Genomic DNA, 57671 nt, shown 5'->3' on the forward strand with positions numbered 1-57671 from the left:
GACAGTTCGGTCCCTATCTGCCATGGGCGTAGGAAAATTGAGAGGGTTTGCTTCTAGTACGAGAGGACCGAAGTGAACGCACCGCTGGTGTTCGGGTTGTGATGCCAATTGCATTGCCCGGTAGCTACGTGCGGAATAGATAAGTGCTGAAAGCATCTAAGTACGAAACTAGCCTCGAGATGAGTTTTCCCTGAAGAGATTCAGTAAGGTCCGTTTGAGACTAAGACGTAGATAGGTCAGGTGTGTAAGTGTAGTGATACATTGAGCTAACTGATACTAATGAACCGAGAGTCTTAACCTTACAACTCGGAGTTGTTTTGGGGTTACGCGAGAGTTTTTAATATTCTAGGTTGACTGAGGTTGATTAAAGAATGATAAAGCAGTTTGTTCTGGATTGAGATATTGATGGTGAAGAGGTATAATATTTTATTATAGCATCATTGATGTAGAAGAAGAGAAGACAGGATATGTCTGGCGGTAATAGCGCGGTGGTCCCACCTGACCCCATGCCGAACTCAGAAGTGAAACGCCGTAGTGCCGATGGTAGTGTGGGTATTACCCATGTGAGAGTAGGGTGCCGCCAGACTTTTAAATTTAGAGAGAGCCCAGCAGTGATGCTGGGCTTTTTTGCTTTTTATAAAAAAACATCAAATAGTATAGCAGAATTGTTTATATTAAGTAATATTACTACAATAAATTATTTAATAGTATGAAAAAATTAAATTAAATCGTATGGTTATTGTATTATTATTTTTTTATTTATTTATTGTTGTATGTATGAAACAATTTAGCTATATAAGAATTAATTTTTGAGGTAGTCAGTGATCGATAATGATGGCTACCGTCCAAATGTAGGAATAGTTATTTGTAACAGGTATGGTCAAGTGCTTTGGGCTCGCCGTTACGGGCAAAATTCTTGGCAATTTCCTCAGGGCGGAATAAAACAAAACGAAACGCCTGAACAGGCAATGTTTCGTGAATTAAACGAAGAAGTTGGTTTATTATCAAAAGATGTGAAGATTTTATCCGTTACTAATGGTTGGTTACGATATAAATTACCTAAAAGGATGATTCGTTGGGAAAATCAACCAGTTTGTATTGGACAAAAGCAAAAGTGGTTTTTATTAGAATTAATTTCAGATGCGTCGGTAATTAATCTAAATATGTCTTCAACTCCTGAATTTGATGACTGGAAATGGGTCAGTTATTGGTATCCGATTCGACAGGTCATTGCTTTTAAACGAGATGTTTATAGAAAGGCAATGAAGGAATTTTCTTTACCTGTGTTTGCTATACAGTCTGAAATAGATGCATCAACAAGTATTTCTAAGAAGAAACGATTTAATTTCTTTTCTCATAAACGAAAAAATAAAAAGCGTATAAAAAAATGAATAAATATTTACAATTTCCCAATTTCGATCCAATAGTTTTCTCTATTGGTCCTATTTCACTCCATTGGTATGGTGCTATGTATTTATTTGGTGTGCTGGGTGCGCTTTACTTAGCTAAACGTCGAGCAATTAAACCAAATAGTCAATGGACGTCACAACAGGTTGAGAATTTATTATTCTGGGGATTTTTAGGACTCTTTATTGGAGGGCGATTAGGATATGTCTTCTTCTATAATTTTGATGTTTTTATTAAAGATCCTGTGATTTTGTTTAAAGTGTGGGAAGGAGGGATGTCTTTCCATGGTGGTTTAATTGGCGCTATTTGTGTTATTGCCATTTTTGCTAAAAAGGCAAAAAAAACTTTTATGCAAGTAAGTGATTTTGTTGCTCCTCTTGTACCTATTGGTTTGATGTTTGGTCGATTTGGCAATTTTATTAATGGAGAACTTTGGGGAAGAGTAACTAATTCCTCTATTGGTATGTTATTTCCGACATCATCACATGCTGATTTTATGTTTGTTCAGTCTCACCCAGAATGGTTTTCACTTTATTCTCAATTAAAAGGTATTTTACCAAGGCATCCTTCACAGCTTTATGAAATGATGTTTGAAGGAATTGTGCTGTTTATTATTTTAAATGTTTTTATTCGAAAACCAAGACCAACTGGTGCTGTATCCGGGCTATTTTTACTTTGCTATGGTTTATTTAGATTTGTTATAGAATTTTTTAGACAACCAGACGAACAATTAGGTTTATTTTTAAATATTATCAGTATGGGGCAAATTTTATGCTTACCAATGATTATGGGAGGTATTTTTATTCTTTTATTGGCGTATAGATTTAACCAGAAGGATAAAACACGATGAAACAATATTTAGCGTTAATGCAGAAAATTTTAGAAGAAGGTACACCTAAGCCAGATCGAACTGGCACCGGTACGCTATCTATTTTTGGGCATCAAATGCGATTTCATTTGCAAGAAGGCTTTCCTCTTGTTACGACTAAAAGATGTCATTTACGTTCAATTATTCATGAGCTGCTCTGGTTTTTGAAGGGAGATACAAATGTTAAGCATCTACAAGATAATAAGGTAACTATTTGGAATGAATGGGCCGATGGAAATGGTGATTTAGGTCCCGTTTATGGTAAACAATGGCGCGCATGGGGAGCAGCTGATGGACGTCAAATAGATCAAATATCCCAATTAATTGGACAAATTAAAAATGATCCTGATTCTAGGCGTATGATTGTTTCTGCTTGGAATGTTGGAGAATTAGATCAAATGGCATTAGCTCCATGTCATGCTTTTTTCCAATTTTATGTTGCAAATGGTAAACTTTCTTGTCAACTTTATCAGCGTTCTTGTGATGTATTTTTAGGATTGCCATTTAATATCGCCAGCTATTCATTGTTAGTTCACATGATTGCACAACAATGTGAATTACAAGTAGGTGACTTCGTGTGGACTGGCGGCGACACGCATCTTTATTCTAATCATATGGAACAAGCCCATTTACAATTAAGCCGTGAGCCAAAGGCTCTGCCAAAACTAGCGATCAAACGTAAACCTCCAACAATTTTTGATTATGAGTTTGATGATTTTGAAATTGTTGGTTATGATCCACATCCTGCAATCAAAGCGCCTGTTGCTATTTAATTTTCTGTAAAAAAGTTTCAGGTAATTTTGTGTTTCAGTATAAAAGCTGCCAATTTTAAGAACTGATTATAGCTAATTTCTAATTATTAGCTATAATCTACCTTAAATATAAATTTTGTTACAAAATGATGATATAACGCCGCTAGATCTGTTTATTTTTCTGCCCCTAAAATCAATATATGGTATATAATATTCGACTTTATTATTAATAAATAACTTGATCTTAATATGAGTCAAAATCAAGAAATTCGCCCTATTTTTACTAAACGTTTACTTCTCCCTCATTATTGGTTAACGTGGTTTGGTATTGGCATTTTATATTTAATCGTATTGTTACCTTATCCAATTATTTTCCGAATAGGAAAGGGCTTAGGATTACTTTCAATGAAATTAATCGGCAAACGTAAAGAAACGGCGAGGCAAAATCTTAAACTTTGTTTTCCTGAAAAAACACAACAAGAACGTAATCAGATGTTACGTGATAATTTCATTTCGACTGGTTTGGCTATTTTTGAGACTGGCATGGCATGGTTTTGGTCAGATAAACGGCTTGCCAAGCGCATTTCTATTGTTGGCGACTTTCATATTAAAAAGGTACAACAATCGGGTCAAGGTGTTCTGCTCATAGGTATTCATTTTTTAACATTAGAATTAGGTGCACGTATTTTAGGAATGAGCCATCCAGGTGTGGGTGTTTATCGACCAAATGATAATCCTGTAATGGATTATGTTCAGCTTAAAGGGAGACTTAAGTCAAACAAATACATGCTAGACCGCCATAATACAAAGGGTATGATCCGCGCACTAAAGAATGGTGAGTTACTTTGGTACGCGCCGGATCATGATTATGGTCCTAAAAATAGCGTATTTGCACCTCTATTTTCAGTCGAAAAAGCTGCAACTACCGTTGGTACGCGCATATTAGTTAAGTTAGGAGAGCCTGCCATTATCCCTTTTACGCCTAAGCGTGAGAAAAATGGTCACTATACAGTTTATGTTAGTTCAGAGCTTGAAGGCTATCCAATAGATGATGATGTGCTTGCTGCCACTTTTATGAATAAAGTTATTGAACAAGAAATTTTAAAAGCACCTGAACAATATATGTGGTTACATCGACGATTTAAGACTCGCCCAAAAGGGGAAGCACCTTTATATACTGATAATGTTCAATCTGATTGATGTGACTGTTGCTTGTTATGGCGGTTTAATAAATTTAATATACAATTATGCAAAAACTAAATAAGATCATTTTATATTGTCGTTGTGGATTTGAAAAAGAATGCGCTGCAGAAATTACAGATAGAGCTGGACAGAAAGAAGTATATGGCTTTGCTAAAGTTAAAGAAAACAGTGGTTATGTTGTTTTTGAATGCTATCAAGATGGTGATGCACAATTGTTAATAAAAGATTTGGCTTTTCGAACATTAATTTTCGTTAGACAAATGTTTGTTTCGGGCGATTTATTAATAGATTTGCCGAATAATGATCGTATCTCTCCTATCATGGATGCATTATCTGGCCTTATAGATAATGCTGGGGATCTACGTGTAGAAGTTGCTGATACTAATGATGGCAAGGCTCTTTCCGGTTTTTGTCGTAAATTTACGGTTCCCCTTCGTCAGGCATTACGAAGTAAACGTATTTTATTAAAAGTTGAAAACCCATCAAGACCCGTTATTCACTTATTTTTTATTAATAGTAATAGTTGTTATGTTGGTTATTCACTGAGTCAAAATAATTCACCTTTTTATATGGGGATTCCGAGGCTAAAATTTCCAACCGCTGCACCAAGTCGATCTACGTTAAAATTAGAAGAAGCATTTCATATCTTTATTCCTTATGAAGAATGGGATGAACGATTAAAAGGTGGTTTGAATGCGGTTGACTTGGGGGCTTGTCCTGGAGGTTGGACTTACCAGCTAGTAAAAAGAAGCATGATGGTTTATGCCATTGATAATGGACTGATGAATGAGAAGCTGATGGAAACAGGACAAGTTAAACATTATCGTGAAGATGGCTTCAAATTTGTACCTAAAAAGCTTAATATTTACTGGTTGGTTTGTGATATGGTTGAAAAACCAGCTAAGGTCACGGAGTTAATAGCCAAATGGCTAATTAATGGTTGGTGTAGAGAGACTATTTTTAATCTTAAATTACCAATGAAAAAACGCTATGAAGAAGTAAAACAAAATTTACAATGGCTAAACGACGAATTAAATAATGAAAAAATTAATGTGCAAATTCAGGCAAAACAGCTTTATCATGATAGAGAAGAAATAACCGTTCATGTACAACGAATTTGGGGATAATAAAATTACAAGAGAATGGGTATGAATTTAAAACGCTACTTTTATGCTATGTTAATAATGCCATTATTTACATTTTTGGTAGGGTGTACTTTAGAAATGTCAAAGAAATCTCTTAACTTTGATGATACTCAAAATTCTAATTATTATTTGTCACAAGCAGATAATAGTTCTGGTTCTGTTAAAGCTAATTGGCAATTATTAGCTATTCGCGCTCTGATAAAAGAAAATAAATTTTCGCAAGCAAGTGTATTATTATCAAATTTACCTCTTAATCTTAATACTGAACAGCAAAAAGAAAAATTATTATCAGAAGGTGAAATTGCCGTAAAGAAGGGAAAGGGATTTGATATTAATCAATTTAATATAGAAAATTTGACTCCCTCACAGCTATATCGTTATTATACTATTAAATTAGGCTTGGACATGAACAGTAAAGATATTAATGCCCAAGCTCATGATTATCTTCAATTAGAAAAATATGTACTAGAGACCGAGAAAAAGCAATTATTAAATGATACATGGAATTTTTTTAGTAAGTTAACATCTAATAAAATTCGTAAAGTTTTAGTGTATGAAAATGAAATTACACTACAAGGCTGGGTTGATTTGGCTTATGCTTATCAAAATGCTAGTAAAGTAATTGCTTCGCAAGATGATGATACGCAAGAAGTAATTGAAGAAAAATCTCAAAAAAAAATACAGTTATTAAAACAAGCTGTCAACAATTGGGCTACACAATATCCAGATCACCCAGCTAAACAGATTATTTCGGTATTAACTGGTGAACAGGCACTTGTTGTTGATGCTAATGTAAAAAAAATTGCTTTATTATTGCCATTAAATGGCTCTTCACGCATATTTGGTGAAACTATTCGTCAAGGTTACATGGATGCCAATAAGTTTTTTCCACAAGAACCACAACAAAATGTGATCGTGCTCGATACAACTAGTAAACCAATAGATACCTTAATCCAGCAAGCAAGGGAACAGAATATTGAATTAATTGTAGGCCCTTTATTAAAAGAAGATGTTATTAAAATACAAGAGTTAGCACCAACTGTTCCTGTTCTAACCTTGAACAAAGTTGATAACACAACCACGACTGCTAATAAGATGTGTTACTTTGCTTTATCTCCTGACGATGAAGCAAAAGATGCTGCAGATCATCTTTATTCTCAGAATAAAATAAAACCGTTGCTATTAGTACCTAATACTAATTTAGGGCAACGTGTTGCGAAAAGTTTTGCGGCACAGTGGTCTCAACTGTCGACAAATAGTTCACAAGCTTACGTGCAATATTTTGGCAATACTAAAACATTAAGTGCCAATATGAATCGTAATTTAGGGATTATCCTTGAAGGAGATCCTATTTTAATTAATGACACACCACAATCAGGAGAGATATTATCTGCTGAATTTGATGCTATTTATGTTTATTCTTCATACGATGAATTAACGTTGATAAAACCAATGCTTGATATGGGTGCAAATAAGAATATTGGTAATTCATCATCTGTCACGCTTTATTCAAGTTCTAAAAGTCATGTAGCCAATGCTTCTGATGATTTTAATTATGATATGAATAAAACTGAATATGCAGAAATTCCTATGATTGTAAATCAAAAAGATAATATAAATATACCTAGCAACGTTCAGAAAGATTATTCATTAATGCGTCTATATGCAATGGGGATTGATGCCTGGCGACTAGCTAATCGTTTTAATCAACTCAATTCGAATCAACCGAATTTTTTAGATGGTATGACAGGTAAACTATCAACTAGTAATCAATGTGAAGTGACTCGCTCACTTTCTTGGCAGCAATATATTTATGGTGAAGCTAAACCTGATTCAAAGACCGAATAAAAAACAAATTGGCGAGCATTATGAAAATATTGCTCGCCAATATCTACTTAAGCAGGGGCTTATATTTCTTGCTCATAATATCCAATTTCGCTTCGGCGAACTCGATTTAATTATGCTGGATAATGAATGTCTTGTTTTTATTGAAGTACGTTATCGAAAAAATGCAAATTTTGGCGATGCTGAAATGACCGTGACATTAAATAAACAAAATAAAATCAAGCAGGCGGCTCAACTATGGATGATAGAGCAAAATTTAAATATTGAAGGTACAGAGTTTAGATTTGATGTTTTTGCTATTACAGGTAAAAGCCAAAAGTGGATTATTAATGCATTTTAATTTTTAGGTGAAAAAGTGTGCAAGATTTAATTAAAAATTATTTTACTGAAAGTATTCAAACTCAAATTGTGATGGCTGAATCGCTTGGTTATTCAATTGAAAAGGCTGCAAATATTATTGTTGAGAGTTTACTTAACGGCAATAAAATTATGAGCTGTGGGAATGGTTCTTCCGCTGCTAATGTACAAAGCTTTACTTCCCGTTTAATTACCAGTATTAATATCGAAAGACCAAGCATTCCAGCAATAGCTTTAGTCTCGGACAATGTTTTATTAAGTGCTATAGCTAATCATGAAGAAATTTATGCTCGCCAAATTCAAGCTTTAGGTCAACAAAGTGATGTTTTAATTGTGGCAACTAGCCAAGGGAATAGCCGAGCTATCATTCGTGCGGTTCAAGAAGCGGTAATTAAAGATATGAAAATCGTTGCATTAACCGCTTTTGATGGTGGTGAAGTTATTGGTTTACTTGGGCAAAATGATATTGAAATAAGAGTTCCATCTTATAAAAAAGTGATGGCTTACGAAATGCATGCTATGATTTTAAATTGCTTATGTCAATTAATTGAAAATACGTTATTTATTCATAACGAATAAGTTAAAATAAAAATAGTTTAGTTCTGCATTAATATTGATTTTATGGTACAATTATGAACTATTTTGATGACTTAAATTAATAAGAGAACATGGTGTTATGACCGAATTAGCCAAAGAAATAACTCCCGTTAATATTGAAGATGAATTAAAATCCTCTTATCTTGATTATGCAATGTCAGTCATTGTTGGGCGTGCTTTACCTGATGTGCGAGATGGGTTAAAACCTGTTCACAGACGTGTTTTATTTGCTATGCATGAAGCGGGATATGATTGGAACAAACCTTATCGAAAATCTGCTCGTGTTGTTGGGGATGTTATTGGTAAATACCACCCACATGGTGATTCTGCTGTTTATGACACAATTGTGCGTATGGCTCAGCCGTTTTCATTGCGTTATATGTTGGTTGATGGTCAAGGAAATTTTGGTTCTGTTGATGGCGATTCAGCTGCTGCAATGCGTTATACCGAAATTCGGATGCAGAAATTTGCAGGGGCATTATTGACTGATCTTGATAAAGAAACAGTTGATTTTTCACCAAACTATGATGGATCAGAAATGATTCCCGATGTATTACCGACTCGTATTCCAAATTTATTAATTAACGGCTCTTCAGGGATTGCAGTTGGTATGGCAACGAATATCCCACCTCATAATCTTCCTGAAGTTATTAATGGCTGTCTTGCTTTTATTGAAGATGAAAATATTTCAATTGATGGGTTAATGGAACATATCCATGGTCCAGACTTCCCGACTGCAGCTCTCATTAATGGGCGTAAAGGTATTGAAAATGCTTATCGCACTGGCCGTGGTATTATCTATATTCGTTCTAAAGCTACAATTGAAGTGGATGACCATTCTGGACGAGAAACTATTATTGTTAACGAAATTCCATATCAAGTTAATAAGAAAAAATTGATTGAGAAGATTGCAGAATTAGTCAAAGATAAGAAAGTAGAAGGGATTTCGGCATTACGCGATGAGTCAGATAAAGATGGTATGCGTATTGTGATTGAAATCAAACGAGATGCTGTGGGTGAAGTTGTATTAAATAACCTTTTCTCATTGACTCAATTACAAGTTTCCTTTGGCATCAATATGGTGGCGTTACACAAAGGCCAACCGAAACTATTAAACTTACGTGAAATGATTGAAGCCTTTGTACTTCATCGCCGTGAAGTAGTCACTCGTCGAACCATATATGAATTGCGCAAAGCACGTGAACGTGCTCATGTATTAGAAGGTTTGGCGATAGCGCTTGCTAATATCGATCCGGTTATAGAATTAATTCGTTCTGCATCAACGCCTACCGAAGCTAAAACCAAATTATTAACGCAAGCTTGGCAGCTTGGTCATGTTGCAGCTATGCTAGAAAAGGCAGGTAATGATACGGCTCGTCCTGAAGACTTAGCGCCAGAATTTGGCATTCGTGAAAGGCACTATTACTTATCTGAAGCGCAAGCTCAAGCCATTTTAGATCTTCGCTTGCATCGACTGACAGGACTTGAACACGAAAAAATTCTTGATGAATATAAAGAATTACTTGTGCAAATTGGTGAATTATTACATATCTTGGCTAGTTCAGAGAGATTAATGGAGGTAATTCGTGAAGAGCTTGAAGCTGTTCGAGATCAGTTCCAAGATGCGAGAAAAACTGAAATTACTGCAAGTAGTGCAGATATTAATATTGAAGACCTTATTGCGCAAGAAGATGTCGTTGTCACACTTTCTCATCAAGGTTATGTAAAATATCAACCGCTTTCCGATTATGAAGCTCAACGTCGTGGTGGTAAAGGTAAATCTGCAACTAAAATTAAAGAAGAAGACTTTGTCGAAAAATTATTGGTAGCAAATACCCATGATACGATTCTTTGCTTCTCAAGCCGTGGTCGTTTATATTGGATGAAAGTCTATCAGTTACCTGAAGCCAGCCGTGGATCACGTGGGCGTCCAATTATCAATTTATTACCGCTTGAGACGGGTGAGCGTATTACTGCGATCCTACCTGTGCGAGAATTTGATGACGAGCATTGCGTATTTATGGCAACAGCGCAAGGTACCGTTAAGAAAACGTCTTTAATTGAATTCAGTCGACCTCGTAGTGGCGGTATTATTGCGATTAATCTACGTGATGATGATGAATTAATCGGTGTGGATTTAACTAACAACGACCATTTAGCTGCTACTGATGATGAAGATTTGAATGATGATGCGACTATTGATGAAGGTGAAGGTGAAGATGAGGATAATGAAGTCGCCGAGAGCTCTAATACAGAGGATATTATGCTGTTTTCTGCCAATGGTAAAGTTGTTCGATTCCCAACGAATAAAGTTCGTTGTATGGGGCGAACAGCCGCAGGTGTCCGAGGTATAAAACTTGATAGTGATGATAAAGTGGTTTCATTAATTGTACCACGAGGTAATGGTGCAATTCTAACCGCAACTCAAAATGGTTATGGTAAACGTACACAACAAGAGCTATATCCGACTAAATCAAGAGCAACGAAGGGCGTTATCTCTATTAAGGTTAGTGAACGAAATGGCTCAGTTGTTGGCGCTGTACAAGTTGATGAGACCGATCAAATTATGCTAATTACGGATGCAGGTACATTAGTTCGTACTCGTGTTTCAGAAGTGAGTGTTGTTGGTCGAAATACTCAAGGTGTTATGCTTATTCGAACTGCCGAAAGCGAAAAAGTGGTGGGATTACAGCGAATCGCCGAAACAGAAGATGAAGATGGTGAATCTGAATTATCGTCACTAAGTGAAGAGCGGAGTGATTCAGAACATGAATCTGAAGAATAATTTTTAATTATTAAAAAGGATTAGTTAAATATAGCTAATCCTTTTTTATTTAGAATAATCTCGAAAAGGAACAGTATTTGATGTCATTTTCTATAAAAAAAATCTTAACAAATCTTGCATGGCAAATTTTGATAGCTTTGATCTTAGGGATAGCAGTAGGCGCTTATTTATTTGAACTTTCAGTTCCAAGCCATCCATTACATTCATATTACCAATTTTCAATAGTGAATATTTTTCAACCTGCAGGCGATATCTTTATTCGATTAATTAAAATGATTGTGCTGCCAATTATACTGAGCACATTAACGCTAGGTATTGCAGGTATTGGTGGTTCTAAACGATTAGGGACATTAGGTTTTAAAACAATTCTCTATTTTGAAATTATTACAACGATTGCTATTTTATTAGGTCTTTTTTGGGGTAATATTTTTGCACCAGGCGCAGGAATTGATTCCTCAACACTAGCAACGGTTGATATTAGTAAGTATACCCAAGCTGCTGAAGAATTAAGTGGAAAGCCTCATGGTTTAATTGTCATGATTCTTGATATGATTCCTGCCAATATCTTTAAAGCTATGACTGATGGTGCTGTTTTACCTGTCATTTTCTTCTGTGTCTTTTTTGGTTTAGGCTTAATGTCTTTGCCAGATAAACAACGCGAACCATTTGTATTCTTCTTAAAAATAGTGTCTGACACTATGTTCAAAGTCACTAATATGATCATGCGTTATGCGCCTGTGGGAGTATTTGCACTCATTACTGTAACTGTGGCGAAATATGGTTTTGAATCTTTACTTCCTCTACTTAAATTAATTTTAACTGTCTATTCGGCAATGATTATTTTTACATTAGTGGTACTGGGGCTTGTTTGTAAAATTTGCCAATTTAATATTTTTACGTTATTGAAAATATTAAAAGAAGAATTAGTTATCGCATTTTCGACCGCAAGTTCAGAGACAGCATTACCTAAAATTATTGAAAAAATGGAAGCTTATGGCGCACCTAAATCAATAACAAGTTTTGTTATTCCTACAGGTTATTCATTTAATCTCGATGGTTCAACACTTTATCAAAGTATTACGGTTATCTTTTTAGCACAGTTATTCCAGATAGATTTAACTATTTTAGATCAGATTATTATTGTCATCACCTTGATGATAGCATCAAAAGGGATTGCTGGTGTACCAGGCGCATCAATTCTTGTTTTATCTGCAACGCTTGGTAGTGTAGGTATTCCTCTTGAAGGGATTGGTTATATTATGGGGGTTGAACGTATTTTAGATATGGGCAGAACAGTCGTTAATGTGGTAGGTAATGCATTAGCAGCGATTGTTATTGCGCGTTGGGAACATGCTTTTGACGATAAAAAAGCAAGAGCTTATGAACAGCAATATTTGAAATAAAACTACTGCTGTTTTAGCAAGCTTCAGGTTAAAAACTGGAGCTTGTTTTATTTTAATGATTTTATAAATGATTGCTGAGTTAAACAGATATAAAATTATCAATAATAATTATATTTTTTTCATTAAATTGTTAGCTTTTTTATTGCTTAGTTGCTACTCACTAGAGCAATATCAATGAACAAAATATGCAGGTATGTTGTGCGCTAAAAAGGTATAAAAAAACCCAGCATAGGCTGGGTTTTTTATTAATTTGTCTAAAACTATTTAATTTTCGCTTCTTTATAAATAACATGCTGACGAACAACAGGATCGTATTTTTTGATCTCCATTTTTTCAGGCATAGTTCTTTTATTTTTGCTAGTGGTATAAAAATGACCTGTACCAGCAGAAGAAACTAATCTGATTTTTTCGCGTACACCTTTTGCCATGATATTGTTTCCTTATTAGTACTTTTCACCACGGGCACGAAGTTCAGCTAAAACCGCATCAATACCCTTTTTATCGATAATACGCATACCTTTAGCAGATACACGCAATTTTACAAAACGTTTTTCACTCTCAATCCAGAAACGGTGAGTTTGAAGATTTGGTAGAAAACGACGTTTAGTAGCATTCATCGCATGAGAACGATTATTTCCTACTAAAGGACCTTTTCCTGTTACTTGGCATACTCGTGACATGTCAATAATTCTCCGAAATTTCAATGCTTAAGCCTTGGGCGTAATATGTTAATGGAATTAACCTCGTCAGGCTTTTAGTTTGCTGCAGTTCTATCTGAGAAGCAGTCTAACCTCTCACACTACACCCATAATAATGAGGTAGCGAAGTATACGCTGTTATACGCAATTTCTCAAGCATTATCTTATTTGTACGTAAAAATAAGTGTATTACCTACATGAATATTAACCAATAGATAACCATTATTACCATAAAACTATCATTCTATAGTTAGGGTTATCTTAGTTAAATACAAAAACCGTTTAATTTTATAATAAATATGTTTTAATACTATTGCTTATAGATTTTATCTATTAGGTCTAATTTTCTAACATTCAAGGAGATTGTATGAACCCGTTCACGCCATATAGTATATACGGTATTATCGGTTATCCTTTAGGACATAGTATGAGCCCCCTTATTCATACTACATCATTTCAGGATTATGGTATTCCCTCAGTTTTAGTTCCTTTTGCTACGCCACCCGAAGATATTTCAACCTTATTCAAATCTGTAAGATTATTAAACATACGGGGATTGTGTGTCACTATTCCGCATAAGCAAACGATTATCCCCTATTTAGATAAAGTGACTGAGCATGTAAAAAAAGCAGGTGCTGCTAATTTAGTCTATTGGGAGGGTGATAAGCTTTGTGGTGAGAATACTGATATTGTTGGTTTTATGCAACCTCTTGAACAGAAGAAATTACCGGCTGAATATAAAAAAGTTTTATTACTAGGAGCTGGTGGTGCAGCACGCGCTGCGGTTGTCGGATTACAGGATCTTGGTTATACCGATATTACCGTGACTGACATAGCGAGTGACTTACCCAAAGCGTTAGCCAAAGAATTCAATCTTAAAATAGTTGCTTGGGAAGAACGCAGCCACGTTGAAGCGCAAATTATTATTAATTCTACTCCCTTGGGTATGCAAGGCAAATTTGAAGATCAGACCCCTTATGAACAAGCTTGGTTTAAAGGAAAAGGTTTAGCTTATGATATTGTTTATACACCATATAATACACGATTTAGACAAGAGGCAGAAAAAGCTGGCTGGGAATCTATTTCAGGGCGTGAAATGTTTATAGAGCAAGCAAATGCACAATTTAAAATTTGGACAGGAAAAAATCTTTCCGATAGGGCAAAACAAGCTGTAATAGATGCTTTAGCTGGAAAATAAATATTGCAAATAGAACATACATTTCATTAAAGTGAATGAGATGTATGTTAAATAAAATTAAATGTTTATTGTTTAAATTAGTTATATTATTAAAAGGAGTATTTATGACAAACCTTGAATTGCAAGCTTATCGTCGTTTTCTGATGCTAAAAGTATCAGAAGCTAGCCAATATATTGGTAAAACGGATGCTAAAACATGGTATGATTGGGAGAATGGTACTATACCCGTGCCTGAGTTTGTTGCAAACACAATGCAAGAGCTGAAAAAGCTTCGCAATGATAAAATTAATATTATTATCAATAGTATCAATGATCGTGTTGGCAGTAATATAATACGTTACTTTATGACATATGAAGAATTTAAAAAAATTAATCCTAATCTAGACGTGGTGCAATGGCGATTACATCAATCAATTGCCACAGAGCTCTATTTTCGTGGTTTAGAAAAACTATGTTAATTAGCTTTATCAAGATGACTTTTGGAGTCTAAAAGGCTTTTTTATAACTTTTTTAAATAATTATTTACAATCAATCTTATGGAAATTTAATTTAATTATCTAAAAAAATATATTGCAAAAATAAGGGCGAATCACTAGCATGGTCAATATATTCTGTAAATCTGGAAAGATAGAACCCGATATGAATAAAACAATTTTTTTAGTTGGTGCAAGAGCGGCAGGTAAAACAACAATGGGAAAGATGTTAGCAAATAAACTATCGTTTTCTTTTATTGATACCGATCGCCATTTACATGAAACTACTCAAAAAACAGTGGCTGAAATTGTTGAAAAAGAAGGTTGGGAAGGATTTAGAGCAAGGGAAAGCCAAGTGCTTGTTGATACAACTAAACCCAATAGTGTCATTGCAACTGGTGGAGGCATGGTATTAGCTGAGCATAACCGTCATTTTATGAAACAAAATGGTACAGTTATCTTTTTATCTGCGCCCGCATCAACACTAGCTGCTCGTTTAATGAAAGATCCGAATGTTGCTCAAAGACCATCGTTAACGGGCTTATCTATTGCAGATGAAATAGATAAGGTATTAGCTGAAAGACTGCCTTTATATCATGATGCTGCTCATTATGTGGTGAATGTTGATCAAGATGAAAACTTGATCTTAGCTCAAATGCTCGAAATGCTCGAAGACTGAATTTAAGTTTTTTATCAGATACCACTTAAAAAGTGGTATTTTTATTAGTAATAGACAACAATAAAATTTAATAAAAATTCTATATAATTTTAATTTTCTGTCAGATTTTTACTATTTTTTAGGAATAAAGAAGATAAAAGCCAAGTAACAAATCTAGACTTACTCTTTCCGCTTAATATTGATACATATATATTGAATAGAGCTAAAGTTTTATGTTTTACATATGGAGTATGACAAATGGAAAATCGAAAGGTCAATTCTTATGGAATTGTTGGATCTATTTATGCAAACTACATTATTCAAAGTATTGCGCTAATTGTGATTATGCAATTTTCTCAAGCGCTTTCAAAGCAACTAAATACTGATATAGTTGGGCTTGGTTATGTTGCATCAGGTATAGGAATTGGCAAAATATTTTTAATGTTCGTTGGTGGGGTGCTATCAGATAAATTTGGTAGAAAGTTATTTATTTATCTAGGTATGATCTGTTACTCTATCTTTTTTGTAGGAATGACCTTTTGTACTAATATTCACGTGGCTTTTTGTTTAGCGATTGCTGTGGGTGCTGGGAACTCTTTTTTAGATACAGGCTCAATGCCCGCATTAACTGAATGTTTTCCGCGTTCAGCGGGATCTGCTAGTGTACTTATTAAAGCATTCATTTCTATCGGAACACTCATTCTTCCATTTATTGTTACCTTCTTTGACACCAATCAAATATGGTATGGTTGGGCGTTGCTCGGATTCACCGCTTACTTAGCGATTAATAGCTTATTGCTATTAACTAAACAATTCCCCCATAAAGATACTGCAATAAAAGGATGTCGAGGGGAAGAAAATTATTTTAAAGCAAAACCTAAATTTGAAGTTGAAGGCATTTTATTGATTCTTATGGGGTTTACAACGACAGCAACATTCGTCATTATTTTGCAATGGTTACCGACTATTGCTATTAATGGTGTTAATATGAATGATCTTGATGGCAAACAACTGATTAGCTATTATAGTACTGCATCAATTATCTCTGTATTTGTTACGGCCTTTGTTGTTAAACATGTATTAAAACCTATCTTTTGTATCATTATTTTGCCTACCTTATCAGCGTTGGTACTAATCGTTTTTTATTTTAATATTTCACCTGCAATGTGTGTTATTGCTGCAATAGGAATGGGGTTTACTGCAGCAGGAGGCGTACTTCAATTAACTTTGGTTGTGATGCAACAACTGTTCCCAACACGTAAAGGGCTTGCTGTAGGTTGTATGTACACTTTTAGTGGACTATCGTTTGTTGTCATTCCGCTTATAGTGCCAAAATTAGCAATTCTCAATGTAAGTTATGCTATTTTAATAGACTTTTTTATTGCAGTCTCAAGTGTGGTATTTGGGTCAATTGTTTTTTATCGTTTTAAAAAGGTGATTGATTTAACAAAAATATAATTTTACCTATATGGTTATATTGTTGATGTTTTGATTTATTATAGGAAGTAATATTAGCTATAGGTGCATTAAAGTGCTATCAAAAATTTTAATTTATAAAAAATATAAAAAAACTTAACATTAAAATAAATTTATAAAATGATTTATTGACCAGTTATATTTACTAATATTGAGAAAACCCACATCATGAATACCATAAAAAACAGAAAAAATTTCGTTTGAAGCACGCGTTTTTCTAATTCATTGGTTTTGAATTTATTTGCAAGCAAGTGGCTCTACTTTATTGTTATAAATAATAGTCACTCAGCAGAAGAATCTTTAAGACTCTCCAAAATTATGTTGTTAGGTTATCTTTTTGGTATTTTCACTTGAATAACAACTGTTATAAAAATATTCAGGTTAATCCGGTTGAACGCTGGTTTCTTGTTATAGGATTAACAAAAAGTAATGGATGACTCCACGTTAAGTTAAAATCGCTGCCGTTAGTTTAATGACAACCAAATTTATGAACAGACTGATGTTAATATTATAGAGCAATCGATTGCCTAACAGCTGATATTGGTTGAGTACTATGTACTGACTGCATCCATTTCAAAGTAAACCCTAATAAGGGAAAAGCCTTAATGAGCAATGTATTGTTGAACCCAATCAATAGATAAAAGTCTTAAATAGAGCCATTAAGGCAAAAAACTGGACAGAAGGAAAAAGCAACATTAATACCAAGGACGGAAGTTAAAGATAAAAACATCAAAGTGAATGTAACCGGCCCAGTGGCTTTGAGGACAGCTATCGTCATATTTGGGAATGGATGATAAAGAAAAGAGCGAGGATATTTGCTGAGTAAGCATATTTGCGGTGGAGTACAGAGGTCATGCCAGAGAAAGGAAACGATAAAGTTATTTTTATTACCTTTTTAGATTATTACTTAGTTACGCTCTATGGCATCCAAATTAAAAACTTATTCTTTTGCTAAAGATAAAACTCGAATTATATCTAGTTTTGTCAATAATTTGAAGGGCCATTAATGGCCTTTCAAATTTATAACAATTACAGCATTTATTTTTTCATTTCTGCAATTTTTTTACGAATATTAGCAGCACGATCTGATGAGGAAGGATGGCTACTTAAGATTGAAGCATCACCACCACCTAATTTATCAAACGCTGAAGCAAGACCTGATGGATCGATATTTCTTTTTACTAGAAAATCAAAAGAGTAGTTATCTGCTTCTTTTTCTTGACTTTGGGAAAATTGAGCATTAATAACCGAGGTAGCTAAAGCGCCTAGTGAAGATTTAGATAATTTAGCTACAGCCGCATTACCTGATATAGCAACAGTATCATGTGCTACTTCGGTTGCATAAGCAACTTGCATAGCTTTCTTACTATGGCCTAAAGCAACGTGACCTAATTCGTGACCTAAAACACCTGCAATTTCATTGTCAGTCATCATGTCCATTAAACCACTATAAACACGAACACAACCATTAGCCATAGCCCAAGCATTAACTTCTTTTGTAATGTATACTTTATAGTTAATTGGCGTACCGTTTAAATTGTTACCAAGTGATTTAGCGACTTTATTTAATCGTTTAGTATAAGGGCTTTTTTCTGAAGCTATTTTTGATTCAGCATCCATTTCCGCACAAGCTTGTTTAGCTACTTCCTTTACATCATTATCACTGAGAGTAGCAGCTTTCAAACCTTTCATGCCAAGACTAGTTAGATCATCTACACTCAGATTTTTACAACCAACTAGTGACATTGCAGCAACTAAAGGTAGTGCAACTAACAATGTTTTTTGATGTGTTTTCATACTTTTTTCCTTATATTAACATAATTCATTTTTCTCACTTTCGTTAGTTCGAAGAATTTTAACGTAACTTTAATAATAATCAATGAATAATTACTTGATTAGGCATTATGGGGGCTTTAGACTAATGCCTCATTTTTTGAGGACCCTAATTATGCAACTATCCGATTTTGATTTTTATCTTCCAAAAGAACTGATTGCCAAACATCCTTCAAAAACCAGAAGTGAATGTCGACTTTTATCACTTGATAGTCATACAGGTAAAGTTGAAGATAATATATTTACTGATATTATCGATAAAATAAATCCGGGTGATTTACTTATTTTTAACAATACAAAGGTTATTCCTGCTCGCGTGTATGGAAAAAAAGCTTCAGGAGGAAAAATCGAAATATTAATTGAAAGGATATTAGATAGTAACCGAGCGCTTGCGCATATTAAGGCATCGAAATCACCCAAAGTAGGCGCTGAACTGATATTAGGAGAAGATGCGTCAACTCATGTTACGATGCTAGCACGCCACGATACTCTATTTGAATTGCAGTTTCCCGATGATGTACTGAGCATTTTAAATAAAATTGGCCATATTCCATTACCGCCTTATATCGATCGTCCAGATGATGAACAAGATCGTGAAGTTTATCAAACTGTCTATAGTAAAGTGCCCGGAGCAGTCGCAGCCCCCACTGCCGGTCTTCATTTCGATAAACCTTTATTAGAAAGACTAAAACAAAAAGGAGTTGAAATGGCATTTGTGACTTTACACGTTGGAGCAGGAACTTTTCAGCCAGTTAGAGTCGAAAATATCCAAGCGCATATTATGCATTCAGAATATGCAGAAGTACCTGAGTCCGTTGTGAATGCTATATTAGCATGTAAAGCAAGAAACAATAAAGTTATCGCTGTGGGGACAACATCTGTTCGTGCTTTAGAAAGCGCCGCACAAAGAACAGGTAAAATCACACCTTTTTTTGCCGATACCCAAATTTTTATTTATCCAGGCTACCAGTTTAAGGTCATCGACTCCCTCATCACCAATTTTCATCTGCCTGAATCAACGTTGATTATGCTTGTTTCTGCATTTGCTGGTTACGAAAATACCATGAATGCTTATCAACATGCAGTTAAAGAAAACTATCGATTTTTTAGTTACGGTGATGCTATGTTTATCACTGATCTGAATAATCAATCTTAATAAAATATTAAATAGATAGCCAATCTGATTTGAACTAACCTCAAATCAGATTGGCTATTTTCAATTAACTATCCAGATATTTATTTACCGTTTATCCTATTAATAATATTCGTTATGCGTTTTTTGCTTGAAGGGTGAGATGTTGGATTATTTGTTGAATGAATAGGCACTTTTACTAGCATTTCAACTAAACTCATCGGATCAATATTTTTACTCTCTAATAAATCAAATGCATAATTATCAGCTTCGATTTCATATTGTTGAGCAACTTCTTCTTTAGCAATAATAACAAGTTCTTCAATGTTATCAGTAAATTCAATATAAGGGGCTTGTAGAAATAAACTAACTGCATGTTTGAGTGCTATATGCGCCTGTTCGTGAGCAAGCACTGCTTGTAACTCATTATCATTTAACAATTTTATTAAGCCACTGTTGACACGTATGCAACCATTAGCGGTAGACCATGCATTAGGCTCGGTATTAATATAGACTTTATAATTTATCTCAATATTATTCGCTTTTGTGGGTAAGGTGTTAGCAATTTTATTTAGCCTTTGGTTTAATGCATGATCGTCAGCAGGAATCACTGCTCGCTTATCTATTTCAATGCAAGCAAGTTCACTAATGGCGAATATATCATTTTCAGATAGCGATTTAAGCCGTTCGGAGGTAATGACTTTTGGATAAGTCTTATCTTGGATCTGACAGCCAGTGATTAAAAACATCAACAAACACAACAAGAATAAAATAATACGTTTCAAACTATTCAAAGCCTCTTCAAATATTGTTTATTCCAGTCAGGCGCGATAAACTAGGCCCTGCAAATTAATGATACGGCTACGTATTATAACAATAATTCGCTCCAAACTGTTTATTTGGTCGCAAGAGGTTAATAAGAAATGAAGTTTGAATTAGATAATACCGACGGATTAGCTCGTCGAGGACGTATGAAGTTCGATCGTCGCGGGGTCGAATATACTGTTGAAACACCTGCATTTATGCCTGTCGGTACTTATGGCACTGTAAAAGGTATGACACCTGAGGAGGTTGCCGCAACCGGCGCTCAAATCTTACTTGGTAATACATTCCATTTATGGTTAAGACCAGGCCAAGAAATTATGAGGAAACATGGTGATTTACATGATTTCATGCAGTGGCATGGCCCAATTCTAACCGATTCGGGTGGGTTTCAAGTTTTCAGCCTTGGAGATATTCGTAAGATTAAAGAAGAAGGCGTCTATTTTCGTAATCCGATTAATGGCGATTCGATTTTCTTATCACCTGAAATATCAATGGAAATTCAATACGACTTAGGTTCAGATATTGTCATGATTTTTGATGAATGTGCGCCCTTTCCTGCTGAGTGGGATTATGTCAAAAAATCAATGGAGATGTCATTGCGCTGGGCAAAACGAAGTCGCCAGCGATTTGATGAATTAGGCAACAAAAATGCGCTATTTGGTATTGTGCAAGGTGGTATACATCAGGAGTTACGTGATATCTCGATTAAAGGGTTAACCGAAATTGGCTTTGATGGCTATGCTGTTGGGGGATTAGCGGTTGGCGAGCCTAAAGCAGATATGCACCGAATTTTAGAAGGTACTTGTCCACAATTACCTGCCGATAAGCCTCGTTACCTAATGGGAGTGGGTAAGCCTGAAGATTTAGTTGAAGGTGTACGCCGAGGGATTGATATGTTTGATTGTGTGATGCCGACGCGAAATGCGCGTAATGGGCACTTATTTGTCACAGAGGGGGTGATTAAAATCCGTAATGCGAAATATAAAGACGACACCACACCGCTTGATCCGCATTGTGATTGTTATACCTGTAAACATTACACAAAGTCTTATCTTCATCACTTAGATAAATGTGGGGAGATTTTAGGTGCACGTTTAAATACCATCCACAATTTACGTTATTATCAACGCTTAATGGCAGAAATTCGTGAAGCGGTTGCCAACAAACGTTACGAAGATTTTGTTGTCGAATTTTATCAACGCATTGGCAAAACGCCTGCACCTTTATCAAAATAAATACATAACAAGCATAATTTTTTGTAGTAAGTATTGACACTTTTTAGTTAGCGCAGTATTATGCGCTTCCTAACGGCGAGTAGCGCAGCTTGGTAGCGCAACTGGTTTGGGACCAGTGGGTCGGAGGTTCGAATCCTCTCTCGCCGACCAATTTCATAAAAAAGCCTACTCATTTGAGTAGGCTTTTTTATTTACCCCTGTTTTGGCTGAATTTAAATGGATGATGCTTTGTACAAAGCTAGCTAATACTGTTTTTGCAATACAATCAAAGCAGCGATACTTATCAAGTCAGCACACTTCATTTTATTATTTCAGACTAACAAAAACTATAAACTAGCTCTTGATTGAATCATTGGCACTAATACTGATAAGTCTGATTGGTAATTAGTTTCATTTCTTAACTGATTTAACAATAAATTAGCTATATATTTGCCAATTTGCTTAGACGGCTGCGCAACGGTTGTTAATGGTGGAAAACTGACTTTGCTAAACTCGCTATCGCCAAACCCACTTACCGCTAATTGATATGGAACACCAATATGCCGCCGTTGACACTCATAAAGCACACCACATGCTAATTCATCAGTCGTACAAATTAAGGCATCGATCTCAGGCCAGTTCAAAAGTACATCCGGTAGTAATTTACTTCCTGTGCTAAAATTAGCAGGCTTTGCAGCATGCATAATCCTATGCGTAGATAAATGGTGATTTAGCATTGCTTTATGCCAGCCATGTAACCGTTGTTGAAAAAGGTAGTATTGCTGGTTAGCACAAAGCAAACCAATAGATCGATAACCTTTTTTGATCACATGTTCAGTCAACATATACATTGCTAAACTATCATCCAATCCCACATTCAGATTGGTTAATTCATCATATTGCTTGCCAATACTCATAACTTGAACGGTTTTATTTCGAGCTACTTGTCGAATAAAATCATCACTTTCAACATAAAAAAGGAGTATTGCTTCAAGATTATGGCTATATAGTGTATTTAATAATTGTGATTCACATTTAAGGTAGTGGTAAGATTCAATGATTAATATGGTATATCCTTCTTGTGCCAAGCTTGCTTGTAACACATTAAGTAATATTTGAGTGGCGTGATCATAGATCTTTGTCGTTATAATTGCGATGACCTGATTAGCCGATGCGGATGCTAATAAGCTAGCTGCAACATTTGGTTTATAGCCTAACGTATCAATGGCAATTTGAATCTTTTTACGAAGTTTATCAGAGACAAGCTCTGGGCTACGCAAAGCACGAGATACCGTCATAGAGCCAACACCCGCAAATTTAGCCACATCAAATAAAGTAACCTGTCCTGTACTTCTGCGTTTTTTTATATCCTGCATCTTTCACTCCAATTGCATGTCAATGATAGCCAATTAACAGTGGATGTATCATAACCTCATAAAAGGTTATGGATCTGTCTTTTAAATCACAATCTTTTAAATCATATTATTCGGCAAAAGTAGACGTTTCTGATTAATTTATTGAAAATGATAACTACATCACATAATGGCTGAAAATTTCATCAACTTTGATAGCGCTATCACATTTCTTATTTTTTTTTATTTCTATTATTACGCGGTGTGTTAATTTCCTAATAAGCTCTCAATGAGATCAAATTTAGCGGAGGAAAAATGTTAGCAAAATGGTTAACTAGCCAAACGGTCAATATTGTTGATTCAATCGAGGATTGGCAAACAGCGATACAACTTTGTGCAAAACCGTTATTACAAAATAACGCTATTTCACCCGATTATATTCAAGCCATTTTCAAATTACATGAATCAATTGGCCCTTATTATGTCTTGGCTCCTGGCATTGCGATGCCACATGCAAGACCAGAACAGGGCGTAAACCAATTGGGTCTATCAATGCTATTGGTCAAAGACGGCGTCAAATTTAATTCAGAAGAAAATGATCCTGTTTATTTAATTACTTTATTAGCAGCAAGTGATAGTACTAGCCATATTGAAATATTAACTCAATTGGCAACACTATTTGGTACACAAAATGATATCCAGACAATTTTTAATGCGCAAACCCCTGCTCAAATATTGTCTGTTATCAACCATTATTAAATTTAATTAAACTCAATAAAAGGATAAACAAAATGAAAATTATGGCTGTTTGTGGTTCGGGTCTTGGTAGTAGCTTTATGGTTGAAATGAACATCAAAAAAGTTCTTAAAAAATTAAACATTGATGCAGAGGTCACACATGCCGATCTTGCTTCAGCAACACCAGATCAAGCTGATGTATTTGTCATGACAAAAGATTTAGCTGCCAGTTCAGGTATTCCTGACAATAAATTAGTTGTACTAAACAATATTATTGATATCAATGATTTAGAATCAAAACTTGTTGAACATTTTGCTAAGTACTAATCAACCTATGAGGTGTTGCCATGATTCAAGAAATCGTAAAATTTATTGTAGATATTTTAAAAGTACCTGCGATATTAGTCGGTTTAATTGCGTTGGTTGGACTCATTGCCCAACATAAATCATTTGCTGATACCGTAAAAGGCACAGTTAAAACAATTTTAGGTTTTTTGGTATTAAGTGGTGGTGCAAGTGTACTGATTAGTGCAATTACCCCACTCGGCATAATGTTTGAACAAGCTTTTAAATTACAAGGTATCATTCCTAATAATGAAGCCATTGTTTCTATGGCATTAAATGAATTCGGTGCAGCAACAGCATTAATTATGGCATTGGGTATGATCGCCAATATTGTGGTCGCACGGTTTACACGCTTAAAATTTATTTTTTTGACAGGGCATCATACGTTTTATATGGCTTGTATGATTAGTATTATTTTAACCGTAGCAGGTTTTCAAGGCTGGCAACTCGTGTTCACAGGTTCATTAGTTCTGGGATTAATTATGGCATTTTTCCCTGCGTTAGCACAACCACATATGCGTAAGATTACCGGTAATGATGATGTTGCATTTGGACATTTTGGTACTTTAGGTTATGTGTTAGCAGGGTGGCTTGGACAAGCTGTGGGTAAAAACTCTCGTTCAACCGAAGAGATGAATTTACCTAAAAACTTAAGCTTTTTGCGAGATAGCTCAATTTCAATCTCATTAACAATGATGATTATCTATCTCATTTTAGCAATATCTGCTGGTGCAAGCTATGTCGAAACCAATCTCAGTAAAGGTGATAATTATTTAGTTTATGCAATTATAGAAGCAATAACTTTTGCTGCTGGGGTATTTATTATTCTTCAAGGTGTACGATTAATTCTAGCTGAAATTGTACCTGCCTTTACAGGTTTTTCGGAAAAATTAGTCCCTAATGCCAAACCGGCTCTTGATTGCCCTGTAGTATTCCCATATGCACCTAATGCAGTACTCATTGGTTTTTTATTTAGCTTCCTTGGTGGTTTAGTCGGATTATTTGTTCTAGGGCAATTAGACTTAGTCCTCATATTGCCGGGTGTTGTTCCCCATTTCTTTTGTGGCGCTACTGCTGGTGTATTTGGCAATGCAACGGGAGGACGTTGTGGGGCAATGCTAGGGGCGTTTGCGAATGGTTTATTAGTCACATTTTTGCCTGTTATGCTATTACCAGTATTAGGATCACTAGGTTTTGCTAATACGACTTTCTCGGATGTCGATTTTTGTGGTATTGGAATTATTCTTGGTAATATGGCTAAATGGTTTAACAAAGATATGATAATGGGTATTTTTATGGCTATTTTTGCCATATTAGTTATTTATAATTATGTAGCTAAACCTAAAGTGGATGCAAAAAATTAAGCATACTTACTATAGCCTCTAATCATATTAGGGGCTTTATCCAAGCGATTAATATCGAAAAATTAAAAATTGTGGCAACGAAAATAACCCGATCATAAGCAAAATGCCATTCTTGTTTTATATTTACCAACAAAAATTTTACATTTACAACCACTATATCCAACCATAAGATTAAACATTTAGGCATAAAAAAGAAAGAAATAAACATGAACAATACCAAACAAGCGAGTATTTATGTTAATAAACATATTTCTCTACAACCACCAGCAAAAGAGCTCGCTGCTGAGTTGTATCGTGTTATAGATTTTAACCGAGATTATTTTAGCCAATTTATGGCATGGCCTAAGTTTGTGATTCACCCAAAAGATACCGCTGATTTCTTAGATTCTTGTTTAGCAAAACATCAGAATAATCAGTCAAAAAATTATGTCATTATGTTGAATAATCATGCTGTAGGGATGCTTTCTTTTAATCAAATCGATCAAAATAATAAAACAGCCTACCTTGGTTATTGGTTAGATAGCCGAGTTCAAGGACAAGGGGTCATGTCACAAGCCATTAATGCTCTAACAAAATATTATGCGACAAAGCGAATCATTAAACGCTTCGTTATTAAATGCTCTGTTGAAAATAGGCAAAGCAATGAAGTGGCCAAGCGATGTGGTTTTAGCTATGAAGGTACACTTAAGCAAGCTGAGTATTTAAATGATACTTTTTACGATCAACACATTTATAGTTTAATTTCGACTTATCTTTAAAAACATTATCTTTGCAAATAACAACAACCGTATTAATACGGTTGTTGTTATTTCGATTTTAATAATCGAGTTTATTATGCCTTATGACAACAATTTTTGATAAATTCAATAATATTATCTGTTTTTACCATTTCTTTGTCACCGCCAGCACGGGATTTATATTCAACTTCGCCATTTTCAAGATTGCGCTCACCAATGACAATCGTATGAGGAATACCAATAAGTTCAGCATCAGCAAACATCACACCCGGTCGCTCTTTACGGTCGTCAAAGAGTACCTCAATGCCAGCAGCTTGTAGATCAGCGTAAAGTTTTTCAGCTGTTTCTTGGACTTTTTCTGATTTGTGCATATTCATTGGAATAATCACGACACTAAACGGCGCAATGGCTTCTGGCCAAACAATACCACGTTCATCATGGCATTGTTCAATAGCCGCTGCTACAATTCGACTAACACCAATCCCATAACACCCCATGATCATGACATGATTTTGCCCATCTTCACCTTGCACTGTGGCTTTCATTGCTTGTGAATATTTTGTACCAAGTTGGAAGATATGCCCAACTTCAATCCCTCGTTTGATTTGTAATGTCCCTTTGCCATCAGGGCTAATATCACCCTCAACCACATTGCGAATATCTTCAATGCGAGGTAAAGCAGTGTCACGTTCCCAATTGATATTAAAATAGTGTTTATGATCGATATTGGCACCAGCACTAAAATCGCTCATCACAGCCACGTCACGGTCAATAATAATTGGCATATTTAAGTTAATTGGACCTAATGATCCCGGTCCTGCCTCAACTAACGCGCGAATTTCTTCTTCAGTTGCAAACTCCAGTGGCGAGGCAACAATATCAATTTTTTCAGCTTTTATCTCATTTAAAGTATGATCGCCTCGAACTAATAAAGCGACTAATTGGTGACCGCTTTCTTTGGTGGCTTTAACCATTAAAGTTTTTACAGTTTTTTCGATCGGCAAATTGAACTGTTCGACTAATTCGTCAATGGTTTTGGCATTTGGGGTATCGACCAGTTCCATGGCTTTAGTTGGCTCTGCTCGTTTTTGCATTGGTGCTTGTGCTTGTGCCATTTCGATATTAGCCGCATAGTCCGATTCTGTTGAAAAGACAATGTCGTCTTCACCACTGTCAGCTAATACTTGGAACTCATGTGACCAGTTACCACCAATCGATCCTGTGTCAGCGCGCACTGCTCTAAAGTTTAAACCTGCGCGTGTAAACACAGCGCTATAGGCTTTATACATATCATCATAAGTTTCTTGCAATGATTCTTGTGTGGTATGGAAAGAATAGGCATCTTTCATTATAAATTCACGCGAACGCATCACACCAAAGCGAGGGCGCACTTCATCACGAAATTTAGTTTGAATTTGATAAACATTAAGTGGTAATTGTTTGTACGAACTTACTTCATTACGGAGTAAGTCAGTAATCACTTCTTCATGGGTTGGGCCCAACACAAAATCACGATCACCACGGTCTTTAATCCGTAATAGTTCTGGACCATATTGTTCCCAACGCCCACTTTCTTGCCAAATATCAGCAGGTTGTACGACCGGCATTAATACTTCTATTGCTCCTGCTTTGTTCATCTCTTCACGAACAATATTTTCTACTTTTTTAAGGACTCGGTAACCAGTGGGAAGCCAAGTATATAAACCCGCAGCCACTTTACGGATCATGCCGGCACGTAACATTAATTGATGGCTAATGACTTCTGCATCAGCGGGGGTTTCTTTTAACGTTGAAAGAAGATATTTACTGGTTCGCATAAATTTATCCCGAAAATAATTTATTTATAAATATAATAAAAATGTGAGCTAGTTTAGCAGTACCAAGCACAACACTAAAGTAATTTTATCGCTATTTTAAATATAAAATTAAAGTTAAAACACTAAGGCAACATTAAGAAAAAGTTTTTTAGGTTATGGGGCAACCGTAAATCATTTTTGGAATATAAATGTCGATTTTTTTGTATTAATCCCTAATTACTTTTATTTAACCCTAAGTTAATTGGCGTTAGAACGGTAACTTATTTTATCTATTTTTGAATCAAAATTGATACTTTAGTTATTTTGAATTCGTTAAGTATCAAAGTGGATATTTTTTATCATGTTGATTATATTTATTTTGTTTGTTGTTTGTGTGATAAGGATCACTTTGTAATAGTCGTTAAATTGATATTATAGATACAGTATTTTAGATTAAGGAGTAGTACAAGATGAATAAGTTAATGACTAACGAAAATGTAACGAATTCAATGAGTGAATCAAAATTACCTAAATGGTGTAAAAGTGATACATTATGGATGCTTAGCCTTTATGGTACTGCGATTGGCGCTGGAGTGCTTTTTCTACCGATTAATGCGGGCATTGGTGGATTAATTCCATTATTGGTAATGTTGGTTCTTGCTTTTCCAATGACATTTTTTGCCCACCAAGCTTTGTGCCGTTTTGTATTATCAGGCAAAAGTCGTGAAGGAGATATTACCGTTGTGGTTGAAGAAGCTTTTGGACGCACTGCAGGAAACTGGATAACGGGACTTTATTTTTTTGCAATTTACCCAATATTATTAGTCTATAGTGTTGGCATTACCAACACGGTAGATAGCTTTATGGTTCATCAACTGGGAATGGAATCACTACCACGAGCTTTACTTTCATTTTTTTTAGTTGCATTTTTAATGTTAATTGTTCACTTTGGAGAGGAACTTATTGTTAAAGTCATGTCAATATTGGTCTTCCCATTCATCGTCATCTTAATGATTTTAGCTTTATTTTTAATACCTGAATGGAATGGAGAAATTTTTGCTAATTTATCTTTTAACAGTAGTGGTAGCGAGGGTGGACAAAGTATTTTAATGACTCTTTGGTTAGTTATTCCTGTTATGGTGTTTGCCTTTAACCATTCACCAATTATTTCATCTTTAGCGGTAGCTAAACGTAAAGAATATAGTGAAGTTTATGTAGAACCAAAGTGTACTAAAATTATTGCTGCAAGTAATATAATGATGGTTGTGACTGTCATGTTTTTTGTTTTTAGTTGTGCTCTTTGTTTATCGCCAGCAGAACTTTTAGAAGCAAAAGCTCAAAATATTTCGACGTTATCATATTTGGCTAATCGATTTAATTCACCCGTCATTGAGTACATTGGTCCGCCAATTGCTTTTATTGCAATGGCTAAATCGTTTTTAGGGCACTATCTAGGCGGTAAAGAAGGTTTTAATGGTATCGTTAGTAAAGTATTACGCAGTCGTAATAGAACCATTTCAGAAAAGAAGCTTGATAAACTTGCTATTGTATTTATGTTTGTAACGGCATGGGGAGTTGCAACTCTGAACCCAAGTATTTTAGGGCTGATTGAATCACTTGGTGGTCCAATTTTAGCTATACTGTTGTTCTTGATGCCAATTTATGCAATTCATAAGTTACCAGTATTGGCAAAATATCGAGGAAAACCAAGTAATGTGTTTATTGTTATTATGGGATTTGTTGCAATTTCAGCTGCTATCTATAATTTATTATAAACTTTAGCTAATTGATAATTACTGTATTGTTTATTTTATAGATACAATCCGTCGAAATCTGTTGAGGGATAAAATAGTCTATCGGATAAGATAACTTACCTGTAAAATAAACTATAAATAAAGCAAGTGCTAACAATTAATGGGTATTAATAACTTAATTTTATAATCTAAAAAGTGAAGTTTAAATATCACTATGATAAGTGATGAGTTGTATTGTTACGCTGTTTGCCAATTAACTAGCACAATTAAGTTTAAAAAGATATAACTAGGCCAGCACGATTAATTTATGTTTGGCATCAACAAGGAAAAAATATGAGTTCGGTATTTGAAATATTTAAAATCGGTATTGGCCCTTCAAGTTCACATACAGTAGGGCCAATGAGAGCAGGGAAGGCATTCATAGATCAACTAATTAATAATGATATGATGTCATCAGTAACAAAAATTGTAGCTGATGTTTATGGTTCTTTGTCATTAACAGGTAAAGGTCATCAAACAGATATTGCTATTATCATGGGCTTAGCGGGTGAAAAACCTGATACTGTTAATATTGATAATATTCCTATTTTTATCGAAAAATTAAGCCAAACTCAACGTTTACCTATTTATAATAAACGTTATGAAATCGACTTTCCTATGGATAGTTGTATGGTGTTTCATTCTAAATTTTTGCCATTACATGAAAACGGCATGACGTTGAGTGCCTATAAAGGTGATACATTACACTTTCAAAAAACTTATTATTCCGTTGGAGGTGGTCAGATTGTTGAAGAGGAGCAATTTGGTCTGCAAAAACAAGATACTATAACACTTCCTTATCCATTTTCTTCTGCTGCACAACTATTAAAACATTGTGAAGATAATTCATTGTCTATTTCTAGTATTATGATGAAAAACGAGTTGCAATTACACTCTTATGAAGAAATTGAAGAGTATTTTTCTCGCGTTGGACAGATTGTTTTGGAATGTATCAAACGTGGAATGAATACTGAAGGATTATTACCGGGGCCACTTAAAGTTCCTCGTCGTGCATTTTCATTATATCGTCAATTATCTAACGCCAAAGATAAGATTATTAGTGATCCAATGGTAATTATTGATTGGGTAAATATGTTTGCGCTTGCAGTTAGTGAAGAAAATGCAGCAGGTGGAAGAGTGGTTACTGCGCCAACAAATGGTGCATGTGGAATTATACCTGCGGTGCTGGCTTATTATGATAAATTTATTAATCCGGTTACGCCTGATATTTATATCCGATTTTTCCTAACTTGTGGCGCAATAGGGCAACTTTATCAAATAAATGCTTCTATTTCTGGTGCCGAGGTCGGATGTCAAGGGGAAGTTGGTGTTGCTTGTTCTATGGCAGCTGCAGGACTTACTGAACTTTTAGGTGGTAATCCTGAGCAAGTTTGTATGGCAGCAGAAATAGCAATGGAGCATAATTTAGGATTGACTTGCGATCCGGTTGCAGGTCAAGTGCAAGTACCTTGTATTGAGCGCAATGCCATTGCTGCAGTAAAATCGATAAATGCGACGAGAATGGCTTTAAGACGAATTACTGCGGCAAAAGTATCTTTAGATAAAGTTATTAAAACTATGTATGAAACGGGAAAAGATATGAATGCAAAATATCGAGAAACATCACGTGGTGGGCTGGCAATTACGGTTCATTGTAATTAAGTTGGCATTAATTGCAGTAACAAATTTGCCGATTGAAAAAACGGCGAAACATTAAATACAATTTAATGTTTCCAGCACATGGTGTTAACTTTAGAACGCAAGAAATCATTCTCTGTTAGCACATTTATTTGTTCATTTTTTGCAGCCCGTTGTTTTCTTTTTCGTTTGGGCTGTTCTGCTGAGGTAATATGGATAACTTCATTATAGGCAAGTAAATTATTAAGCTGATCAAGTTCACCTAGTCCACGAAGAACAGAAATTAATGTTTGTAATGTAATAGATTCGCCGTGCTCAATACGTTTTATTGTTGCAATACCAATTTTGGATTTTTTAGCAAGCTCTTGCTGAGATAAGTTTTTCGCAATTCTTGCTATTTTTATTCTACGGCATAACATAGCAATCATTTCGGTAGATTCATTCATGAAATATCCTTCTTGTATGATATGCCACACCACACGATGTGGCATGTTGCATATTGCTATTAAGCTGTTATTAGATTAGTGGTTATTTTCTTGATTTTTGATTTGTTGTTTTTTTAAGCTTTCTAAAATCTTTTTATGGATTCCATTAAAATCACCATTACTCATAATTAAAATTGCATCTGTTGGTCGAGTTGATTTTGTGATCATTTCAACAAGTAAATCAATATCGCCGGTCCAGTAAGCTGGCTGAATACAAGCTTCAACCACATCGGCTACTAACCAAGACAGATGTTCAGGTTGGAAGATGAAGATCTCGTCAGCACGCCCAAGTACTGGTGCTAGCTCATCTTTAGAAATCCCTAATTTCATCGTGTTTGAGCGGGGTTCAAGTACCGCCAAAATGCGACGATTAGCTCCGATTTTACTACGTAATGCTTCTAATGTTGCTAAAATTGCAGTTGGGTGATGGGCAAAGTCGTCATAGATTTCGATATTATTAATTTCACCGTAAAGTTCTAACCGTCTTTTGGCATTAACAAACGAACCTAATGCTAAACAAGCATCCACAGGATCAATCCCCACATTGTGGGCTGCTGCGATTGCCATTAATGCATTATGCATATTATGTTCTCCCACTAATGAATATTTTACTTCGCCTATTTTTTTATTGTTATAGTACACAGCAAAATGGCTTGCATCGTTATTTATACGTTGTGCTAACCAACCAACTTTTGATTCAGTAAATGTTTGTTTGCTCCAGCAGCCTTTAGCTAATACTTGTTTTAAATTTACATCTTCTTGTGGTGCAATAATCAGCCCTTTGCCGGGCACTAAACGAACTAGATGGTGGAACTGTTTTTGAATTGAATTAAGATCATCAAAAATATCTGCATGGTCAAATTCTAAATTGTTCATGATAAGTGTTTTAGGGCAGTAGTGCATGAATTTTGAACGTTTATCAAAGAACGAGCAATCATATTCATCCGCTTCAATAACAAAATAGTGACCTTCCCCTAATCTTGCTGATACATCAAAATTACCTGGTACGCCACCAATAACAAAACCTTGTTTATAATCTTGTTTTTCTAAAATCCAATTGACCATACCTGCGGTTGTTGTTTTACCATGAGTTCCTGCAACAGCAATGACCCAACGATCGCATAATACATTATCATGTAACCATTGAGGGGCTGAAATATAAGGAATGTCATTGTCTAATATATATTCAACGCAAGGGTTACCTCTTGATAGAGCATTGCCTATGATGACTAAATCAGGTGAAGATGATAATTGTGATGGATCATATCCTTCAATGATATCAATATGTTCTTTTTGTAAAAGTGTACTCATTGGTGGATAAATGTTTTTATCTGAACCTGTTACTTTATGTCCTAGAGAACGGGCTATTAATGCAATTCCAGCCATAAATGTGCCACAAATTCCAAGAATATGAATATTCATTTTGAATCCTCAACGTTGTATAAATTCTATATCGATGATGTAGGGTAATCATTGTTGATTTGACCGGCAATCAGATGTAAATTCAGCGTGATTTTGCAATTATAATCGATTCTAGTTGCTTATGCGATAGGCCATAGATGTCTAATCAGTAATTGTGGTGCTTGGTTGCCGCGAAATTCATCTACATCTAAATGATAAACGATTTTTACTTTTTTTATCGTTTTATCAGGCCATTCTTGTCTATTGACATTAAAAAATACCCCTTCAATAAGTGGACCGCCATTTTGAGGTTCTAATACTAATTTAAGGTGTTTTTCTGCCAATAATCGTTGTTGATGAATAATAAATTCACCATCAAAAGTTGGTGTACAAAACCCTTCTCCCCATGGACCTGATTCTTTTAACTGTTTAGCGATTTCGTAAGTAAAATATTGACTATCTATTTCACCATCGGTTTCAATGATAGGTTCTAGTAGCTCCGGTTTTAATCGCATATCTAAAAGTGTTATAAAGCTACTTTTAAAACGTTCTAAATCTTCTTCGCGTATGGTTAATCCAACAGCCATTGCGTGTCCACCAAAACTGACAATTAAATTAGGTTGTTGCTGACTTAATTCATCAATAAGATCACGCAGATGAACGCCCTGAATTGAGCGCCCAGAACCTTTTAAAAAACCATCTTGTGTTGAGGCAAATGATATAACTGGTCGATAATATTTATCTTTTAAACGAGTAGATAGTATTCCAATAATGCCTTGATGCCACTCAGGATGATAAAACACGAGCGAGTTAGGAATTGATGTGTTTTGTTTTTCAATTTTTTGAATAAACGATAAAGCCTCTTTATGCATTGTTTGTTCAATTATCTTTCGATCGTTATTGAGATTATCAAGATCAGTAGCTTTGCTGATTGCTGAATCATAATTATCACAAAGTAATAATTGAACACCTAATGCCATATTATCCATTCTGCCCGCTGCGTTTAATCGCGGGGCGATATAAAAAGCTAAATCGGTTGAAGTAAAAGAAGTTGGATCCTTTTTAGCTATATGCAATAAGGCTTTGATTCCTTCACAACTATAACCAGCTCGGATTCTATTTACACCCTGATGAACTAAAATACGATTATTATGATCAAGTTTAACTACGTCAGCAATAGTACCTAACGCAACTAAATCTAATAAATTTGCCAGATTATATTCGATCAAATTATTATCAACGAACCAATTCTCTTGTCGTAATTTTGCGCGTAAAGCCATTATAAAGTAAAAAGCCACACCAACTCCAGCTAAATGCTTAGATGGAAAAACACAATTAGGTAAATTAGGATTTATTATGGCATCAGCATTAGGTAACCGTTCTGGGCATAAATGGTGATCAGTAATAATGACCGACAAGTTTGATTGCTTCGCAAATTCAACAGCGTCAACAGCGGAAATTCCGTTGTCAACAGTAATAATAAGCCTGGCTTTTTGTGAAATAGCTTTTTTAACAACTGAAACACTTAACCCATATCCATCGTCAAAGCGATCTGGAATGATATAATCAACAAATCGGCAACCCATATTTTTAAGTGCTTTGACAGTTAATGCGGTGCTTGTGGCACCATCAGTATCAAAATCGCCAACAATCATAATCTGTTCATTATTCTTCATTGCTAAATAAAGAATTTCAACGGCTTTTTCAATACCTTCTAATTTATCGTAATGGCACAGATTGCGTGTGGTATAGTCCAGTTCTTGCATGCTAGTAACCCCACGCAAAGCATAGATCCGCTGTAATAATAACGGAATATCTTCAGGAAATTCTGGATATACTTCATCTAATTTGCGACGAATTATTCTATTTCTTTTCATATTTTATATGTTAGTGCATTTGTACTAACATGTATTTTTACCTTATATTTAAATTTCAATAGCGATAAAAGTCTAATTATTATTTGGTTTTTTATCTAAAACTTTAATTAATTTATCTGCTGGCACATAACCTGAAACAAGCTGTCCATTAGGTAAAACAATTGCTGGTGTTCCACTAATTCCAAGTTTCTTACCAACATTAAATTGTTGTGTTACATAAGGTATCATGCTACTTGCTGGTGAAATTGTATTACCTTTATATGCATTTTCAAATGCTGCTTTGCGGTTAGCCATGCTCCAAATAGATTGCATATTTTTACCAACTTCACTATCGGCTCCGGCTCGAGGAAATGCGAAATAGTGTACTGAAATACCCGCTTCTAAATATTTATCGATATTCTCGTGTAGTAGTTTACAGTAATGGCAAGTGTAATCAGTAAAGACAGAAATGATATATTTTTCATTATTAGCTTTATAAACAATAGCATCTTTTTCAATTGATTTCATTAGATTAAGATTGATACTATTGGCAATGTTTTCAGGTTCATCACCTTGTACGTCATAAATAGAGCCTTGAATTAAATATTTACCATTTTCTGTAACATATAAAATACCTTCAGGCGTAATAACACTTTTAAATCCTTGAATTGGACTATCATTAATTTTTAATTCTTTGCTATCGTAACCCAGTTTATTTAAAGAATTTATAATATCAGTATTATTTGCTAATACTGAAGTTGAAATTAAAGCTAACCCTAAACATAAAACTAATCTTTTCATTCAATTATCCTTATTTTTTCGAGCATTATGCTCGTGGATGATGTTTACTGTGTAACTGTTTTAATCGTTCTGTCGCCACATGTGTATAAATTTGTGTAGTTGATAAACTACTGTGCCCAAGCAACATTTGTACAACACGCAAATCTGCGCCGTGATTAAGTAGATGCGTTGCGAAAGCATGTCGAAGCACATGAGGTGAAAGCGCTTCAATATTGATACCGGTTAGTATGGCATAATATTTAATTCTATGCCAGAATGTCTGTCGTGTCATTTTTTTGCCTAATCGGCTTGGGAAAATTACATCTATAGGGCCTGTTTTTAGAAGATTGTTTCTAGCATATTTAAAATAATATTCAAGCCAGTAAACTGCTTCTTCACCAAGTGGTACTAAACGTTCTTTATTACCTTTACCTATCACTCTTACAACCCCTTGGCGTATACTAACATCACTAAGTTCTAAATTCACTAACTCAGAGACACGTAAACCTGTGGCATAAAGCACTTCTAACATTGCTTTATCTCGAAGTTCAATGGGATCTTCTATACTTGGTGCTTCAAGTAGTGCATCAACCTGTGATTCAGTTAAATCTTTAGGTAATTTTTTTGGAAGCTTGGGGGATGACAACATCGCAGAGGGATTATCTGTTCGATAATTTTCTTGATATAAATATTGGAAAAAACGTTTAGTTGCGCTAAGTAAACGTGCTGAACTACTTGCTTTATACCCATCTTTTACTCGCTGCATTAAAAAGTGTTGTAAATTAAACGTTTGGGCATTCAAAAGTGTGGCATTTTGCTGTTGCAAAGATTGACTTAATACCAACAAATCAAGTCTATAAGATTCAATCGTATTTTCAGCTAAGTTTCTTTCTAACCATAATGAATCTAAAAACCTTTCTATTAGCATTTTATTTTGTTCTAGTGTGTCTTGGTTAGACATTAAAATCATCTCTACATTCTATTTATTTCTAACATTATATACTAACTGTCAATAAGTTGCAGTTTTGGGCAATAAGTTATTTTTTATAACAGCTGTAGTACTTTATGTATAGTCCTTATATTCATATAAATCTTTATTAAAAAGTAGTATTTTATACGGAAACGCCATATTTTTGAAATTTTTCGACAATCATTATTAGATAGATTAATTTAATGCATTATTGTAAATTTTTATTTTATTTATTAAATAATTACTATATACTGCACTTTTTTGGTTATTTTTTACAATTTTCACTATTTATGGTTGAAGAGAATTATGTTAAAGCGAATTGTTAATCTTTTTATTGCTCTGTTTGCTATCTCTATTATTGCCATGGAAACTTGTATTTATTGGCACACTAAGTTTCATCTTTGGCACCCAGATTCTTCAATACAACGATTAATTTATTATTATAGTTTCTTTACAGTTTTATCAAATTTAATGCTGGCATTGAGTTGTTTTTGTTTAGCTATCAATCCTAATTGCAATCAATATAGTTTTAAAGTACTTCGTTTGAATAGTTTGATTGGCGTTACTATAACTGCTGTTGTATATAACTTAGCGGCAAGAGATATTCATGTACCACCTAATATGTTACTGAAAATTGCTAATGAGAGTTTACATGTTGTCATTCCCGCTTTGGGTTTATTAAGTTGGTTTATTTGGGGACCATTTCGAAGAATTGATTTAAAAGTCTTTATGGGGTCGTTATTGTCGATGATTGGATATGGCATTTATATTTTTATTCGAGGTCATTATACCAATCAATATCCTTATCGATTTATTAACGTTGTGCAAATAGGATATCCTCAAGCACTGTTAGGTGTGAGTCAGGTTTTTTTGTTGTTTTTTCTATTAGCCTTTTTATATTGGATGATTGAATGCTTAAGAAGTCGAAAATAAAACTGTACATTATTACAAGAGAGAACAGGGAAAATAGGAATAAAACCCCTGTTCTTTTTGTTATTAATTATTTTAGATAGTTATGCTAATTAATTACCTAATTTAAGATCAATCACTTCAATATTATCTTTACCACCATAGATATCATACCAAGGCTTCGCATATTGCTTTAATATCTTGTTAAGCTGTTCAACATTTTCACGACCAGTTTGATCTAACCAACGTTTTAAACCTTCTTTGCCTCCATTTGCATAGCTTGCAACACCTTCAAACCATGTTGCTCGTCCACCAAGAATACCACTATATTTTGCGCCATTCTCACCAGCAAAAATGAGTTCTTGGTGGAAGGTTTTTGTTGGTACGCCCGCACTTAAATAAATGAAAGGACGTGTTGCCGTATCACTTGCTTGTTTAAAGTATTCAGCTGCTTGTTTTTGCGTGTAAACAACTATGTTGTTATCGTTAAAGCCTTCTACATGTTTAAATAACACCGGAACTTCGACTTTTAATATATCAATGTAATACTGTTCTTTAGTAAACTCTTTAATGGTATTAATGACTTTTTGGGGTTTTATTTTTGCAAATTCAGGGCTTTTATCGTCAATTATTACATTATCATATACAATAGGCTCAACAAAAACTGGAATATCTGCGGCTCTAGCTTCATTGCCTAAACGCTCTAAAAAAGCGTGTTTTTTATCTAAAATATCTTGAGGATCATCAGGATTATAATAAACCAATACTTTTGCGGCATCCGCGCCTTTTTTTATTAAACGTTGTAATGAATCTTCTGGCAAAATATCGGGCAATCGTCCTGGCGTATTGGCGTCATAGCCCGTCTTTTCGTATGACATGATTAATCCAGCATTGCTATTTTTGGCAGCCATGCCTTTAAAGCCATATTCTTCATCTAACAAAATTGCACTGACATATTTTGTCAATTCTTGAGAGACAAGTTCCTTAAATTCATACACCATATCAATATTATAACGATCTTTGCCAACCGCAGATTCCATCATCTTCACCATTGAACCTCGTTGATCGATTGCTAATGCAGCGATAACGCCATCTTGGTTTGATAATTGCTGCATACGTGTGAATTTACCGCGAGATATACATTTTCTAGCCATTTTATAGCTCTCCATTTAATAAGATATTTCATTGTAGTTTTTTTGTTTGGCTATTTATTCATCATTTGTGCTGGTTTTAACGATATACTCAAATTAAGCGAATTTAATTGTTGTGTAATGCCATGATAATTTAAGTTAAGTGCTCGTGAGCGATCCGTACCGTATCATTATTGCTTCTTCGTTAGCTGGTTTTGATGTTGAGTTATTTGCTTATTTTATGGTGAAAGTATTTTTTGACTCAAATCTGTTATAGTGGCGCGCCTTCTTGTTCAATATAGTCTACGCTATTGCGAGCAGATCAACGCTTTTACTTATTTAGTTTTATGTTTATTTGGTTGGATTGTTTGGAATCAGTGCATTAGTTGAGTTATTTTTATTAATTAATGATAACAGCCAAAAATATATTACAGAATGAAGTTTAACCATAGAATTTTCATTATTAGTTAGAATATAGTATATTGAAATTGGAAGGTGGAAAATTTATTATTATCTTGACTTATCATAAATTCTGACCGGTATACTTCATTCGTTTATAACGGTTATTCGAATTTATGTTGTCGAAAAATTTCAGAAAATACTAGTTTTTAATATAAATTATTACATAATCAGTGCTATTTAATAAAATTGTGAAATTACTCATATTTTTCCAAAATAATTAGTTTAGAATAATAATTAATCATATTTTAACTTTAAAAATTATTTAGGAGAACAAAATGAAGGCAGCGGTGATTAGGCAAGAGTGTGATGGTCAAGTCGAAATTAAAGATATCCCTATTCGTCCTTTATTAGCCGGTGAGGCTCTAGTTGATGTTGAGTATTGTGGTCTTTGCCATACTGATCTTCATGTTGCGGCTGGAGATTTTGGTAAAAAACCAGGTCGTGTTATCGGTCACGAAGGCGTGGGGATTGTGACTAAAATTGCTCCTGATGTAAAGAGCCTAAAAATTGGTGATCGTGTTAGTATTGCTTGGTTTCATGCAGGTTGTGGTACTTGTGAATATTGTATATCAGGCCATGAAACATTTTGTCGTAATGCATTAAATTCTGGATATAGTGTTGATGGCGGTATGGCAGAACAGTGCATAGTTAAAGCCGATTATGCAGTAAAAGTGCCAGAAGGATTAGATCCGGCACAAGCAACAAGTGTAACTTGCGCAGGCGTGACTACCTACAAAGGCATTAAAGTCGCCGGTACTAAACCGGGTCAATGGCTTGCTGTATTTGGTATCGGTGGTTTAGGAACACTCGCTATCGAATATGGTAAAAAAGTGTTTAACAATAAAGTTGTTGCTATTAGTAATAGCGATAGTCAATTAGACTTGTGTAAAAAGTTAGGAGCTGATTTAGTTGTTAACCCTAAAAAAGTGACTGATGTAGGGACATATATTAAAGAACATACTGAAGGTGGTGTACATGGTGCTGTTGTGACCTCTGTAACTAAAACTGCATTCAATCAGGCTATTAATTCAGTACGACCTTTAGGACGTGTTGTTGCGTTAGGCTTACCTTCTGAAAATATGGAGTTAAGTATTCCTAAAACAGTGTTAGATGGCATTCAAGTTTTAGGCTCACTGGTTGGTACTCGTGAAGATTTGGCTGAAGCATTTCAATTTAGTGCTGAAGGTAAGGTTGTACCGATAGTTGAAAAAAGACCATTGGAAGATATTAATGATATGATCGACGAAATGAAAGCAGGTAAAATTCGAGGTCGTATGGTTGTTGATATGAAAATGAAGAAAACTAAATAATTTAACCTCATTTTTAACTCAAAAGCTGGCTTTATGCTGGCTTTTTTTATAAATAAAAAAATTATTTATTTGATTTATTATGGTTATTATATGAAAAACTTTAATCTTTCTTGTGTTTTATGAATAAATCCCTATTATAACTAAATTTGGCTCATTAATTTTATATGTTTTAAGAGGAACTTCATGGCAGATCACAATTTAGAGAATAATTTGCGAAAAGATCTTGGTTTAGTTTCTGCATTATCACTGGTTGTTGGAATGGTTTTAGGTGCAGGCGCTTTTATGAAACCACCAGCTGTATTAGAAGCTACTGGTGATTATAATTATGCACTATTAGCATGGATAATAGGAGGTGTTTTTTCTATTTGTGGCGGCTTAACACTTTGTGAACTAGGCGTCATGTTTCCGCGTACTGGGGGCATGCTGGTTTATCTTGAAAAAATTTATGGTCCAAAAGTTTCTCATCTTTATGGATGGATGATTACTGTTATTTTTGCTCCGTCATTAGTTGGTGCGTTGGTTGGATATTTCAGTTCAGTATTTTGTTTATTATTTAGCATTAATGATACTTATCGAATGGCAGTGAGCGCTGGTGTTTTGGGTTTTATCGCCTTTATTAATGCTATTGGCGTTAGAGAAGCCGGTTATTTACAAACGATTGCTACAGTTTGTAAACTAATTCCTATATTGCTGTTGGCCATATTTGGTTTGTGGAAAGGTAATGGTCAAGTAGTATTATTTACGGCGAGTGGTCAAGGTATTGAATCATACGCCCCTTTTGCTGTGGCTATTCTTGCAACTCTTTTTGCGTACGATGGTTGGGCACAGGTAGCGTCAGTTGCTGGCGAAATTCATAATCCCTCAAAAGTATTACCTAAGGCTATTATTTTGGGGATTGTTTTTCTTGTGATAGTTTATGCCTGTATTAATATTGCATTATTCAAAATTTTTCCTGTGCAAGAAATGGTTTCGCTTGGTCATGATGCTTCTGCCGTAGCATCACAACGTATGTTTGGGCATTTTGGTGGTAATTTAGTTGCTGTTGGCATTATGGTCTCAATTTTGGGAGGTATTAATGGGTATGTTATGACTCTATCTCGTACTATATTTAGTATGGGGGAACGAGGAACTATTATCGGTGCTCGTTATTTAAGTTCCATTGATGATGATAGTCGTTCGCCGGTTAATGCCATTATTGTATTGATTGTTTTTTCTTTCTTGTATTCAACGCTTCTTGATGCAGATCGTTTATCCGAAATTTCAATGTTTGCAATTTGGGTATTTTATCTATTAACGTTTATTGGTGTAATGATTGCACGTAAAAAATATCCGAATGAGCCTAGATCTTATAAAGTTATTGGTTATCCAATAATTCCTATTATTGCAATGTTAGGGGCGATTTATGTTATTTATGGTATGTTAGTTTACCAAACCATAAATGGAATTGCTTCAATAGTAATGACTTTGATTGGTCTACCTCTGTATTATTATTACCATGGCAAAAATAAAAACAAAAATCTTTCGCTTGGTGAAATGAAAAAGTATAAAGTAAAAATAAGATATACCATTGCTGTTTCAGCAATTATTATTGTGGCTCTGTTAATTATTTATGGTTATATGACGATAAATTAATAGATAATAAACTTATTTTTCGTTAAATGGCTTGTTTGATGTTATTTTTGAAATGGCAGTAAAAGAAATCAACAAGCTGTAGGTATGCTAATATGGCATGCCTTTTTTAGGCTAACATTTTTTAAATTTTAATTTAATCTTCGTGACTAACAGATCAATGTTTTGTTAATCAGTTATTTTTCAATCAAATAATCATCGATTTTAAGCTTTTATTTTTATTAATAGTGAATTTTAAGATTATTTATAAATACTTAAAATATTACTTGCCTTTAGAATGAAAACAAATAAAATCACATAAAATATGAATAAATATTCACTTAAGGTGATTGTAAAAATGAAAGAACGTACAACCGAGTTAGTTAATGGGTTAAGACATTCTGTACCTTATATTAATGCACATCATGGTAAAACATTTGTAATCTTACTCACGGGTGCACTGTTAAAAAGTAATAATTATTCAAGTATTATCAGCGATATTGGTTTACTCTATAGTCTTGGTATTAAACTTGTTATTGTCAATGGCGCTCGTAATCAGATCGATGAAGCTTTAAAAAATCATAATATTGAACCTAAATATCATAAAAATACGCGCATTACGGATGCAACAACACTAGACATCATTAAACAAATTACAGGATCATTACAACTTAATATTACTGCAAGTTTATCAATGAGCTTAAATAATACCCCATTACAAGGTGCTCATATCAGTGTTATCAGTGGTAATTTTGTGATTGCACAACCTTTGGGTGTAGATGATGGTGTTGATTACTGCCATACAGGTAAAATCCGCCGTATAAACAACGAGGCTATAGCGGAACAGCTAGATCGTGGCTCTATTGTATTATTAAGTCCAGTTGGTGTTTCGGTTACTGGTGAAAGTTTTAATTTAGCATCTGAGGATGTTGCCGCTGAAGTTGCCATTCGCTTAAAAGCGGATAAATTAATCAGCTTTTGTGCTGAACAAGGTGTTTTAGATGAACAAGGCTGGGTTATTACTGACCTTTATCCTGTTGATGCGGATAATTATGTCAAACAAAAAGAACAACAAGGCAAATATTTATCTAGTGAAGCACGTTTTTTACGTGCAGCATCCAAAGCATGCCGTAGTGGAGTTAGGCGAAGTCACTTAGTAAGTTATTTGATTGATGGCTCCATTTTACAAGAATTATTTTCGCGCGATGGTATTGGAACACAAGTTTCGATGGAACATTCTGAACAGGTTCGTTCGGCAACCATTAACGATATCGGTGGAATTTTAGAGCTCATTCGTCCGCTTGAAGAGCAAGGTATTTTGGTCAAACGCTCACGAGAACAATTAGAAATGGAAATTGATAAATTTACCATTATTGAACGAGATAACATGACAATTGGTTGTGCTGCGCTTTACCCTTATTTTGAAGAAAAAATGGGCGAAATAGCCTGTGTGGCTATTCATCCAGAATATCGTAATTCGTCTCGAGGAGATATTCTCATTGAAAAATTAATGGAGAAATCAATCCAGTTAGGGCTTGAAAAAGTTTTTGTTTTAACGACATGTAGCATCCACTGGTTTAGAGAAAAAGGCTTTAATCCAGCAGAAGTGGAAGACTTGCCCATTAAAAAGAAACAACTTTATAATTATCAAAGAAATTCGAAAATTCTAATATTTGATATCTTTTAGCTTTTTATAGTATTAAGCCTTATAGACAATATTATTGTGTAGTAACCAAGGCTATTTGCTAATCGTTTTAGTTGAAAAAATTAGTTAATTAATTGGGCGGACATTTCATCACTAATTACTAATATATCAATATAATTCGCATTTAGTGCCGCTTTTAAACTATTAATTTTTTCGCAATCACCACTTGCACATATTTTTAAAGGAATTTTTTTCAGATTGTCTAATGTCACTCCGATAATTTGATTGCAAAATGGCGTCGTTAATTCATGCCCATTTTGATCGAAAAAGCGGGATAGTATATCACCTACAATATTTTTATTGGCAATCGTTTGGAACAACTCTCCATAAAACCCATACCAAATTGAACTTTTTGAGATAGCAGGACAACCGATACTAAATAGCGCGACTGTTATCTTACTCCACCAATCTTTCAACTCTTTCATATGTTGAGTTTTTTCAATTTCTATTTTTAAAGGCTCGGTATCAACAATGGCAGGGTAATCAATCAGTATAGCTTGACTATTTAATTTATTCGAAAGTTTATAAGCAATATTATTGACGTGATATTTTGTTTCAATTTTTCCTGATGGTCCCCCAATCATTGGTACAATAGTCGTATTATTGAATTGAGTGTTGTCATTTTTTAAACTGCTAACAATATAATTAATTGTGCGTCCCCATGAAATGCCAATAACATCGTTATCATGAATATTTTTGACTAATACATTTGCAGCAACACTACAAACAATTTGATTTTTGCTGTCATTATCAACATTTTGATTGACAGGTACAACAATAACTTGTTTCAAATTATATTTATTAAGAATTTTTTCTTCTAATGCAATATTGGGAAGTAGATCGTAATTTATTGAGATAGAAACAATACCTAATTCTCGTATTACTTTTAGCATTCGACTAATACTTGATCTATGTATATTAACGATTTTGGCTATTTCGGATTGAGTTTTATTTTCTTCATAATAGAGTTGAGCTATTTTTATTAATAATTTGTGTTGCTCAAAATCGTAGTTACCAAAGTTATTATTGATCATGGTCGTATTATCTTATTAGTCATGTTTTTTTTAATCACTATTTATTTAAAGAATATCAAGATGTCATGAATGATAATTCATATTATGGCATCTTGATGCTATTAAAGTATAACAAAAAAATTAAGACTCAATATCAGGAAAATTGTTTAATACAAAATCTTCGGCTTCTTTTGACCAAATATTATGGTTTTTATGTAATATTTTCTTTAATGCTACATCATCACTACTATCTGTTAACGATTCTAAACTTTTAAGCTCAAATTGCTTATGAGTGTAAACTAATTTTTTTCCACCTCTAATTTTATCTTGTCGTTGAGTTATTTCACAGGCTTGAGCGATTCCCATTATATGCGAAACAATTTTAGCAACTTCAATCTTGCCTGACTCAATTAACTTAACAGCTAAGCGCATATCATCAGTATTTCCTCCTGATGTTCCAACAATATGAGTAAAATTATAATGGACATCATAAAAATTAATTTCTGCTTCGAAATTTTTATCTTGAGGGCCAGCAAAAAAATTCAGACAACCGTCAAATGCTAATAATTGCGATGCTAAATGAATTAACTCTTTTGATGGTAAAAAGATAAAGATATCATCAAAACAATTTTTGGAAGATTGATTTTGCAATAGAGACAATTGATCTTCGCATTCAGATATATTGACGAATTCAAGTTCAACCCCATTGCGTGATTGATATAGTGTTTTTAGATGTGCTATTTTTTCTTTGTTTCGCCCAGTGACAACCACTTTTTTGGGTTTTATCGCCCCCCCTAAAGCATAGTCTATTGCAAGCATCCCCATAGGGCCTGTTCCCCCTAATATAAGCAATTCACCATTAGGCTTTATTCCCATAATATGATCGTAACTATTTGGTTTCAAATGATAGCTAGCATTAAAAGCACCAATAACACAGGATAAGGGTTCAATTAACGCACCTTCAAAATAAGTTTTTCCATTATAAGGTATTAAACAATCTTGTTGTAATACGTCGCGATTGACTATCATATAGGTTGCACATCCCCCCATATTAGGATAAGAGTAACCCACACAATAAGGGCTATTAGTGAGCTGTAAGTTGGCTTGTATGACATATTTTTGCCCTTGTTTAAATTTATGTTGCCAATTTTTACCTACTTGCAAAATATCACCACAGCATTCATGTCCAATAATGATTGGATTGTTTTCTAGATCTGGTGGGGTTTTTTTATGGTTTTCACCTTGATTTACTAGCTTTAATGAAGACATGCACATACTGTCAACAATGACAGATACTAACACTTCATCATCTGTGATAGGTGGAAGTTCAAAAGATTCTAATCGAAGATCATTTTTCCCATATAATCGAACAGCTTGCGTTTTCATATATTCCTCTTTAATAAAATAAATTTGATACAAATTTATACTCAATAATGCATAAACACCTTGTTATACCTGCAGTTGTAAGGAAAAATGTATTGATAACAATTTGTTTTATTTCCTTTAGTTAAAAATATTACATATCTTTTTAAGACTTTTTAGTTGTATTTTAAGCTAAAATACCTAACCCATAGCCAATAATACCCACGGTAAATAATGCAAAAATTAAGATAATTGGGCTGACTTTTTTTCGGAGCAATTTCATCATTAAAAGTGTTAGACCCAACGGTAGTAAACCTGGTACAAGGTCATTGAGTATACCTTGTACTGTCATAACGATTTCATTACCATTTGTGTCGGCAGTTTTAGATACAACTAAAGGGACATTTATTGAAGTCCATTGGGTCACTAATACGCCCATAATAAATAAACCAAGAATAGAAGCACCTTCTGTCAGTTTAGGCAAGATATTACCTGAAAGATCTTTAACAATACCGATTCCTTTCGATAATCCATAGGTTAAACCATACCATTTCATGGCAAGTCTGACGAAATTAAACAAAATAAAAAATAATAATGGACCTGCCATATTTCCATTGAGTGCTAAAGATGCGCCAAGTGCTGCAGTAATAGGTCGTAATGTACCCCATACAAGGGGATCTCCGACCCCTGCTAAAGGTCCCATTAATCCAATTTTGAGGCTATTGATTGTTCCATCATTAATTGGTGCGCCATTTGCTCTTGCTTCTTCCATCGCTATAGTGACACCAAGCACGGGCCCACACATTGTAGGGGTCGTGTTGAAAAACGCTAAATGCCTTTTTAATGCTTGGCGTTGTTCCTCTTGGGTTTGATAAACTCGTTTGATTGTCGGAATCATATCCACACAAAAAGCAAGCGCATGAATACGCTCATAATTAAAAGAAGCTTGTTGGAAATTAGAACGAATAAAAGTACTAATCACATCTTTTTTTTGAATGGTTTTTGACATTTCTTTCATAATATACTTCCTATAAATTATTCTTCTAATTCATCATCAGTGATTATTTGGTTGGTATTTGTCATTGAATTTCCAATTTCGTTATTAGTTTTTATTACATTGAACTTTGGGTTTAATTGAACATAAATAATGGCAAAAATAACCCCCAAAATACCAAATGAAAGTAAACTAAAATTTAGATATCCACCTAAAACAAAACCTAAATAGAAAAAAGGGGCTAAATATTTAACAATCATCATGTTTAACACCATTGCATAACCGACAACAACGATAAATCCACCAGCAACAGCAAGCCCACCAGTGACAATATCGGGTAACATGTTTAATAGGGATTGCACAGTATTTGCATTAACATAAATGGCAACAAGAGTGGCAGGGATAGAAACTCTTAATGCTTGTACAAAAAGAGCACTAAAATGGAGTAATTCAATCTTTCGGAATTGAACTTTGTCTGCTGCTTTATCTGCTTCATGCTGAAAAATTACCGTGATAGTTCTTGCAAAAACGGTTAATATTTGCCCTGCCGCGGCAACAGGAAGTGCTATGGCTATCCCTGTTTGGATATCTTGCTGTCCTATAACAACTAAGATTGTTGATATCACACTTGCCAACGCAGAATCGGGAGATTGTGCGGACCCAATATTCATCCAACCCAATGCGATTAGCTCAAGCGTACCACCTAAAATGATACCTGTTTTTATATCTCCTAATATTAGGCCAATTACGGTACATGCAATCAATGGACGATGTGTTTGAAACTCATCAAGTACGCTTCCCATTCCTGCGATACACGAGAAAATAAATATGAACATGATTTGCAGTATTGAAATGTCCATGTTTTCCTCCTACCATTTATTATGTTAGTTAATTTGAATAACCTGGTTAAAGAAATTTAATAAAATCAACATTCGGATCGGTAATAACGGCTTTTAAACATAGATTGATACCCATCTCATGCATTTTTTTGAATGCAGATATGTCATTTTCGTCGACGGAAACCGCTTTGGTAATTTGTTTTTTTCCCTCTTTAAACGACATTCCTCCAATATTAACCTCTTTAATAGGAACGTCTGCATTGACTAATCGCAAGACATCGGTTGGATTGGTGAAAAGATAAAAAACAGTATCATTTTCATATTTAGGATTTTTATAGACCGCAGCGGCTTTATCAATACTAACCACAGACACTTTAATTCCAGGAGGAGCTGCCTGTTTAACTAGTGCTGAACGAATTTGATCATTAGCAACCTCATCACTCACAATGATAATTCTTTCTGCTTTGGCTTCTTTTGTCCAAACGGTGGTAACTTGACCATGAATCAATCGGTCATCGATACGAACTAAATTTATGATCATTTATAACTCCTCATCTGTAGATATATTTTTAGATAGTGATTTGAAAGATTTAATAAAATCCAATTTAACTTCGTTAAGTTGTTCATAGGCGTTTTCAATATTAATTAAAGACAAATCAAGATTTAATAACTCTAAGCAAAGTGGTAGAGATAAGCCGCTAATTATTTCGATATTACCTAACTGCATGGCTAGAATGGAGGCTGCGTTATAAGGACTACCAGAAAATATATCAGTGATAATAATGAACTGTTTGGATTCTGATTGGTTAATAATTTTTAGATATTTATCTTTTAGGTTATCAATGCTATCCCCTGGTTCAAAAGTTATCGCATATAAATTAGAGTATTGTCCCGCAATCATCTCAATACTATTTTTCATTTCATAGGCAATTTTTCCGTGCCCAGCCAAAATAATATTCATTTAATACCTCTCACAAATTCTCTGTTTAAATCACAAATGTTAATTTAACTTTATATTCACACTTTCTCAAAGTAAATCACTAATGTGAAGAAATGTGATGTAGATTGGATTTTTTGTAAAATGAGCAGAAAGAAGTTCTTTATTTTTAGAAAGGTATCGTGATTTATTGCCAAAAATTTTACTATTTCTCAATGATAAAATATTTTGTTGGCATTAAAGTAATTAACTTATTGAAGCTTGTAAAATTTGCATCGTAAATGTTTTTTTTAAATAAAAACCACGTGGGCGCGTTAAAATAATTTGACCATTTTCACCAATTGCTTCGGTGAGTGCTTTTCCATTGGCTGCTTTCGGCCTAATTTGTAGATAAGTGCCATATCGAGCTGTAATTTTTTCAACTTGCCCTAGAGCTATCATATCCATCAATTCTTGCCAATCTTGTTTAAGCTGCTGTTCTTGTTCAGGAGTTGGCGTCCATAAAATAGGGAGCCCAACTTTTCGCTCGACTAACGGAATGGTTCTTTGCCCTTCGATTGGGATCCACAGTACTTTGGAAAGTTTATATTTAACATGGCTTGTTTCCCAAATAACGCCATGATTAGCCATTAAGGGTGTAACACTGACAAAGGTGGTTTCTAATGGTTTACCTTGTTTATCAACAGGAATGGTTTTTAGTTCTATACCAAGGTTAGCAAAATCTTGCTCAGCTTTACTTCCAGCATTTGCACCTAAAAAATTTTCAATAAGATTACCCACCCAACCTTTTTGTTTGTTTAAGTTAGCTGGTATAGGAATGTTTAAATACTCAGCTATCTCACCAAAAGAATAGCCTGCAACTAACTGAGCACGATACAATAATTCTTGTTCACTTGTTGGTATTAATATTTTCATCACAGAGGAATATAAAAGACTAATTTAATCAGATGCACAGCCAATTATTTTTGGCTGTGAATGTGGAAATTTATATCAATTAACTTAATTTTTCAACCCAAGTAGCATAAGTATTAATAAATAATGACAAAAACTCTTTACTCTTTTCAGTAATATTGTTTTGCTTATCAAAAGCAGCGCTAACACCACCAAAATAAGCTTCTGGTTGTTGTAATGTTGGCATATCAAGAAATACTAAAGATTGGCGTAATTGATGATTTGCACCAAACCCACCAATTGCACCTTGCGAAACAGAAATAATTGCAGCCGGTTTTTCTGACCATATGCTCTTACCATAAGGGCGCGAACCAACATCTGTCGCATTTTTGATAACCGCAGGAACGCCACGATTATATTCTGGCGTCACAAAAATAACACCCTGACAATCGGCTATTTCTTTGCGGAAACGAGTATAACAGGCAGGTGGGGTATCATTATCAATATCTTCATTATATAAAGGTAAATCCCCAATTTGGATGATTTGTAATGAAAGTGATGGTGGTGCAATTTTCTGAAAAACTTTTGCCACTTTTAAGTTATAAGAGTCTTTACGTAAACTCCCGACCAGTACAGCAATTCTTTTACTCATCTTAAATCTCCACTTATGTTAAATAAAAGGCATTGTTTATGCCTCTTATTTTATTGTCATTAATAATGATTTATTAATGTCCTGATGAGTCAACTTTTCGACCGGCTTCAAATAAGAACCATGCCCGTTTTTCAGTTTGATCTATCCATTCTTCAATTAAACTTGCAGTTGCGGTGTCATTGTATTTACCACAAATATCATGGGCTACACGCATACGCTCTGTTAGTCTTACATTATCTTGGCAAAGCTCGGCTAGCATATCAGAAGGTTCAACAAAATCAGCATCATTATCCGAAATGCTTTGTAATTTAGCAATGTGTCCAATTGAACGTAGTGTTGTACCACCTAATTTGCGGACACGTTCAGCAATTGGATCTGTCATTGCAAATAGCTCTTCACCATGATCATCTAGCATTAAGTGGTAATCACGAAAATGGGGACCACTAACGTGCCAATGAAAGTTTTTGGTTTTTAAATATAAAGCAAATACATCTGCTAAAACAGAATTCATTGCTCCAGAAATATCTTTTGATGCCTTTTGACCTAAATCAGTAGGAAACAAAATTGCTGCTTGTTGTAGTTTTTTAGCAGAAGTCGTACTTTTAGCCATGATATATTCTCCTTAAATTGAATAATAAATAACCGTATTGACAAAATTACGCCAACTTAATGTTAATGTCCAATAAAAAACATTAATTTTTTACTATCATTGTTATTTTAGAAACCTATGGTTCTTTGTTTCATTTCTTTCTTTTTCCTATTCATTTGAAATTTTATCTTTCAAAATAAAACAAAATATTTCAAACTGTGATCATCTTAAAAGATTTTAGTTTTTAGACTTGATACTATTTTTCATGAAATTTAACTCAATAGGAGACAATATGATTGATTCTATTTCATTTGGTGCCGAGTGGTTTATTGGTTTATTCCAAGAGGGAGGCAAAGTATTTGTGGGTATGGTAACTAGCATTTTGCCGTTATTAATTTCATTACTTGTAGTGATGAATGCAGTAATTAAATTTATAGGGCAAGAAAGGATTGAGCATTTAGCGCAAGCTTGTGCGGGTAATCCAATTTCTAGATACATGCTATTACCGCTCATTGGGACTTTTGTTTTTTGTAATCCAATGACATTAAGTTTAGGTCGATTTATGCCGGAGTTTTACAAACCAAGTTATTATGCGGCGGCTTCTTATAGTTGTCATTCAATGAATGGATTATTTCCACACGTTAATCCTGGAGAGCTTTTTGTTTATTTGGGGATAGCTGCTGGTTTAACTACATTAAATTTACCTTTAGGTCCTCTTGCTGTGAGCTATTTTCTTGTCGGTTTAGGTACTAACTTCTTTAGAGGTTGGATTACTGACTTTTGTACCGCTATTTTTGAAAGAAAAATGGATATTAAATTAGAAAAAAAAGTTCATTTATAACCATGTTAAGGAATATAAAAAATGCCTAAATTTATTCATATTGAAAAAGGTGAATCTGGTTGGGGTGGACCTTTGGAACTTCCCGTCATTGCAGGAAAAAAAATTGTTTATATTGCTGCAGGTACTCGTCCAGCGATAGTTGATACACTGTTGGAATTAACTGGATGGCAAGCCATTGATGGTTTCAAAGAGGGTGAGCCGCCTAAAGAAGAAATAGGTGTAGCTGTTATTGACTGTGGTGGAACATTACGTTGTGGTATTTACCCAAAAAAACGCGTTCCAACAGTTAATATTCATGCAACAGGTAAATCTGGGCCACTTGCTCAATATATCATCGAGGACATCTATGTTTCAGGGGTAAAACCTCACAATATTAAGTTGATAGAAAAATGCGGTGAAGTTTTAAGCGAAACGCCACCAGTAGTCAAAGAGCCACAAATAGATAATAAAACATCTGAATTTAAGAAATATGATAGCAGTAAGAAAATCACTGAACAGAGCGATGGATTATTAGCAAAAATTGGTATTGGTATGGGATCTGGTGTTGCAATTTTCTTTCAGGCTGGTCGTGATACTATTGATACAGTATTTAAAACAATACTTCCTTTTATGGCGTTTGTATCGGCATTAATAGGGATCATTATTGCTTCTGGATTAGGTAACTTTATTGCGCATGGACTTGTTCCGCTAGCAAACAATCCAGTTGGTCTTATTATATTAGCCTTGATCTGCTCCTTCCCATTGTTGTCTCCGTTTTTAGGTCCTGGAGCGGTTATTGCTCAAGTTATTGGTACTTTAGTTGGTGTGCAAATTGGACTTGGAAATATTCCTCCTCATTTAGCATTGCCAGCATTGTTTGCAATTAATGCACAAGCTGCATGTGATTTTATTCCTGTTGGTTTATCACTTGCTGAAGCTAAACAAGAGACGGTGAGAATAGGGGTGCCATCAGTGTTGGTTAGTCGCTTTTTAACTGGCGCACCAACAGTATTAATTGCCTGGGCCGTTTCGTTATTTATATATCAGTAAATGATTTTAAAGATGGGGGGGGGGAGATACATCCATCCCATCTTAAGCAACCGGTAGAAATGAAAAGACTTATATCAAATGTAAAAAAATAAGAAGGTTAATCATGTCAAATGTTATCTATAGTTCAAAAATAAAACAAATTGGTGAGTTTGCCCAAGAAGCATTAGCTGACGGTATGTTGATCCTATTTAAAAACGGCGCACCTGTAGATTTAGCTGATTACTGTTTTATTCACAGTCATGATGATTTGAAGCAAGATTTGCAAGCCGGACAGATCATTCAATTAGGTAAACATATTTATAAAATTACTGCGGTAGGTGATGTAGGTAGTGTTAATTTTCGAGAATTGGGACATATCACATTAAAGTTTGATGGTAATAGCCAAGCTGAATTACCAGGAGCTGTTCACGTAGAAGGTGAAATTCCGACTCAGCTTTTTGTAGGTGATGAAATTAGAATTGTAAACGATTAAGGAACATAAAAATGAAACAAGTAACAGTTGTTATTGGTGGTGGTCAAACGTTAGGTGAATTTTTATGCAAAGGTATAGCGGATGCTGGTTATAAAGTTGTTGTTGCTGATTTAAATATTGCTAATGCGAATAAAGTCGCAGAGGAAATTAACCAAAAACATGGCGAAGGTACAGCAAAAGGCTTTGGTGTTGATGCAATAAATGAAAACAGTGTAATTAAACTTGCCCAAGATGTCGATGATGCTTTCAAACGCGTTGATTTAATGGTCTATAGCGCAGGTATTGCGCGAGCAGCACCTATTACTAATTTTGCATTAAACGATTTTCAATTATCGGTCAATGTAAACCTTACCGGCTATTTTTTATGTGCGCGTGAGTTTGCTAAATTAATGGTAAAATACAAAATTCATGGGCGAATTATTCAAATTAACTCCAAATCAGGTAAAGTGGGTAGTAAACATAATTCTGGTTACAGCGCAGCTAAATTTGGTGGTATTGGACTAACCCAATCGCTTGCACTTGATCTTGCCGAGTACGGTATTACCGTAAATTCATTAATGTTGGGTAATTTATTGAAATCACCAATGTTTCAATCCCTAATACCACAATACGCTAAAAAATTAGGTATTCCAGAAAATCAAGTTGAGCAAGTTTATATTGATAAAGTACCACTCAAACGCGGTTGTGATTATCAAGATGTGCTTAATGTATTGTTATTTTATGCAAGCGATAAAGCATCTTATTGTACAGGGCAATCAATCAATATTACTGGCGGACAAGTGATGTTCTAGCTAAAATAAAGTGCAAAAGTTGATTGAAAACTTATTGCACTTTTGATTTTATTCTAACTTAAACTAAATGGGGAAACCACAAATATGACCACCACTTTAATTGCTATTGCTCTAATTGCATGGTGTACCCAAATTATTTTTAGTTGGTTTCAAATTCGTCGTTTTAATCAAGCTTTCTTAACCATGAAAAAAGGTACTTACTTAGGTGTTGGTCGTAGTAAAAGTAAACGATTTAAACCAAGAGTATTAATTGCGATTTCATTAGATAAAAATAAGGTCGTAATTGATTCAATATTAATGAAAGGAATCACCGTTTTTGCTTTACCTAAGCCGATTATTCAATTACATGGTTTACCTGCTTGTGAAATTATTCCTGAAAATATTTTCCCAAATGATCCGACTTGCCAAAGTGCACTGGCAGTAGCATTAACCACAAATAACAAATAATTCACTTTTATTTTGAAAAATATTCCCTTTCATTCTGAAATAATATATTTTAAAGTGAGTTAGTTTATTATGTATGCCAATCATGGTAATGGGATTTAATCATGAAAGTAAAACAACGACAAACAGCTATTTTAGAATATTTGCAAAGCAATGGGCAAGTTAGTGTAGATGAATTAGCTGAGCATTTTAAAACAACAGGAACGACTATTCGTAAAGATCTCACTCAACTTTATGAGAGTGGTTTAGTTTTGCGCACTTATGGTGGAGCTATGCTGAATCGAGAAATTGGCGATAGAGCCATTGATCATAAAACCTATATCAATACGGCACAAAAAAAAGCCATAGCTGAAGAAGCAGCTAAGTTAATTCATGAGGGTGACTCAATTATTTTTGATGCAGGAAGTACGGTTGCTCAAATGATTCCTACGCTTGCTAAATTTAACAATCTAACGATTATGACAAACAGCTTGCATATGGTTAATGAGTTAGTTGCTAATGATAATGATCAAACCATTATTTTAACGGGAGGAACGTTTCGTAGAAAATCAGCTTCTTTCCATAGTAATAATGAGTTAGCTATTGCGGCGTTTGAGTCTTATACATTTGATATGTTATTTATGGGCGCTGATGGTGTTGATTTAGTTGGTGGTGTTACGACTTTTAATGAAAGTTACCATGGTAGCGTCGCTATGAGTAAAGCAGCTGCAAAATTAATACTATTAGCTGACGCAACCAAATTTGGAAGACGTAGCCCCAATGTAGTATGTGATTTAATCGCTGTCGATACAATTATCACTGATGATAATTTAGATGATAGATATTATGATGCGCTAACTCAAAGTGGTATTAAAGTGATTAAAGTAAAGAGCCGCGGAAAGTAGATCAAAGTCAATTTTGTTAAAATTTCCAGAAAAATAGATTTCTTATATATTGAAAATTTAATTATTTTTTCAGTTAATCGTTTAATCTACGTAATAACTACAAAGAGATGACGTACATTTCATCCTTTTAGTAATAATAAATTTACTTTACTTTCTAAAAAACTTGTATAAGTTAGTATGGCTCATTAAGAGCATTAGATAGCAATATTTTTGCTATCTATATAGTAGTAATATAGTGACTGACTTAGTGTTATATTTATTATGCCACTGATCAAATGATAAGTGACATATTTGTTTATTTTGTCAAAACTAAAACAACAGCCTTGCTCGGATCGTTCCTGGTACGTTTTTGAGTTTAATTAACAACTCTTCAGCTTTACCTTGTTCAACTCTCTCAATATCAATTACAACATAACCAATTTTAGGATCGGTTTGTAAATATTGTGCTGAAATATTAAGCCCTTGTTCCGCAAATAAAGTATTGATAGCAGTTAGTACACCAGGCTGATTATGATGTATATTAATAAAGCGACTTGAACCTTTAGCTGGAATAGGTAAAGAGGCTTCAGGAAAGTTAACCGCCGAAAGTGTTGCACCAGTATCCGAATATTTTGCGAGTTTTGTGGCAACTTCAATCCCAATGTTTTCTTGCGCTTCGCTAGTTGAGCCACCAATATGCGGTGTAATAATCACGTTATCAAATTGACATAATGGTGATTCAAAGGGCTCGCTGTTACTTGCAGGTTCTGTTGGGAAGACATCAATAGCTGCTCCGCTGAGTTTATTAGCTTTTAGTGCTTGAGTTAATGCATCAAGGTCAATAACTTTACCGCGTGAAGCATTAATTAAAATTGCGCCTGGTTTCATTGCATCAATTTCGTTGTTGCTGATCATTTTGATTGTTGTTGCGTTTTCTGGGACATGCATGGAAACAATATCGCTTAACGCCAGTAATTCATTCATTGATGACATTTGCTTAGCGTTACCCAACGGTAATTTGGTTTCAATATCATAAAAGTAGACATTCATGCCCAGTGATTCTGCTAAAATGCTTAATTGACTACCAATATGTCCATAACCAATAATACCTAAATTTTTACCTCGTGCTTCGTGCGAACCCGTGGCAATTTTGTTCCATTTGCCTTGGTGCGCTTTAGCATTCGCTTCAGGCACGCGGCGCAATAATAAAATTGCTTCAGCTAGCACCAGTTCTGCAACAGATCGTGTATTAGAAAATGGCGCATTAAACACTGGGATGCCTTTCACTGTTGCAGCATCTAAATCAACTTGATTAGTACCAATACAAAAGCAGCCAATCCCTGCAAGCTTGGGGGCTGCATCAATTATATCTTTGGTTAAATGTGTTCTTGAACGAATACCAATAAAACGAACATCTTGCAGGGCTTGTTTCAGCTCTGCTGGTGATAATGCGCTTTTATGATATTCAATATTGGTAAAACCAGCTGATTTTAATATTTCAATGGCACTAGGATGAACGCCTTCAAGTAATAAAAACTTGTTTCCATCTTTGGTTAAAGCCTGAACAACCATTTTCCCCTCTCTTCCTTTCTGTATACAAAATTGGTATTTATTGTGATATACCGTTATAAAATTGTTTTAGTAAATGATTTTACCTTAGTTCTTTTACTCCCGTGCTACATCCGACAAGCGCAACATCAGCGCCTT

General features: G+C 34.5%; 55 protein-coding genes, 1 tRNA gene and 2 rRNA genes (1 of these 58 running past the window's edge). 35 read left to right on the forward strand and 23 right to left on the reverse strand.

The window, feature by feature from the left end; all coding sequences use genetic code 11:
- The 12 genes from A9G23_RS08040 to gltP all read left to right on the forward strand — a co-directional run.
- Positions 1-301, forward strand: a 23S ribosomal RNA gene (locus A9G23_RS08040); the annotation flags it as partial.
- 169 nt (positions 302-470) lie between these two features.
- Positions 471-586 (forward strand): 5S ribosomal RNA (gene rrf, locus A9G23_RS08045).
- Between the two features lie 235 nt (positions 587-821).
- On the forward strand, positions 822-1391 hold the full coding sequence (gene rppH / locus A9G23_RS08050) for an RNA pyrophosphohydrolase (RefSeq protein ID WP_065587122.1): 570 nt from the start codon (positions 822-824) through the stop codon (positions 1389-1391).
- Positions 1388-2257: a prolipoprotein diacylglyceryl transferase gene (gene lgt, locus A9G23_RS08055; protein WP_065587123.1), complete on the forward strand. Its 870-nt coding sequence runs from the start codon at positions 1388-1390 to the stop codon at positions 2255-2257. The genes rppH and lgt overlap by 4 nt, the downstream gene beginning before the upstream one ends.
- A complete protein-coding gene (thyA, locus tag A9G23_RS08060) occupies positions 2254-3048 on the forward strand; it encodes a thymidylate synthase (protein WP_065587124.1) in 795 nt (264 codons plus the stop codon). Before lgt ends, thyA begins: the two co-directional genes overlap by 4 nt.
- 228 nt (positions 3049-3276) lie before the next feature.
- Positions 3277-4227 (forward strand): LpxL/LpxP family Kdo(2)-lipid IV(A) lauroyl/palmitoleoyl acyltransferase, encoded by a 951-nt coding sequence (gene lpxL / locus A9G23_RS08065; RefSeq protein WP_065587125.1) that lies wholly within the window; start codon positions 3277-3279, stop codon positions 4225-4227.
- A gap of 47 nt (positions 4228-4274) precedes the next feature.
- Positions 4275-5357 carry a 23S rRNA (cytidine(2498)-2'-O)-methyltransferase RlmM gene (gene rlmM, locus A9G23_RS08070; protein ID WP_065587126.1) on the forward strand — a complete coding sequence of 361 codons (1083 nt, stop codon included), beginning with the start codon at positions 4275-4277 and terminating at the stop codon, positions 5355-5357.
- 96 nt (positions 5358-5453) lie between these two features.
- Positions 5454-7223: a penicillin-binding protein activator gene (locus A9G23_RS08075; protein ID WP_176700610.1), complete on the forward strand. Its 1770-nt coding sequence runs from the start codon at positions 5454-5456 to the stop codon at positions 7221-7223.
- Positions 7189-7560: a YraN family protein gene (locus A9G23_RS08080; protein ID WP_065587128.1), complete on the forward strand. Its 372-nt coding sequence runs from the start codon at positions 7189-7191 to the stop codon at positions 7558-7560. Before A9G23_RS08075 ends, A9G23_RS08080 begins: the two co-directional genes overlap by 35 nt.
- Positions 7561-7577: 17 nt before the next feature.
- A complete protein-coding gene (locus tag A9G23_RS08085; RefSeq protein ID WP_065587129.1) occupies positions 7578-8156 on the forward strand; it encodes an SIS domain-containing protein in 579 nt (192 codons plus the stop codon).
- 97 nt (positions 8157-8253) lie between these two features.
- Positions 8254-10959, forward strand: coding sequence for a DNA topoisomerase (ATP-hydrolyzing) subunit A (gene gyrA / locus A9G23_RS08090; RefSeq protein WP_065587130.1), 2706 nt, complete (start codon positions 8254-8256; stop codon positions 10957-10959).
- 92 nt (positions 10960-11051) lie between these two features.
- Positions 11052-12362: a glutamate/aspartate:proton symporter GltP gene (gene gltP / locus A9G23_RS08095; protein ID WP_065587201.1), complete on the forward strand. Its 1311-nt coding sequence runs from the start codon at positions 11052-11054 to the stop codon at positions 12360-12362.
- A 260-nt stretch (positions 12363-12622) separates the two neighbouring features.
- Here gltP and rpmG read toward each other — a convergent pair whose 3' ends face one another.
- Together rpmG and rpmB are read right to left on the reverse strand one after the other, a co-directional pair.
- Positions 12623-12790 carry a 50S ribosomal protein L33 gene (rpmG, locus tag A9G23_RS08100; RefSeq protein WP_025314526.1) on the reverse strand — a complete coding sequence of 56 codons (168 nt, stop codon included), beginning with the start codon at positions 12788-12790 and terminating at the stop codon, positions 12623-12625.
- Positions 12791-12805: 15 nt separating this feature from the next.
- Positions 12806-13042 carry a 50S ribosomal protein L28 gene (gene rpmB / locus A9G23_RS08105; RefSeq protein WP_034946960.1) on the reverse strand — a complete coding sequence of 79 codons (237 nt, stop codon included), beginning with the start codon at positions 13040-13042 and terminating at the stop codon, positions 12806-12808.
- A gap of 385 nt (positions 13043-13427) precedes the next feature.
- On the opposite strand from rpmB, the gene aroE reads away from it, so the two are divergent.
- The 4 genes from aroE to A9G23_RS08125 all read left to right on the forward strand — a co-directional run bounded on the left by aroE (position 13428) and on the right by A9G23_RS08125 (position 16847).
- Positions 13428-14258 carry a shikimate dehydrogenase gene (aroE, locus tag A9G23_RS08110; RefSeq protein ID WP_065587131.1) on the forward strand — a complete coding sequence of 277 codons (831 nt, stop codon included), beginning with the start codon at positions 13428-13430 and terminating at the stop codon, positions 14256-14258.
- Positions 14259-14362: 104 nt separating this feature from the next.
- Positions 14363-14716, forward strand: a complete 354-nt coding sequence (locus A9G23_RS08115; protein WP_065587202.1) for an Aca2/YdiL-like domain-containing protein — start codon at positions 14363-14365, stop codon at positions 14714-14716.
- 181 nt (positions 14717-14897) lie between these two features.
- Positions 14898-15410 carry a shikimate kinase AroL gene (aroL, locus tag A9G23_RS08120; protein ID WP_065587132.1) on the forward strand — a complete coding sequence of 171 codons (513 nt, stop codon included), beginning with the start codon at positions 14898-14900 and terminating at the stop codon, positions 15408-15410.
- Between the two features lie 237 nt (positions 15411-15647).
- Positions 15648-16847: an MFS transporter gene (locus A9G23_RS08125; RefSeq protein WP_065587133.1), complete on the forward strand. Its 1200-nt coding sequence runs from the start codon at positions 15648-15650 to the stop codon at positions 16845-16847.
- A 1056-nt stretch (positions 16848-17903) separates the two neighbouring features.
- Here the strand turns inward: A9G23_RS08125 and A9G23_RS08130 are convergent.
- Positions 17904-18662 carry a M48 family metalloprotease gene (locus A9G23_RS08130; RefSeq protein ID WP_065587134.1) on the reverse strand — a complete coding sequence of 253 codons (759 nt, stop codon included), beginning with the start codon at positions 18660-18662 and terminating at the stop codon, positions 17904-17906.
- Positions 18663-18813: 151 nt separating this feature from the next.
- On the opposite strand from A9G23_RS08130, the gene queA reads away from it, so the two are divergent.
- Positions 18814-19854: a tRNA preQ1(34) S-adenosylmethionine ribosyltransferase-isomerase QueA gene (gene queA, locus A9G23_RS08135; protein WP_065587135.1), complete on the forward strand. Its 1041-nt coding sequence runs from the start codon at positions 18814-18816 to the stop codon at positions 19852-19854.
- Between the two features lie 80 nt (positions 19855-19934).
- Here the strand turns inward: queA and A9G23_RS08140 are convergent, their stop codons facing one another.
- Entirely contained in the window at positions 19935-20579 is a 645-nt protein-coding gene (locus A9G23_RS08140) for a M48 family metalloprotease (RefSeq protein ID WP_065587136.1), read from the reverse strand.
- Between the two features lie 174 nt (positions 20580-20753).
- Here A9G23_RS08140 and tgt point away from each other — a divergent pair, with 174 nt between their 5' ends.
- Together tgt and A9G23_RS08150 are read left to right on the forward strand one after the other, a co-directional pair.
- Positions 20754-21890, forward strand: coding sequence for a tRNA guanosine(34) transglycosylase Tgt (tgt, locus tag A9G23_RS08145; protein WP_065587137.1), 1137 nt, complete (start codon positions 20754-20756; stop codon positions 21888-21890).
- Positions 21891-21963: 73 nt separating this feature from the next.
- Positions 21964-22040, forward strand: a tRNA-Pro gene (locus A9G23_RS08150).
- Between the two features lie 176 nt (positions 22041-22216).
- Here A9G23_RS08150 and A9G23_RS08155 read toward each other — a convergent pair.
- Positions 22217-23245, reverse strand: a complete 1029-nt coding sequence (locus tag A9G23_RS08155; protein ID WP_065587138.1) for a LacI family DNA-binding transcriptional regulator — start codon at positions 23243-23245, stop codon at positions 22217-22219.
- A 291-nt stretch (positions 23246-23536) separates the two neighbouring features.
- Here A9G23_RS08155 and A9G23_RS08160 point away from each other — a divergent pair, with 291 nt between their 5' ends.
- The 4 genes from A9G23_RS08160 (at position 23537) to rimL (ending at position 26425) form a co-directional block, all read left to right on the forward strand.
- On the forward strand, positions 23537-23980 hold the full coding sequence (locus A9G23_RS08160; RefSeq protein WP_065587139.1) for a PTS sugar transporter subunit IIA: 444 nt from the start codon (positions 23537-23539) through the stop codon (positions 23978-23980).
- A 32-nt stretch (positions 23981-24012) separates the two neighbouring features.
- Positions 24013-24285, forward strand: coding sequence for a PTS sugar transporter subunit IIB (locus tag A9G23_RS08165; RefSeq protein ID WP_065587140.1), 273 nt, complete (start codon positions 24013-24015; stop codon positions 24283-24285).
- Positions 24286-24305: 20 nt separating this feature from the next.
- On the forward strand, positions 24306-25667 hold the full coding sequence (locus A9G23_RS08170; protein WP_065587141.1) for a PTS ascorbate transporter subunit IIC: 1362 nt from the start codon (positions 24306-24308) through the stop codon (positions 25665-25667).
- Between the two features lie 206 nt (positions 25668-25873).
- The gene (gene rimL, locus A9G23_RS08180; RefSeq protein ID WP_065587143.1) at positions 25874-26425 is read left to right on the forward strand and encodes a 50S ribosomal protein L7/L12-serine acetyltransferase; all 552 of its coding nucleotides are present in this window, start codon (positions 25874-25876) and stop codon (positions 26423-26425) included.
- A 74-nt stretch (positions 26426-26499) separates the two neighbouring features.
- On the opposite strand, the gene proS is transcribed toward rimL, so the two are convergent.
- The gene (gene proS, locus A9G23_RS08185) at positions 26500-28221 is read right to left on the reverse strand and encodes a proline--tRNA ligase (RefSeq protein ID WP_065587144.1); all 1722 of its coding nucleotides are present in this window, start codon (positions 28219-28221) and stop codon (positions 26500-26502) included.
- A gap of 449 nt (positions 28222-28670) precedes the next feature.
- Between proS and A9G23_RS08190 the strand changes: the two genes are divergently transcribed.
- A complete protein-coding gene (locus tag A9G23_RS08190) occupies positions 28671-29975 on the forward strand; it encodes an aromatic amino acid transport family protein (RefSeq protein WP_304363184.1) in 1305 nt (434 codons plus the stop codon).
- Positions 29976-30287: 312 nt separating this feature from the next.
- Positions 30288-31655, forward strand: a complete 1368-nt coding sequence (locus A9G23_RS08195) for an L-serine ammonia-lyase (RefSeq protein WP_065587145.1) — start codon at positions 30288-30290, stop codon at positions 31653-31655.
- Positions 31656-31717: 62 nt separating this feature from the next.
- Here A9G23_RS08195 and A9G23_RS08200 read toward each other — a convergent pair whose 3' ends face one another.
- From A9G23_RS08200 to xerD, 5 genes are all read right to left on the reverse strand, one after another.
- The gene (locus A9G23_RS08200; RefSeq protein ID WP_065587146.1) at positions 31718-32077 is read right to left on the reverse strand and encodes a helix-turn-helix domain-containing protein; all 360 of its coding nucleotides are present in this window, start codon (positions 32075-32077) and stop codon (positions 31718-31720) included.
- A gap of 75 nt (positions 32078-32152) precedes the next feature.
- The gene (mpl, locus tag A9G23_RS08205) at positions 32153-33538 is read right to left on the reverse strand and encodes a UDP-N-acetylmuramate:L-alanyl-gamma-D-glutamyl-meso-diaminopimelate ligase (protein ID WP_065587147.1); all 1386 of its coding nucleotides are present in this window, start codon (positions 33536-33538) and stop codon (positions 32153-32155) included.
- 119 nt (positions 33539-33657) lie between these two features.
- Positions 33658-35394 (reverse strand): single-stranded-DNA-specific exonuclease RecJ, encoded by a 1737-nt coding sequence (gene recJ, locus A9G23_RS08210; RefSeq protein ID WP_065587148.1) that lies wholly within the window; start codon positions 35392-35394, stop codon positions 33658-33660.
- 72 nt (positions 35395-35466) lie between these two features.
- Positions 35467-36174 (reverse strand): bifunctional protein-disulfide isomerase/oxidoreductase DsbC, encoded by a 708-nt coding sequence (dsbC, locus tag A9G23_RS08215; protein ID WP_065587149.1) that lies wholly within the window; start codon positions 36172-36174, stop codon positions 35467-35469.
- 25 nt (positions 36175-36199) lie between these two features.
- On the reverse strand, positions 36200-37114 hold the full coding sequence (xerD, locus tag A9G23_RS08220; RefSeq protein ID WP_065587204.1) for a site-specific tyrosine recombinase XerD: 915 nt from the start codon (positions 37112-37114) through the stop codon (positions 36200-36202).
- A gap of 315 nt (positions 37115-37429) precedes the next feature.
- Here xerD and A9G23_RS08225 point away from each other — a divergent pair, with 315 nt between their 5' ends.
- Positions 37430-38056 (forward strand): Pr6Pr family membrane protein, encoded by a 627-nt coding sequence (locus tag A9G23_RS08225; RefSeq protein WP_065587150.1) that lies wholly within the window; start codon positions 37430-37432, stop codon positions 38054-38056.
- An 89-nt stretch (positions 38057-38145) separates the two neighbouring features.
- Here the strand turns inward: A9G23_RS08225 and A9G23_RS08230 are convergent, their stop codons facing one another.
- Positions 38146-39186: a tagatose 1,6-diphosphate aldolase gene (locus A9G23_RS08230; RefSeq protein WP_065587151.1), complete on the reverse strand. Its 1041-nt coding sequence runs from the start codon at positions 39184-39186 to the stop codon at positions 38146-38148.
- Between the two features lie 713 nt (positions 39187-39899).
- Here A9G23_RS08230 and adhP point away from each other — a divergent pair.
- From adhP to argA, 3 genes are all read left to right on the forward strand, one after another.
- Entirely contained in the window at positions 39900-40934 is a 1035-nt protein-coding gene (adhP, locus tag A9G23_RS08235; RefSeq protein WP_065587152.1) for an alcohol dehydrogenase AdhP, read from the forward strand.
- 183 nt (positions 40935-41117) lie between these two features.
- The gene (locus A9G23_RS08240; RefSeq protein ID WP_065587153.1) at positions 41118-42566 is read left to right on the forward strand and encodes an APC family permease; all 1449 of its coding nucleotides are present in this window, start codon (positions 41118-41120) and stop codon (positions 42564-42566) included.
- Positions 42567-42900: 334 nt separating this feature from the next.
- Entirely contained in the window at positions 42901-44229 is a 1329-nt protein-coding gene (argA, locus tag A9G23_RS08245; RefSeq protein ID WP_065587154.1) for an amino-acid N-acetyltransferase, read from the forward strand.
- Between the two features lie 80 nt (positions 44230-44309).
- Here argA and A9G23_RS08250 read toward each other — a convergent pair whose 3' ends face one another.
- The 9 genes from A9G23_RS08250 to A9G23_RS08290 form a co-directional block, all read right to left on the reverse strand.
- A complete protein-coding gene (locus A9G23_RS08250; protein ID WP_065587155.1) occupies positions 44310-45281 on the reverse strand; it encodes a sugar-binding transcriptional regulator in 972 nt (323 codons plus the stop codon).
- A 120-nt stretch (positions 45282-45401) separates the two neighbouring features.
- Positions 45402-46646, reverse strand: a complete 1245-nt coding sequence (locus A9G23_RS08255; protein ID WP_065587156.1) for a zinc-binding dehydrogenase — start codon at positions 46644-46646, stop codon at positions 45402-45404.
- A 163-nt stretch (positions 46647-46809) separates the two neighbouring features.
- Positions 46810-47631, reverse strand: a complete 822-nt coding sequence (locus tag A9G23_RS08260) for a mannose/fructose/sorbose PTS transporter subunit IID (protein ID WP_218058732.1) — start codon at positions 47629-47631, stop codon at positions 46810-46812.
- Between the two features lie 26 nt (positions 47632-47657).
- On the reverse strand, positions 47658-48476 hold the full coding sequence (locus A9G23_RS08265) for a PTS mannose/fructose/sorbose transporter subunit IIC (RefSeq protein WP_065587158.1): 819 nt from the start codon (positions 48474-48476) through the stop codon (positions 47658-47660).
- A 46-nt stretch (positions 48477-48522) separates the two neighbouring features.
- Entirely contained in the window at positions 48523-48996 is a 474-nt protein-coding gene (locus tag A9G23_RS08270) for a PTS system mannose/fructose/N-acetylgalactosamine-transporter subunit IIB (protein WP_065587159.1), read from the reverse strand.
- The gene (locus A9G23_RS08275) at positions 48997-49416 is read right to left on the reverse strand and encodes a PTS sugar transporter subunit IIA (RefSeq protein WP_065587160.1); all 420 of its coding nucleotides are present in this window, start codon (positions 49414-49416) and stop codon (positions 48997-48999) included.
- Between the two features lie 222 nt (positions 49417-49638).
- Complete coding sequence (gene mutH / locus A9G23_RS08280) at positions 49639-50307, reverse strand: DNA mismatch repair endonuclease MutH (protein WP_065587161.1); 669 nt, start codon at positions 50305-50307, stop codon at positions 49639-49641.
- A 79-nt stretch (positions 50308-50386) separates the two neighbouring features.
- The gene (locus tag A9G23_RS08285) at positions 50387-50935 is read right to left on the reverse strand and encodes an NADPH-dependent FMN reductase (RefSeq protein WP_065587162.1); all 549 of its coding nucleotides are present in this window, start codon (positions 50933-50935) and stop codon (positions 50387-50389) included.
- A gap of 73 nt (positions 50936-51008) precedes the next feature.
- Positions 51009-51545, reverse strand: a complete 537-nt coding sequence (locus tag A9G23_RS08290; RefSeq protein WP_065587163.1) for a Dps family protein — start codon at positions 51543-51545, stop codon at positions 51009-51011.
- 271 nt (positions 51546-51816) lie between these two features.
- Here A9G23_RS08290 and srlA point away from each other — a divergent pair, with 271 nt between their 5' ends.
- The 6 genes from srlA to srlR all read left to right on the forward strand — a co-directional run bounded on the left by srlA (position 51817) and on the right by srlR (position 55985).
- Positions 51817-52365 (forward strand): PTS glucitol/sorbitol transporter subunit IIC, encoded by a 549-nt coding sequence (gene srlA / locus A9G23_RS08295; protein WP_065587164.1) that lies wholly within the window; start codon positions 51817-51819, stop codon positions 52363-52365.
- Positions 52366-52386: 21 nt separating this feature from the next.
- A complete protein-coding gene (srlE, locus tag A9G23_RS08300; protein WP_065587165.1) occupies positions 52387-53394 on the forward strand; it encodes a PTS glucitol/sorbitol transporter subunit IIB in 1008 nt (335 codons plus the stop codon).
- Positions 53395-53497: 103 nt separating this feature from the next.
- The gene (locus A9G23_RS08305; RefSeq protein ID WP_065587166.1) at positions 53498-53866 is read left to right on the forward strand and encodes a PTS glucitol/sorbitol transporter subunit IIA; all 369 of its coding nucleotides are present in this window, start codon (positions 53498-53500) and stop codon (positions 53864-53866) included.
- A gap of 11 nt (positions 53867-53877) precedes the next feature.
- Positions 53878-54657 (forward strand): sorbitol-6-phosphate dehydrogenase, encoded by a 780-nt coding sequence (gene srlD, locus A9G23_RS08310; protein ID WP_065587167.1) that lies wholly within the window; start codon positions 53878-53880, stop codon positions 54655-54657.
- A gap of 84 nt (positions 54658-54741) precedes the next feature.
- The gene (locus A9G23_RS08315; RefSeq protein WP_065587168.1) at positions 54742-55104 is read left to right on the forward strand and encodes a transcriptional regulator GutM; all 363 of its coding nucleotides are present in this window, start codon (positions 54742-54744) and stop codon (positions 55102-55104) included.
- Between the two features lie 101 nt (positions 55105-55205).
- The gene (srlR, locus tag A9G23_RS08320) at positions 55206-55985 is read left to right on the forward strand and encodes a glucitol operon DNA-binding transcriptional repressor SrlR (protein ID WP_065587169.1); all 780 of its coding nucleotides are present in this window, start codon (positions 55206-55208) and stop codon (positions 55983-55985) included.
- 309 nt (positions 55986-56294) lie between these two features.
- Here srlR and serA read toward each other — a convergent pair whose 3' ends face one another.
- Both serA and rpiA read right to left on the reverse strand, forming a co-directional pair.
- Positions 56295-57536 carry a phosphoglycerate dehydrogenase gene (gene serA, locus A9G23_RS08325; RefSeq protein WP_065587170.1) on the reverse strand — a complete coding sequence of 414 codons (1242 nt, stop codon included), beginning with the start codon at positions 57534-57536 and terminating at the stop codon, positions 56295-56297.
- A 79-nt stretch (positions 57537-57615) separates the two neighbouring features.
- A protein-coding gene (rpiA, locus tag A9G23_RS08330) for a ribose-5-phosphate isomerase RpiA (RefSeq protein ID WP_065587171.1) crosses the window boundary here: on the reverse strand, positions 57616-57671 show its final stretch. Its footprint extends 601 nt past the window's final position; the window shows 56 of its 657 coding nt (coding positions 602-657); the start codon falls outside the window, past its right edge; it ends in the stop codon at positions 57616-57618.

The organism is Gilliamella sp. App4-10 (genome assembly GCF_001690495.1).
Lineage (GTDB): Bacteria > Pseudomonadota > Gammaproteobacteria > Enterobacterales > Orbaceae > Gilliamella > Gilliamella apicola_G.

Excerpts from the sequence above, each read along its gene's own strand:
- mpl (WP_065587147.1), bottom strand. The coding sequence starts at position 33,538 with ATGAATATTCATATTCTTGGAATTTGTGGCACATTTATGGCTGGAATT.
- A9G23_RS08200 (WP_065587146.1), bottom strand. The coding sequence starts at position 32,077 with ATGAATGAATCTACCGAAATGATTGCTATGTTATGCCGTAGAATAAAA.
- A9G23_RS08170 (WP_065587141.1), top strand. The coding sequence starts at position 24,306 with ATGATTCAAGAAATCGTAAAATTTATTGTAGATATTTTAAAAGTACCT.
- A9G23_RS08250 (WP_065587155.1), bottom strand. The coding sequence starts at position 45,281 with ATGATCAATAATAACTTTGGTAACTACGATTTTGAGCAACACAAATTA.
- argA (WP_065587154.1), top strand. The coding sequence starts at position 42,901 with ATGAAAGAACGTACAACCGAGTTAGTTAATGGGTTAAGACATTCTGTA.
- A9G23_RS08285 (WP_065587162.1), bottom strand. The coding sequence starts at position 50,935 with ATGAGTAAAAGAATTGCTGTACTGGTCGGGAGTTTACGTAAAGACTCT.
- rpmG (WP_025314526.1), bottom strand. The coding sequence starts at position 12,790 with ATGGCAAAAGGTGTACGCGAAAAAATCAGATTAGTTTCTTCTGCTGGT.
- serA (WP_065587170.1), bottom strand. The coding sequence starts at position 57,536 with ATGGTTGTTCAGGCTTTAACCAAAGATGGAAACAAGTTTTTATTACTT.
- A9G23_RS08130 (WP_065587134.1), bottom strand. The coding sequence starts at position 18,662 with ATGAAAACACATCAAAAAACATTGTTAGTTGCACTACCTTTAGTTGCT.
- lpxL (WP_065587125.1), top strand. The coding sequence starts at position 3,277 with ATGAGTCAAAATCAAGAAATTCGCCCTATTTTTACTAAACGTTTACTT.
- A9G23_RS08075 (WP_176700610.1), top strand. The coding sequence starts at position 5,454 with ATGTCAAAGAAATCTCTTAACTTTGATGATACTCAAAATTCTAATTAT.
- tgt (WP_065587137.1), top strand. The coding sequence starts at position 20,754 with ATGAAGTTTGAATTAGATAATACCGACGGATTAGCTCGTCGAGGACGT.
- xerD (WP_065587204.1), bottom strand. The coding sequence starts at position 37,114 with ATGTCTAACCAAGACACACTAGAACAAAATAAAATGCTAATAGAAAGG.
- A9G23_RS08195 (WP_065587145.1), top strand. The coding sequence starts at position 30,288 with ATGAGTTCGGTATTTGAAATATTTAAAATCGGTATTGGCCCTTCAAGT.
- A9G23_RS08115 (WP_065587202.1), top strand. The coding sequence starts at position 14,363 with ATGACAAACCTTGAATTGCAAGCTTATCGTCGTTTTCTGATGCTAAAA.
- A9G23_RS08080 (WP_065587128.1), top strand. The coding sequence starts at position 7,189 with ATGGTGAAGCTAAACCTGATTCAAAGACCGAATAAAAAACAAATTGGC.
- gyrA (WP_065587130.1), top strand. The coding sequence starts at position 8,254 with ATGACCGAATTAGCCAAAGAAATAACTCCCGTTAATATTGAAGATGAA.
- A9G23_RS08190 (WP_304363184.1), top strand. The coding sequence starts at position 28,671 with ATGAATAAGTTAATGACTAACGAAAATGTAACGAATTCAATGAGTGAA.
- aroE (WP_065587131.1), top strand. The coding sequence starts at position 13,428 with ATGAACCCGTTCACGCCATATAGTATATACGGTATTATCGGTTATCCT.
- A9G23_RS08125 (WP_065587133.1), top strand. The coding sequence starts at position 15,648 with ATGGAAAATCGAAAGGTCAATTCTTATGGAATTGTTGGATCTATTTAT.
- rimL (WP_065587143.1), top strand. The coding sequence starts at position 25,874 with ATGAACAATACCAAACAAGCGAGTATTTATGTTAATAAACATATTTCT.
- aroL (WP_065587132.1), top strand. The coding sequence starts at position 14,898 with ATGAATAAAACAATTTTTTTAGTTGGTGCAAGAGCGGCAGGTAAAACA.
- A9G23_RS08155 (WP_065587138.1), bottom strand. The coding sequence starts at position 23,245 with ATGCAGGATATAAAAAAACGCAGAAGTACAGGACAGGTTACTTTATTT.
- srlA (WP_065587164.1), top strand. The coding sequence starts at position 51,817 with ATGATTGATTCTATTTCATTTGGTGCCGAGTGGTTTATTGGTTTATTC.
- A9G23_RS08260 (WP_218058732.1), bottom strand. The coding sequence starts at position 47,631 with ATGTCAAAAACCATTCAAAAAAAAGATGTGATTAGTACTTTTATTCGT.
- mutH (WP_065587161.1), bottom strand. The coding sequence starts at position 50,307 with ATGAAAATATTAATACCAACAAGTGAACAAGAATTATTGTATCGTGCT.
- adhP (WP_065587152.1), top strand. The coding sequence starts at position 39,900 with ATGAAGGCAGCGGTGATTAGGCAAGAGTGTGATGGTCAAGTCGAAATT.
- A9G23_RS08265 (WP_065587158.1), bottom strand. The coding sequence starts at position 48,476 with ATGGACATTTCAATACTGCAAATCATGTTCATATTTATTTTCTCGTGT.
- thyA (WP_065587124.1), top strand. The coding sequence starts at position 2,254 with ATGAAACAATATTTAGCGTTAATGCAGAAAATTTTAGAAGAAGGTACA.
- A9G23_RS08315 (WP_065587168.1), top strand. The coding sequence starts at position 54,742 with ATGACCACCACTTTAATTGCTATTGCTCTAATTGCATGGTGTACCCAA.
- A9G23_RS08255 (WP_065587156.1), bottom strand. The coding sequence starts at position 46,646 with ATGAAAACGCAAGCTGTTCGATTATATGGGAAAAATGATCTTCGATTA.
- A9G23_RS08240 (WP_065587153.1), top strand. The coding sequence starts at position 41,118 with ATGGCAGATCACAATTTAGAGAATAATTTGCGAAAAGATCTTGGTTTA.
- A9G23_RS08225 (WP_065587150.1), top strand. The coding sequence starts at position 37,430 with ATGTTAAAGCGAATTGTTAATCTTTTTATTGCTCTGTTTGCTATCTCT.
- queA (WP_065587135.1), top strand. The coding sequence starts at position 18,814 with ATGCAACTATCCGATTTTGATTTTTATCTTCCAAAAGAACTGATTGCC.
- A9G23_RS08140 (WP_065587136.1), bottom strand. The coding sequence starts at position 20,579 with ATGTTTTTAATCACTGGCTGTCAGATCCAAGATAAGACTTATCCAAAA.
- rlmM (WP_065587126.1), top strand. The coding sequence starts at position 4,275 with ATGCAAAAACTAAATAAGATCATTTTATATTGTCGTTGTGGATTTGAA.
- A9G23_RS08230 (WP_065587151.1), bottom strand. The coding sequence starts at position 39,186 with ATGGCTAGAAAATGTATATCTCGCGGTAAATTCACACGTATGCAGCAA.
- srlE (WP_065587165.1), top strand. The coding sequence starts at position 52,387 with ATGCCTAAATTTATTCATATTGAAAAAGGTGAATCTGGTTGGGGTGGA.
- A9G23_RS08270 (WP_065587159.1), bottom strand. The coding sequence starts at position 48,996 with ATGATCATAAATTTAGTTCGTATCGATGACCGATTGATTCATGGTCAA.
- lgt (WP_065587123.1), top strand. The coding sequence starts at position 1,388 with ATGAATAAATATTTACAATTTCCCAATTTCGATCCAATAGTTTTCTCT.
- A9G23_RS08165 (WP_065587140.1), top strand. The coding sequence starts at position 24,013 with ATGAAAATTATGGCTGTTTGTGGTTCGGGTCTTGGTAGTAGCTTTATG.
- A9G23_RS08160 (WP_065587139.1), top strand. The coding sequence starts at position 23,537 with ATGTTAGCAAAATGGTTAACTAGCCAAACGGTCAATATTGTTGATTCA.
- rpmB (WP_034946960.1), bottom strand. The coding sequence starts at position 13,042 with ATGTCACGAGTATGCCAAGTAACAGGAAAAGGTCCTTTAGTAGGAAAT.
- A9G23_RS08290 (WP_065587163.1), bottom strand. The coding sequence starts at position 51,545 with ATGGCTAAAAGTACGACTTCTGCTAAAAAACTACAACAAGCAGCAATT.
- srlD (WP_065587167.1), top strand. The coding sequence starts at position 53,878 with ATGAAACAAGTAACAGTTGTTATTGGTGGTGGTCAAACGTTAGGTGAA.
- srlR (WP_065587169.1), top strand. The coding sequence starts at position 55,206 with ATGAAAGTAAAACAACGACAAACAGCTATTTTAGAATATTTGCAAAGC.
- proS (WP_065587144.1), bottom strand. The coding sequence starts at position 28,221 with ATGCGAACCAGTAAATATCTTCTTTCAACGTTAAAAGAAACCCCCGCT.
- dsbC (WP_065587149.1), bottom strand. The coding sequence starts at position 36,174 with ATGAAAAGATTAGTTTTATGTTTAGGGTTAGCTTTAATTTCAACTTCA.
- A9G23_RS08305 (WP_065587166.1), top strand. The coding sequence starts at position 53,498 with ATGTCAAATGTTATCTATAGTTCAAAAATAAAACAAATTGGTGAGTTT.
- recJ (WP_065587148.1), bottom strand. The coding sequence starts at position 35,394 with ATGAAAAGAAATAGAATAATTCGTCGCAAATTAGATGAAGTATATCCA.
- A9G23_RS08275 (WP_065587160.1), bottom strand. The coding sequence starts at position 49,416 with ATGAATATTATTTTGGCTGGGCACGGAAAAATTGCCTATGAAATGAAA.